We start from the raw sequence: 43046 nt of genomic DNA, 5'->3' as shown, positions 1-43046 counted from the left end.
GGAAAAAAACTCGCTCGCTGCGCTCCCTCAGACAGTTTTTCCGCCTTTTTCGCCCGCCGCCCCCTCCGCTCCGGCTGCGTCACAGGGGAGTGGACGGCAAAGGCAAGGCACCTGAAACCTGAAACCTGAAACCTGTGCCCTGTGACCTGGTCTTTGGAACCCGAACCATGAACCACCGACGCGATATACCCGAACTTCTTGCCCCGGCCGGCAGCCCGGAGGCTTTTTTTGCCGCCATGGAGGGGGGGGCTGATGCCGTCTACTGCGGCCTGCAGGATTTTTCCGCGCGGGCCAAGGCGCGCAATATCAGTCTTTCCGAACTGGAAAAAATGCTCGGTTATGCCCATCGGCTGGGGCGCCGGATCTATGTCACGGTCAATACCCTCATCAAGGAGGCTGAACTGCCCCGTCTGGCGGAAATCCTGGCCGACCTGGAGGCGCTGGCGGTCGACGGGGTGATTCTGCAGGATCTGGCGGTCTGGCGGCTGGCCCGGCGGCACTTTCCCGGGCTGAAGCTGCACGCCTCGACCCAGATGACCGTTCACAACGCCGCAGGCGTTCAAATGCTCGAGGAGATGGGGTTTTCCAGGGTGGTGCTCGCCCGGGAGCTGACTCTGGAAGAAATTGCCGCCATCCGTCAAAAGACCTCCCTGGATCTGGAGCATTTCATTCACGGCGCCCTCTGCTTCTCCTTTTCCGGGCAGTGCTATTTTTCCTCCTGGCTGGGTGGCAAGAGCGGCAATCGAGGCCGCTGCGCTCAGCCCTGCCGCCGAAGCTACCGCTCTTTCCGCAAGGACGGCTACTACTTTTCCCCTAACGATCTGTCGGCCATCGATCTGCTGCCGGAACTGGCCGAAGCCGGTATCGGCAGTTTCAAGATCGAGGGGCGCATGAAAAGCGCCGAATACGTGGTGAATGTGGTATCCGCCTACCGCAGGGCTCTGGATGCGGGGCCCGAGGAGAGGCGGGCTGTGGTCCGGGAGGCCAAGGAGCTGCTCAAGGAGTCCTTCGGCCGGCTGCCGACCAAAGGGTTTCTGGCCGGGCCAAACCCCACTGACATTGCCATCCCCTCGCTCAAGGGAGCGACCGGCCGCTTTCTTGGCGAGGTGCAGGCGGTTCAGGGCGGCCGCATCACCTTCAAGACCCGGGACCGTCTCCATGCCGGCGACCGGCTGCGGGTTCAGCCGAAAAGCGACCGGGCCGGCACCGCATTTACCGTGCGGGAACTGGAGCTGGGCGGCCGTACAGTGAAACTGGCCCAGGCCGGCTCTGTAGTAACGGTTCCCAGCCCCTTCAGGGGGGTCTTCCAGGTCGGCGACACGGTGTTCAAGGTTTCTTCCGAACACGCCTTTACGCTGAGCGAGGCGGCCTGTCGCCGCAAACTGGATCAGGCGGCCTCTTCGCCCTGGCCGGTCAGGCTGAAAATCGAACTGGCGGGGGAAACCCTGTCTTTAAGTGGAGAGAGCGGATCCTGCCGGCTGCAGCGCAGCTATGCCGTGCCGGCTCATCCCGCGTCCACCAGCCCGTTGACTCTCGAGACCCTGCGCGGCGTATTTGAAAAAACCGGCGACGAACCTTTCCGCCTGGATGAAATCCAGGCGAACTCCTTGCCGCCCGTGGTCATTCCCCCCAGCCGGCTGAAGGAGGTGAGGCGGGAATTCTACCGGGAACTGAGCAAGCTGGCGGCAGGCTATCGCCGGGAGAAGCGTCATCAACATGTGCGGCAGGCACTCGCCGATCTGCTGGCGGAAACCCCGCCCCGCCTGGTAGAGGGGCGCACTATTTCCTTGGTTGTGGGGCAGGTTCGGGACGCGCATATCCTCAACGATCCCCTTGTCGACCGTGTAGTGATTCCCCTGCTGCCCGGTCCGGCGCAGGGACATCGGCGGTCGGCTGATCGGGAGGAGCAAGTTGTCTGGGATTTGCCATTCATCCTGTTCGACCGGGACTGGCCGGCATATCGGGAGGCGGTGGAAAATCTGGTGGAAAAGGGATACACCGCCTTCCGCCTCAACAACCTCGGCCATTTCCGCCTTCTGCAGGGGTTGGCGGGATTGCGGCTGATCGCGGGTTATCGGCTGTTTTCCCTCAACAGTCAGGCGGTTTTGGCCTGGAAAGAGCTTGGTGCGGAGGAGACGGTTCTTTACATTGAGGACGATCGGGAGAACCTGCGCGCCCTGCTGTCGCGGAACAGGGGATGCAAGGCCTCCATCATCGTTTATGGAACCGTACCCCTTCTCACCTCCCGCATCCGCATTCGTGAGCTGCGACCGGGAAGCCGGATCGAGTCCGACCGGGGGGAAGGGTATCGGCTGGATCAGCGCAACGGGCTGAGCGTGCTGCAGCCGGAGACCGACTTTTCCCTTCTCGATCGGCTGAATGAACTTCAGTCCATGGGCTGCGGCAGTTTCTTCATCGAGCTGAGCCACATAGGCCCCTTTTCCCCTCAAGGTAAAAAAGTTATCGAGGCCTTGAAGAGAGGTCAGAATATTCCTGGCACCTCTCCCTTCAACTATGAGAGAGGGATGGAGTAGAGTCAGGTATCAGTTGACTTTACTCCTCACTCCTCACTCCTCACCCGATCCCCCGCGACTGCTTTCCCGGCATCCGGCAGGGTATCGAAGAGTCTGTCCGCCAGTTCCTGCACCGCCTGCTGATACAGAAAGAGCCGGGAGGCCACGGGCCATCCGCCTGCTCCGCCCGCCGTGGCATCAGCCCAATCCCGCCAGATTTCCCGAACAGGCTCCCTGGTGATCAGACGGGCTTCGGCGGCGATTTCCGCTGACGGGGGCGGATTGGTTTCCCCCAGGGTGGAGGGCAGGAACAGGAAGTCCACGTGGAGGGCCACCGCCGCATCGGCTTCGGTAGGAACATTGGCCACCAACTGTTCTGCTGACTGCTTATCGGTGTTCGGTCTGTTCCATTCATCCCCGACCACCACGACCTGGTAACCTTTTCTTTCCAACTCCCTGCGCAGAAAGATGCGCAGGTCCCTTTCGAGGTCGTAATCCGTCGGTGGTTGATAGCGGGGTGCATAGCTTACTTCCGTCAGCGCAATGGTGCGGATGCCCGAATCCCACGCTGCAATATCGAAAAAGATGGGTTCCGGGGGGGCGGCGCCGGTGCAGGCGGCCACCAGCAGCATTATGGCCGGGCCCAAAAGAAGTTTTTCAAGAGTTATCCGAATCGGCTTCATCTTTTCCCCTTTCCCGAGCCAAGTCCAATGGCCGTTATGGCCACGGGCGGTAGGACTATTCTAACATCTCTTCCCTTAACCAAAAAATTTCAATTCCCTTACAGGAACAAAACAGACGGACTGTTTACTCTCCCCGTCCAACAGAGGGAGAAATATGGCCAGATTTCGCACCAGACCCAACATCATTGAAGCATTCCGGGTTTCCCAAAGGACGGTAATCCACCCGGCAGATACCTTGTATCAGAATATTTTCGTGGTCTACCCCGGTGAATATCTTTGCACCGATACGAAAGGTTACAAGTTCCCCTGCCGGCCGGAAATTTTCGAAATGCTCTACGAGCCCGAGACCGAATGAGTCGTCTGACAAAGCCCTCAAGGAGGCTATCATGAACGAGATCTGTACGATTTGTGGCCGATACTTCTACAATCGCGACTATCCACCCCGGCTTTGCCCCATTTGTGAGGAAGAATCGATGAAGAGCGGCGACCTCTCCTTTCATCGCTCCAGACCAAAAAGGATGTTTCCGACTGCGGAAAAACGGCCTTGAAAGTCGCAGCAGCCTCGTGAAACGGGATTCCGGCGGGATCGGAATCCCGTTTCTTTTTCTGTTTACCGAATTAACGTTTCCTGCCGACCTCCATCCTCTGGTATGCTATGGACCTGTCGGACCCGGGCATCGCTTTATTCTTCCTATCAACAGACCTGGCAGGGAAATCGTCTCATGGAAAACGAGTTGCAGGAAACAATCTGTTATCTGTTGTCCTCCCAAAGGCTTGGCGTGCTGGCGACCAGTCAGGAGGGACAACCTTATACGTCCCTGGTGGGTTTCGCCTTCAGCGAGGATCTGAAACAGCTTTTTTTTGCAACGAAAAAGGGCAGTCGGAAATTCAACAACCTCCAGAACGATCCCCGGGTCAGCCTGCTCGTCGACAGCCGCAACAGTAATACCGATCTGGATCAGATTTTCGCCGTGTCCGCTTTCGGCAATGCCAGAGACGTCACCGGGCTCGAGCGGCAGAAACTGATAACTTCCTATCTTGATCGGCACCCCGGGCTTGGAGAGTTTGTAGAATCGTCCAACTGTGCCTTGGTTCGGATCAAGGTGCGGAGATACGCTCTGGTGCGCCAGCTGGTCGTGGTGGGGGAGCTTGGATTCGATGCCTAAATCAGGCCATCACACCTAATGTGTCATGGGTCGATGACCCCAACCAGGAGTTGCCATGCCCTGCCAGAGACGATCTTCCACCCTGGTCGGCGCTCAGGTCCGGTTTGAGTACCAGGGTCGTGAACTGACAGGAACGGTAGCCCGTCTCGAATCGGTGCACGCCCTGATCCTCGGCACCGACCGGCAAAGCTACCGAATACTGAAGGATTGCCTGCTGCCGCTGCATGCCCCTGCAGTGCCCGCCATTGGCGAAAAAGAGTCCTCCCCGCCGAAAAGCCTGCCGCGGCAGGTTCTCTCGCCCGGCAATCTCCATGTCGGGGAAAGGGTCCGGTTCTCCTGCCGGCGCCAGTTGCTTGAAGGATGCATCGTCCGCCTGAATGCCAAAAGGGCTCACGTTATCTGCGACAATGACGACGAGTACGCCGTTCCCTACGGCCTTTTGGCCTTGATAGAAGGCGAACTCACAGCATCCACCGTTCGCTCGCCGGAAGGCCTGCAGCGCGTTGGCCGCCTCGCCGAAAAATTGCTGGCCGAGCATGGTCTTGCCGCCTGGCGTTTCGATTTCGACCATGCCGTCCGGCGTGCAGGCAGCTGCCAGTATCGGCAAAAGCGGATAACCCTGTCTCTGCAGTTCGCCCGACAGGCATCGGATGAGGAAATTCTCGATACGCTGCTGCATGAAATCGCCCACGCCCTGGTCGGGCACCGACACAATCACGATGCCGTCTGGCAGGCCAAGGCCCTTGAGATAGGCGGTTCAGGCGAGCGCTGCCACGACCGGCGTTTCTGCCCGCCGCGTTACATTGTTCAGTGTCGCAACGGCTGCTGGACCCTCACGGCCGAGCGTCGCAGAAGGAATGTGGTTTGCCGCAAATGCCGGGGGGAAATCAACTACCAGACCTATACCGCCGAGCGCTGGCGGGAGTTGAAGGCTTCTTCGGGAGTCAAACAAGGCGCTTAAACTCTTTCGACCCTGAGATACGGCCGATGTCATCATTCCAATCCATTGAACCGGCTCGCTGCGCCGCAATGATTCAAAAGGCCAGGTCCGTGGTCGTTCTGACCGGGGCGGGGCTTTCGACTGCAGCCGGAATTCCTGACTTTCGCGGTCCGCAGGGACTTTATGTCACCCGTCTCTATGATCCTGAAAAGGTTTTCGAGATCGACTGGTTCCGGCAGGACCCCCGGTATTTCTACGAATTCTGCCGGGATTTTGTCGGCATGGTGAAAAATATCGAACCGACCTTCACCCACCGCTTTCTCGCAGACCTGGAGCAGAAAGGCCTGCTGGAGGCGGTGATCACCCAAAACATCGACATGCTGCACCAGCTGGCCGGCAGCCGGGCGGTGGTCGAACTGCACGGCTCGCCCCGGGCCGCCGACTGCACCTCCTGCAGCAAGCGCTTCGCCGATCTCACCTACGACTGGTGGGAAAAGGTCATGAGCAGCAGTCCCATGCCTCCGGTTCCCTTCTGCCCTTCCTGTCTTGGGGTGATCAAGCCGGAAATCGTGTTTTTCGGGGAAACCCTCGAATGGTTGGGTGAGGCTGAGCGTCTGGTCTATCATTGCGATCTTCTGCTCGTTCTCGGATCCTCCCTCCAGGTCGCCCCCGCCGCCTACCTTCCCCAGGGTACGCGCGCCACCACCATCATCGTCAACAAAGGCCCGGTCATGCTGCCCCCGGCGCCCCACCGCTATTTTGTGGACGGCGATCTGGATGATTATTTCCGGGAAGTGGCCGGGCATCTCCACGGGCAAAGGCACACGGACTGACAGGGAAAAACTTCTGTCCATGCAGGTCCGTGACAGTCCGTGTTCGTCCGTGTGCTGTCGACTTTCCTTTTCTTTTGACCTGAAACAGGAGTAATATGGTCACCTATAGAAAGGAGAACATCCATGGGACGATATACGGGACCGACCTGTCGATTGTGCCGAAGAGCCGGCCAGTGCCTCTATCTCAAGGGTGACAGGTCCCTTTCCGATAAATGCGGCATTCGCCGCCGGGATTATCCGCCAGGGCAGCACGGAGCGCGCCGGGGCAAGGTGTCCGAGTATGGCAAGCAGCTTCGGGAAAAGCAGCAGATGAGGCAAACCTACGGACTTCGGGAAAAGCAGTTTCGGAATCTCTTCCGCAAGGCCGAACGAATGAAGGGTGTGACCGGTGAAAATCTGCTGGTCTTGCTCGAGCGGCGCCTTGATAGTATCGTTTATCGACTTGGTTTTGCCACGACCCGCGCCGAAGCCCGCCAGCTGGTCAATCACGGTCATTTTCTGGTCAATGGCCGCAAGGAGTCGATCCCCTCCAGCCTGGTACGGCCCGGAGACGTCATCGAGCTCAGGGAGAGAAGCCGTAAGATTCCCAGAATCAACGAAAACCTGGAAGCCGCGCCGCGCCGCGGGCTGGCTTCCTGGGTGGAGCTCGATCGAACCAATTTCCGCGGCGAGGTCAAGGCTCTGCCGCAGCGGCAGGAAATGACCAGCCCCGCCTTTGAAGAACATCTGGTGGTGGAGCTGTATTCCAAGTGATCCCCGCTTCGGCAGCGAGTGCCAACCCGGCCTTCAACGGCTGAAGAAACAGCCCGAGAAGGCTCGGAGAGGGGAGGGTCCGATGCTGCGCTTCGGTTTATGCTGCATTTTCAATGAAGCTCCCATCCGCTTTCGCCGCACGACCGCTAAATCCCTTTTGAATCTGGAGCGCTCCAGTCAGCTTGCCAGATTAAACGAACTGTGTCTGCACAACGCAGGCTCCCTGCTGGCCGCCCTGGTCGAGACCCATCGTCTCGGCTTCGGCGCTTTTCGTATTCTTTCTCAACTTTTTCCGCTGTTCACTCATCCCCTGGTCGGTTACCGGCTCGAGGACCTGCCCGACGGAAAACAGATTACCGGTCTGCTCGTCAAAGCCGGCGAATTTGCCAGGAGCCGGAATCTGAGGCTCAGTTTTCACCCTGATCAGTTCGTTCTGCTTTCAGCTCCCAAACCGGAGGTGCTGCAGGCGTCCATCGCCGAACTCGAGTACCAGACCCGGGTCGCAGAACTGGTCGGTGCGGATGTCATCAACATTCACGGCGGGGGCGCCTATGGCGACAAGCGAGCTGCGCTGAGCAGAATCGTGAAGGTTTTCCCCCGACTGCCCCCGGCCCTGCAGCAGCGACTGACCCTGGAAAATGACGACCGCCTGTTTACCGTAAGCGATCTCCTGCCCATTTGCCGCGAACTGCGGGTGCCGCTTATTTTCGACGTCCATCACCACCGGTGCAACGGTGATGGTCTGAGCGTTGCCGAAGCCACCGAACGGACTGTCCAGACCTGGCACGGAACCGGGCGTGAGCCATATTTTCACCTTTCCTCACCCCGGCACGGCTGGGGTTCCTCCGATCCGCGGGTTCATGCCGATTACATCGATCCTGCCGATTTTCCGGAGCCCTGGCGATCGCTGACGGCCACTGTCGACATCGAAGCCAAGGCCAAGGAACTGGCAGTCAGCAGACTGTTGCAAGATCTGGATCTTACCACCTGGAACCGGTGAAGAGCGGGTCATATTTTCCATGCCGCCCCTTGATTCCGATTATCGAGGTGCTAGCATGTTTGAAGAGTTTAATTATGCCCCGTATCTGAAAACACCCGATTCGACAGGAGGTTCTTATGACCAACGGACAAGCATTGCCGCGAACCGATTCCATATCGAACGTTTCCTGGCGGGCCATTTTTGCCGGTACTTCCATAACCCTGGTGACCATGATGATGCTGGTTCTGCTGGGGATGGCGATCGGATTGTTTGCGGTGAATCCCGCTACCGAACAGAATCCTTTTGGCGGTCTCGGCATCGGTACGACCATCTGGTGGATCTTAAGCTGGATCATCTCCCTGTTTATCGGCGGGTGGGTGACCAGCCGGTTCGCCGGGATGCAGAGGAAATGGGATGGCGCCCTGCACGGTCTGGTCACATGGTCGCTTACCTTTATCATCAGCATGGTCTTTCTCGCCAACCTGTTGGGAGCCGTTGTCGGCGGAACCTTCAACCTGATGCAGAATACCCTGAGAATGGCCGGGCAGTTCATGTCGGCGGTGGCGCCGGGGATGGCGGAAATGATGACCGGACAGGACCCGATGCAGGCGATCATGCAGGAGGGTCAGCAGATCATGGAACAGATCAGGCAAAGAGGCGGCGAGGATGCGGTCGCCGAACTGACCAACACCATCCGCCAAGTTTTCCAGCAGCCTGAGATCACACCTCAGGATAAACAAAAAATCACCGGCATTTTGACGCAGTACACCGATATGAGCGAACAGGAAGCCGAGTCGACAGTCGATCGGTGGGTGAACACCTATCAGCAGGCGCGGCAGCAGGTGCAGCAGTTCGGCGAACAGGTGACCCAAAGGGCCGAGCAGATTACAGATGCCCTTGCGCAGGCTGCCATCTGGTCCTTCTTTGCTCTTCTGCTCGGTGCTATCGCCGCTGCAGCGGGGGGTATGGTCGGCAGAGTCAAAGGCGTGGTCACGGTTTAAGCTGCCGCATTGCGAGCCATCCCGAAACGGATGGCTCGAAGCCGCTGCAGAGAATCAGGCCGCCTTTTTACAAAAGGAAAAAGCTGCGGGTTGAATACTGTCGTCGAACATTATATCCAGTGGAACCATGAGGCCGGTTAAAGCCAGGGCCAGCTCGAAGATCTCACCGATATCGAAAAACAGTTTGTCCACGATGATATAAGCGGCGATATTGGCGCCCAAGAAAAGGACGGTAGGGTAGGAAGGAGCCGGCAGTGCTGCAAACAAACGGTTTCGTTGCAGCCAGCCGGCTTTTTTCAGCAGCGGAACGACCAGCCAGAGGATTCCGCAAAGGGCATAGAAAAGAGGATTCAGGAAATAGGTCAGGTTGTATTCTTTTTCCAGGTCAAATATTTTCGACAGGTTCAGATTGTGGATGTTGAATTCGTTCTGCTTATTAAAGGAAATAACAGTTTCAGTCGGTTGAAAATGGAAAATATGCTGTCCCCAGCTGACCTCTTCGCCAAATGCCAGAAAACAGAAACAGGTGAAAAACAGAAACCAGGTTGAAGTCATCGTCCATCTTCTTTGCCTGACGTTTCTGATCAGCAGGAAAAGGTAGGCCAGCGAGGCCGAAAGCCAAAAGAACGCTTCCAGTATTTCGATCAATCCCTCCCCATTGTAGTTTCTGTTAGCGAATTTCGCCGACCACTCCTCCAGAGGCGAATACAAAATACCGCTCAGGCTTGCCAGAAAAAACACAACCACAATTCCGGTTGCCACTCTCCACCTTTTGTATAAACCGATGTTGATTGTCACTAACCGGCAATTATGGATGAATTCCATTGATTGTCCTTTTTATTAACAATGGGTATTATCCGGTCCACTATAGGGACATCAAATTGTTCCCGGTTAGAATTCTAACAGTTTTCTAACAAAAAAACATCCGGGTCCGCTGGTTCATGGCGATAAGAGCCCTGCATGCTGTACCAGAAGAGGCTGATGTGGAAAACCGTCTTGACATCCGGCGGAGAGATCCTAATATTTCCGGAAACAGCAACCACATCCCAAAATTGAAACAGGGGGGCCACGTTTGCCATGGCATATAGCAATGAACCCAAAGAGTTGACCGAAGAGCAGCTGGACGAACTCCGGCAGTTGCTGCTGACCAAACGCCAGGAGGTGATCAAATCCATTGACCTCATGAGGGTCAGGGATTTCGAATCGAATCCGGACGACAACATGGAAGAGATCGATCAGGCTTCGACAAATCAGATGCAAACCGTACAGCTGCGTGTTCTCGAAAAGGAATACAAGCTTCTACGGGAGGTGAACCGGGCCCTGGAAAAATTCAATACGGGCGATTACGGCCTCTGCGAAGGCACGGAGGAGCCGATTGGATATCCCCGGCTCAAAGTTCGTCCCTGGGCTCGCTACAGCATCGATTACGCGGAAGAAAAAGAGCGCATGGACCGGCAGGCCTCCAGCAGGCTGCCGGGCAGATAGGCCGAAAAACCCAAACCGCCGGCGTTGCCGGTATAAAGGCCGATCATGGACAATGTTCTGGCCGCTCGTGCCCTGATGGGCATATCCCTCGGCTTTCATATCATCTATGCCACCATCGGCATCGGACTGCCGCTGATGTTGATGCTTGCCGAGGGGATCTCTCTAAAAACCGGCAACGAACTCTACCACGACATGGCCCGCCGGTGGATCCGCCCGGCGGGCCTGCTGTTCGCAATAGGTGCCGTGTCGGGTACGGTACTTTCCTTCGAACTCGGATTATTGTGGCCGCGGTTCATGGAGTTCAGCGGGCCGCTGATCGGCATGCCCTTCTGGATGGAAGGCTACGCCTTTTTCACCGAAGCCATTTTTCTCGCCCTCTACATCTACGGAGAAAGACGTCTCTCGCGACGGGCCCTCTTCTTGTGCACCATCCCCCTGGCTCTGTCGGCCGCCCTGTCCGCCGTTTTCGTCATCAGTGCAAACTCCTGGATGAATACGCCGGCCGGCTTCACACTGGACAGCGGCGCACTCACCGACATTTCGCCGTTGCGGGCGATGATGAATCCTGCTTTCGCCCATCAGGCGGTGCACGGCACTCTGGCAGCCTTCACCGCCACGGCCTTCGGCATGGCGGGAATCTATGCCTTTGCCTTGCTGCGGCGGCAGAACAGCCTCTATTTCAGGAAGGCGCTGCTGTTGGCCATGGCGGTGGGCAGCTTGACCCTGCCCTTCATGCTGTTCAGCGGCGATTGGTCGGCGTCTTTTCTGGCCCGCCACCAGCCCGCGAAGCTGGCGGCGGCCGAGTCTCACTTCGAAACAATGGCGGGAGCTCCCCTGATTCTCGGCGGCTGGCCGGATCCGGCAACGGGCGAGGTCCATTTCGCTCTTCGCGTACCGAAGATGTTGAGCCTGCTCGCTTTTAAGGACCCGGATGCCGTCGTTGTCGGACTGAACGATTTTCCCGCCGATGAGGTGCCTGACCCCCGTTGGGTGCATCCATTCTTTCAGCTCATGGTCGGTTCCTTTTTCATCATGGCTCTGGCTGCGGGATGGTTCTGGTGGCACGCCTGGCGCAGGCGGAATTTTGCCGCCAGTCGCCCCCTGCTCTGGCTGCTGGTCGCGGCCGCCCCTTTCGGCCTGATCGCCCTCGAATCCGGCTGGCTGGTCACCGAATTCGGCCGGCAACCCTGGATTATTCAAGGTGTCATGAAGGTTGCGGAGGGGGCCAATCCCAGCGGTGGGCTGGCCATCGTTTTGGCCGTTTTTCTGATCGTGTATATCCTGCTCACCGGCGGACTGGTCAAAATGCTGCTGAAGCGCGAACCTTCCACGGACGGTTCCCGGGAGGATGTTCATGGTGACTCTCTCTGACCTGGCTGCCGGAGCCCTGCTGCTCGGTCTGATCATGTACGCCGCCTTCGGGGGAGCGGATTTCGGCGGCGGGATCTGGACCGCCCTGGCCTCCGGGCCCCGGAAAAAGGAACAGCGTGAAAGCCTGTTTCAAGCCATCGGTCCTGTTTGGGAGACAAATCACGTCTGGCTGATCTACGTCGTCGTGGTGCTGTTCATGGTCTTCCCCCGGGCCTTTTCCACACTTTTTACCGCCCTGCTGGTCCCGCTGGTGATCGCGCTGGTGGGGATCAACTTTCGCGGTGCCGCCTTCGCCTTTCGCCATTTCGGGCGTGAAACCGGCCGGGGGGTGCCTTTCATTGCCCGCAGTTTCGAAGTGTCCAGCATGCTCACGCCCCTGGCCCTGGGCATGGCCGTAGCCGCTACGGCGGGGGGAGAATTGAGGCTGACGGCGCAAGGCGCGGCGACAGGCCCCTGGGACTGGATCACTCCGTTTACCATTGTTGGCGGACTGATCGGCCTGGCCATCTGTGCCTACCTCGCTCCCATCTACATGACGGTCAGGACTCAGGGAGACCTGAGGGAGGACTTCCGCCGTCGCGGCATGATTGCGGCTCTTGTGCTGGGGATGTTGACCACGCTGGAAATACCCGTCGCCTTTTTCGACGCCCCCGGGTTCGCTGCCCGTCTTTTGCTGCCCCGGACCCTGGTGTGCATTTCCCTGGCAGTCCTCTTTGGTGCCGCAACCGAGTTTCTGCTTTGGAGACGCAAGTTTTTCGCGGCACAGTTTGGAGCGGGGGCGACAGTGGCCTTCACCCTGCTCGGTTTCGGCGTCGCCCTCTACCCCGATCTTCTGCTTGGCCAGCTGACGATCTCCGAGGCGGCAGCTCCCCGCGAAACCCTGATCGCCTTTTTCACCGTGCTGCCTTTCGGCGTGATCATTCTCGCCCCTTCCCTGGCTTTTCTCTATTGGACCTTCCGCGGCTCCCCCGACCCGGAATCGCCTCCCGACGAATTCAGGGTGCGGCGATGAAACGCTGTAACCTCACTCGTTTAGACTAGATACGATTCTTTCGATTGTAATAATGATAATTGCTGCTACGCTTGATGAAGGTTCAAATGAAAAAGGAAGAAGTTGCGGGGTCTTTGTGAAAAGAGACTCCGCTGATCGCAAGCCGGTCGTTCGGAGGGGTGACCGCTGGGGGGAATTGAAGCTATGACAAAACCGGTTTTCGTGGAAATTTTCATTATCGGCAATGAAATTCTCAACGGTGAAATTCTGGATACCAATACGCAGTGGCTCTGCCACGAAATTCATCGGCTTGGCGGCCAGGTGGTGCGCAGCACGGTGTTGCGGGACGATCTTGGAACCATTGCCGGGGAATTGGGGGCGGCACTGGGCCGACGCCCGGAAGTCATCCTCACCTCGGGAGGGCTGGGCCCGACGGCCGACGATCTCACTCTTGCGGCTGTGGCGGAGGGGGTCGGATTTCCCCTTGAACTGCACGAACAGGCCCGGGAAATGATCCGCAAAAGCTACGATGACTTCCATGCCCGGGGCATTCTCGAATTCGGAGGGCTCAACCCGGCCCGGGAGAAGATGGCTTATCTTCCCAAAGGGGCGATCCCGCTGACCAATCCGGCCGGTACCGCTCCCGGAGTCCTGCTGCAAGCCGGCGAAACGACCATCATCAGTCTGCCCGGCGTACCCCCGGAACTGAAGGGAATCTTTACCACCTCCATGCAGCCTTTTCTGCAAAAGACCTTCCAGGGCGGTCTTTCAGCCCTGCATACATTGACCGTCTGCTGCAATGACGAATCGCTGCTCGAGCCGGTGCTCCGCCGGGTGGTTCCCGCCCACCCCGCCGTCTACATCAAATCCCTGGCAGGTGAACCGGGAGAGATGCCGGAGTTGGATATCCTGCTGGCCGCTACCGGAACCGATCAGGCTGCGGTACAAGCCCTGATCGAGGCGGCACTCAAGGATCTCCGGGAGGGGTTGGCAGGTCTGGGTTTTTCCCACCGGGACAAAGCAGCGGGTAATTTGAAATAATGCATGTTTTTGGAGGATGGTGCGCGTTTGCAGTGGTGCTGCAAATTCTGTTCTGTTGACTTTTTCCCTAAAGGGCCATAGACTCTGCCGGTTTCAAGCCCCCCCTTCTCGAAGGGAGGGGGTTTTCCATTGTTGCCGAAAAGACAGGATATGCCGGTGGGAATAGAAATTGACCAGGACAGGTGCAAGGGGTGCGCTCTCTGTACAACCGCCTGCCCCAGAAACTTGATCACCCTGAAGGAACAGGTGAGCGAGCAGGGATTTCCGGTTGCCAGATTTGATGACGTGGGGAATTGCGCAGGCTGCGCCCTGTGCGCCAGCATCTGCCCGGACATCGCCATCAAGGTTTTCAGCCGGACCTGGAACAGCTACTCCCTGCAGCGCTGCCGGGCCTTCTCTGTGGTGGAAAGAAGAGTAGCCGCAGCGAAATAACAGGCTAGACGAGGTTTTTTATCGATCCCCGCCCCACCCCGCTGCTGATGTCCGAAAGAATTTCCTCCATGTGCCCGACCGGCAGGGAAAAATGGCCTTCCTTCTTATAGAAACGGGACTGGCAGCCGGGAATGACATGGGCGAGATAGCGGCCCATCACGATCGGCACCGTCGCGTCCTGTTCCCCGTGCCATAAATGGACCGGGCAGTCGATCCGGTTCAAATCGAAATCCCACTCCTCCCCCAGCAGTTGAAGATCCCGTACCGGGCCTTGTCCTCCCTGGCGTAGAGCCTCCTTGATCGAATTCGTCAAAATAACCGAGACATCGGGATCGGCAAGCACCGGGCGGTCGGCCTCGGCAGGCTGCAGCAGCAGGGTGACGAGATCCGGCCATTGCCGCAGCAGCCGGCCGATCAATTCGCCATAGAGCAGGCGGGACAATCGGGGAAAATTGCGGGCCAGGTGGAAACTGAACCGGGCCGGCGGCTTCATCGATCTGCCGAGGTGGGGAACCGCCATCGGACCGAGAGCCCCGACCAGGCCTACAGCGCGCAGTCGACGGGACATGCTGCTGGCGCAGGCCAGGGCATAGGGCCCACCGCCTGAAACCCCAAGCAGGGAAAACCGCTCCAGGTACAGGCTGTCGGCCAGGTGCCCCACGTCTTCAGACCAGGCTGACAGGGTGCGGCCGGTTTGGAAATCGGAAAGCCCCATGCCGGGACGATCAGGGGAAATGATGCGGATACCCACCTTCCGGGCCGCACGATCGGCGATGCGGGCTTCCAGGCGGGAAGCGGGCAGCCCGTGCATGTAGATCACCGGCTGCCCGTCGAGAACTCCGAATTCGGCGTATCCGAGCCTGCGGCCGTCGGGCAGCCGCAGACGGCGGTCATTAGACGAATGCTTGACGATTGGCCCGTTACCCCTCACTCCTCACTCCCATTTCAATCCTGTCCGCCAGGGTTCCGACAGCCAGGGCAAAGGAGCTGGAGCGGTTCCAGCGCATCAGCACGCGAAAATTGTCGAAGACCAGAAAGGCCGGTCCTTCCGGGCCGTCGGGCAGCAGGAGTGAGGCCATCCGATCCGCGGGGCCGGCGGCTTCAGCGAGCCCCTGTTTCCGCCATTCCGCCAGAGGCTTGCGCACCTTCAGTCCGGCCAGGGCGGGATCGAACCTGGCGGGCAGCTGAATTTCCCTGCCCCATTCCTGATCCGGCCGCCAGCGCGCCTCCTTGAGAAAATTCGCCGCCGAGGCAAGGGCGTCCGCGGGATCGGTCCAGATATCACGGTGACCGTCGCCGTCGAAATCGACCGCATAGTGGAGGTAACTGGTGGGGATGAACTGGAACTGCCCGCTCGCCCCCGCCCACGAACCGCGCAGGTCGGCGCTTTTCATCCCCTCCCGGTCGAGGATTTCCAGGGCCGCCAGCAGCTCGCGGCGAAAAAATTCGCGGCGCTGGCCCTGCCATGCCTGGGTCGCCAGTGCCCCGACCAGGGGAAAGCGGGCCTTGCCCTTGCCGAAATCGCTTTCGATGGCCCACAAGGCTGCGAGGTAGGCCGGCTGCACTCCGTAGGTGTCGTGAACCCTTTCAAAAAGAGCCTCTTTTTCCCGTATCTGCAGAATGCCCTGGCGAATCCGGTTCTCCGAGACCATCCGTTCCAGATAGCGGCGGGCGGAAAAAACATCTTCGGCCTGTTTCCCTGCCGCTTTTACTGCCAGCGGGATAGGCTGCAGGCCGGTCAGGGCGTCCGCAAGGGTGGTTTCACTGATCCCCCGGCTCCTCGCCTCGATGGCCAGCTCCTCCACCCAGCGGTCGAAGTCGGCGCTGGCCGGGTTGGTGGTGCTGGCATCGGGCTGTTGCAATCGAACCGGATCGGGAGAGGCAACTTCCGGTTGCGGCACACAGCAGGCAATGGCGAGCGGAAGGGTGATCAGGGGGAAAAAACGACGAAAAAACAAATGCATATGAAAGACCTTTGTTGTTGAGAATGGAATTGAAAAAGATGGTAACCAGCCTCCTGGAGCTGTAATTATCCCCACCTCCGCCTATGAAGGTCAAGGAGGGGGTGTAAAAAATGAAGCGGAAAAGGCCCGGTCAAAAAATTGTCAGAAAGGCGATTCAAAAAATATTCTCCTAACATTTCTCTTCTATAAAAAGTTCCCGTGTCGTCCGGGAATCTTTTGAGGCAGCCGGCGACCGGAAATACGGCCTTTTCGGCCGCGAAAAGTATCGGACACCAGAGGCCGGGTTACCGGTTCGACCTTATCAGGTATCGAACAGCCCCAGCCGAGAGGGTTTATTGCACCCTATCGGCTGGGGTTTTGTTTTTTTGCCGCCCGGATAAATGACGCGAATTGACGGAGTGCCTATGAAGTTCTCTCTATTTACTTATTTGTTGTTGGGCGCAGCCATTTTGGTGTCATATCCGGCGGCTGCGCAGAATGAAATGCCTTTCCGGAGCGGTGACAGGGTGCGGATAAATTATGTCTGCCGCCTGAAAAATGGCGAACTGACCGCCTCCACCTACAGGGATGGAGCGATCAGCCCCGAGGAGAAGAGGTCCGCCATCTACCTGGCTCTGAAAAACGATGCTCCTCTTGAATGGATCGCAGGCCAGGAAAAGGTTTCCCAGAGCGGCTCGGCCCCCTTCGATTTTGCTGATGCCATCGCCGTTCAGCTTGGACAGGCCGTCGTTGGTCAGGTACCGGGGACTTTGAGCGGGATTGAAGTTGCCGCGGCCAAGGCCCCGGTCAGGCCCTCCGGGACCATAAGGCTGGCGAAGGTGCGGCGGCGCCCCCGAGGGCTGCATATGACCGTCGATGAATACAAAGGCCGGACCGGGAAAAATCCCGAAATTGGTCAGGAAATGACCTTCGATCCGGCCATCCCGGGAAAAGTGACTTCAGTCAGCGAAAGCGAAGTGGTGGTCGACTTTCACGCCCCCGTCGGCGAATTGATCGATACCCCCTTTGGCAGGGCCAGGGTCAGTGCCGATCAGAACTCCTATCTGCTGGAAATCCTAGTGGAAAAAGGAGATCTGGTGCGTTCGGGTCCTATGGTTGGCAAGGTTGCCGATGTGGACGATGCCTTTTTCACCGTTGATTATGGTCATCCTCTGGCCGGCCAGAATCTGGTTTGCGATGTTGAGGTTTCCAGGGGAGAGGAGAGTCAGATTCCATGATCGGTCTGGTGCGCATCTGCTTGAAAAGGTTATGTCTCAGCTGTTTATGCCTTTTGGGCCTGACTGGAGCCCTCTTTGCCGCTGGCTGCGCATCTCCGGTCATCGATACGGCGAAAAATGCATCCTCTGCCGAGGTTCCTTCCAGTCCGGTCGGCCCGGGAGATGTCGTGACCGTCGAGGTGACGGCGACCCTGGAGGACGGTCGGTTGCTCTACACTACCCGCGAGGGAGTGGCCCGCGATCCGGACAGGGCCAGAATGGACGGTTACCGTGATCCGGAAGCGTATCGGCCCGAGGAGGTTGTTGCCGGGAAGGCGGCTGTCGTGCCCGGACTGGCGAGCGCGGTGCTCGACATGGTTCCCGGCCAAAGCCGCACTGTGACCGTACCTTCTGAGGAGGCTTTCGGCCCTGCCGATCCCTCTCTGCGTCGTGAGCTGCCCTGCGAAAAGGTTTTTCCCGTCAGCCTGGTACTGCCCGCAGAAAGATATGTGCAATTGACCGGCGGCTTTCCTGAGGTCGGCAGGGAATTGCACCTTTCACCCTATATTCAGACCAGGGTCGCAAAAGTCGAGGAAAGTTCGGTTGTTCTCGAAATGCAGGCTGAAAACGGAAAAGAGATAGAGGAACCGTTCGGCACCGTGCAGATCCTTGTCGAGGATCAGAAGATCCTCACGCGGCTTACTCCCAAACTCGGAGCCGAATTCATGCTCGAGGACCGCAAGGGCAGAATCGTGGCAACCGATGGAGTCTCTTTCACGGTGGACGCCAACCCCCTGACGATCGGCAAGGCGCTCGTTCTCGACCTGGAGGTTCTGTCCCGGGTTCCTGCCGGTACCTACGACGAAAAGATCATCGTCTGGGGCGAGGAGTTCGACAGCGGCCTGAAACGGGCCCGGCAGGAAAACAAGCCGGCGGTCCTGGTTCTCTACGCCGACTGGTGTTCCTGGTGCAAGCGTCTGCTTGGCGAGAGCGTGGAGGATCCCCGGGTCAAAAGTCTTCAGGACCGGTTCGTCTGGCTGAAGATCAATTCGGACGTGGAAAAGCAGTTCAAGGAGAAGTTCGGGCAGGAAAACTACCCGATGGTCGTCTACCTGAATCCTGATGGGGAGGTTCTGCAGAAGGCGGAAGGGTTCAAGGACGGAAATATCCTGTATCGGGAACTGCGCGCACTGGCGGAAACTGAAATGCCGTGAATCGTAAGGCGTAACAGGTAATTGGTGAGAAAGGCTTGTAGCCATGAAGCCAAGGTTTTTGACCGAATTTTACCCCTTACGCCTTACGCATCACGAATTACGAATTTTATATGGAGGAAAAGCGTTGAGGACGCTGCGTTTGGCTGTAAGCATCTTGAGTCTCATCCTTGCGGCAGGGTTTCTGGCATCCACGGTCTGGGCTGAGGAACAATCTGCGGAGACCGACGCAGGGCCGACCTTCGAGATCCGCCAGTTCGTCGTCGAGGGCAACACCCTGTATCCCGGCGAACTGCTCGACGAACTGCTCATGGAATTTACCGGTCCTGAAAAAACCGCCGATGTCGTCGAGGACGCCCGGACCAAGCTGGAGAAGTTCTACCAGGAAAACGGCTTCCTGCGGGTGATGGTCAACATTCCGGAGCAGATGGTCGAGGGGGGCGAAATCCGTCTCAAGGTGATCGAATCACGCATCGGCCAGGTGCTGGTCAACGAAAACCGCTACTTCACCAAGGCCGGCATTATGGAGGAGCTGCCCGCGCTGCAGCCGGGAAAGATCATCTACATCCCCGATGTGGAAGAGCAGCTCAACGCCCTCAACGCCAACCCCGACCTGACCGTGCGGCTCAAGCTGGAGCCGGCCCGGGACATGGGGGTGGACGACGTGGTGCTGACCGTCGAGGACCGGATGCCTCTGCATGCAAGTGTCGAAATAAACAACCGCTCGACTCACGATACCAGCGAGCTGCGGCTCAATGGCTTGATCCGCTACGACAATCTCTGGCAGCGCAAGCATTCGGCCTCCTTCCAGTACCAGACAGCGCCCCTGGAGCCGAGTGAGGTGCAGGTCCTCGGCGGCTCCTACGTGCTGCCGACGCCCTGGCAGAAAAAGCATTACCTGGCCGGCTACGCCCTGTGGACCGACAGCGAGACCGCCTTCGGCGAGGGCTTCAACGTCATCGGCAAGGGTTTCATTCTCGGCGCCCGCTATCTGGTGCCCCTGGACCCTTACAAGAAGTATTACCACTCCATCAGCTTTGGCGTGGACTACAAGGATTTCGAGGAAACCCTCGGTTTTGTCGGCGAGGACGAGGAGGACACCGAAACCCCCATCTCCTACCTCCCCTTCTCCATTGGCTACAACGGCACCCTGCTCGGCAAGACGGGGAACACCCGCCTGCAGGCCGCCCTCAACTGGCATTTTCGCGGTCTGGTCGGCAGCGAGGAGGAGTTCTCCGGCAAGCGCTACCAGGCCCGGGGCGACTACTTCTACCTGAATGTCGGCCTGGAGCGGGAGCAGCAGCTGCCCTGGGACATGGACCTGGCCCTGGCGGTCAAGGGTCAGGTGGCCAGCGAACCGCTTGTGTCCAGCGAGCAGTTCTCCGCCGGCGGCATGGAAAGCGTTCGCGGCTACAAGGAGAGCGATTCCCTCGGGGACAACGGGGTCCGCGCCTCCATCGAATGGCTGCTGCCCGACGTCGGCAAACTGGCCGGCTGGGAGAACTGGATGGAACTGCGCCCCTATCTGTTCTACGACTATGCCCGTTTGTGGGTCAAGGATCCCCTGCCCGATCAGACGGACGAGTTCGAACTGCAGGGCACCGGACTGGGTCTGCGCGGCGAACTGTGGAAGATGTTCGATTACGAGCTCGACCTGGCCATGGCCCTCTCGGCCACCGCCCGCGCCGACAGCGGCGACATCCGGGGCCATTTCCGGCTGAAATATTACTTTTAGGTTGCTTGTTGCTGGTCCACGCTAAATAACAAATCTATTTTCTGGTCAGGTTTCAGTCATTGAACACCGATCACTGATCAATCATGACTGATCACTGATTTTCGATAGGGGGCGACAATGTTGCGAAAAATATGTGCTGCATGGCTGGTGTGGCTGTTGACCTTCGCACCCGTGGCGAGTTATGCCGGCCGGTATTCGGCTTTCAACAACGCCGCCGACCTGCCCAATGTGCCGGAAGGAACCCTGCCCACGGGGTTCAATGTGGCGGTTCCCTCAGGCGTGGACCCGGACACTGTGGCCGAAGCCAACTATTCAGGCGATACTCTGACCATCCACCAGAAAACCTCCAAAGTCATCATCGACTGGGAATCCTTCAACATCGGCAAGGGTGCCACCACCTATTTCGAGCAGCAGGGCAACAGCAGCTGGGCCGCCCTCAATCGCATCCACGACCAAAACCCCAGTCAGATCTACGGCACGCTCAAAGCAGACGGCCATATCTACCTGATCAACCAGAACGGCATCCTCTTCGGCGAAGGCTCCCAGGTCAACGTCGGCTCCCTGACCGCTTCCACCCTCAATATCAGCGATACCAACTTTATCAACAACAACCTGACCTTTCAGGCGGAAGACTACATGGGTCTTGCCGACTACGCGGCAACCGACTCCGGCTACGGCATCCGCAATCAGGGAACTATCACCGCCACAGAGGTTGGTGGACGGATTTTTCTGCTGGGCCAAAAGGTCGTCAACGAGGACACCATCAGTGCAACCGCGGGACAGATCGGATTGGCTGCAGGTACGAAGGTTTTGCTGGAGCAGGAGACTGAGTCTCAGACGCGCATCGAGCTGGGCTATAGGGTAAATGTGGTTCAGGAGAATGCCGGCGAGGTAGTTAATCAGTTAGGACGGGTTGTATTGAAAGAAACAAAAAGCGAAGGAAAAAATATATCCAATGAAAACTGGAATTATCTGGAAAATCTGAAAAGAGGAGAGGATGTTGACATCGTTTTTATAGATGCAGAAGGCAACGAGATAACAATCAATGAACAAAACTGGGAGAACGTACGTGAGCAGATAAACAACCAAGGATTAGTAGAAATAGTATATGAAGGAGGTGCTCTGGAGGCCAATCTTGGATTAATCGGAATGTACGGCAATGAAGTATACCAGAATTGGGACGCAATGGCCGCCACGTCGCCTGAAAAAGCCAGTCAGATAGAACTGATGGCCTCCAAACTGGTCAGTACAGGGGAAAATAGCCGTACCAGTACCCCGATTACCCCGTCCACTGAGACCTATGTAGTGGATAAAAATATTCAGGTTGATGCCAACATCAAGATTCACGGCATTTCCTATGACAGCGAAGACACGGTGGCGCGAGTGGAACATCGCGGCATCATCGACGCTCCTTCGGGCAATGTAACTATTGATGCAGGTGAGAGAGTCTATCTGGCTGAGGACAGCATCATCGACGTCAGCGGTCTTTGGGTCACCAAGGGCGCCGAATCCCTGGTGCTCGAAACAACCCTCAACAGCCTGGAACTGCGGGATTATTTTGCCCAGAAAGGCGGGATACTGCAGGGTCAGACCATTCGTTTCCTGGCTACCGAGGGTTCGGCCATCGGGGATGTCAGCGGCGTTCTGAACACCCAGGAGCAGACCGCAGCCGAGCTTGCCACCACCGGCGGTACCATAATCATCAATTCCGGTCTCAACCAGGAAGCCGGCAACACCGCTGATATTATCGTCCGCGATGGAGCGCTGTTGGATTTTTCCGGTGGCGGCATCGAATATGATTCCGGAACTGTCGAAGTTACCGGGCTCGTTTCCGGCAGTTCCTTACCCGACATTGCCAGTGCCTCTCAGTGGGGCAGGTACAGTGCGACAAAGAACGTCGAAAAATATATCCCCGACCATGTCGCCGGAGCCGATGCAGGCATTCTGAAACTCATCGCGCCCCGTATCGTCCTCGACGGGGTCCTCAAGGGTCAGGCCACAATAGGCGCCTATCAGATTTACGACAATAAAGAAGAGGCGAAGGGGCTTCTCAGCCTGTTACGGCCCAAGGGAGGTTTCCTGCAGCTTGGGGAATTGATTGGGGATAACAATAGTCCGGGCGATCGCGATGCAATCCTCGAATCAGTGCGGGTTGTCGATTCAACTACGTCTTTGAGTGATTTTTCGGAATCAGACGAACTCAATGAGAATCAGATCAATATCATTTCTGCACGGAAGATCGAAGAGGCCGGTTTGGGCAGCCTGACCGTATCAACCAATGGAGAATTCACCCTGGCTGAAAATGCAGAGATCGGGTTGCAGGCGGGGGGAAGTCTATCGGTTTATGCCCGGCGCATCATTCAGGAGGGCAGGGTGTATGTTCCGTCGGGAGACCTGGCCTACTCCCTCCTGGAAAACGTAACTTCAACCACTGAAGCTGACCCCCGCTATGGAGAATATGAAAGCCGTTTCTATCTCGGCGAAAAAGCGGTGATCGACGTGTCCGGGGAACGGAACGACAATCGCCTTGTAAGCGGCAGCGACAGCATCGTGCAGGGCATTCTCGATGGTGGAACGGTCACAATTTCAGATTTGGCTTCACCGGTCTGCGCTCTTGTGTTGGCCCAAGGAAGCCGCATTGACGTCAGCGGAGGCTACCAGTGGTCGGAGGACGGAGACATTGAGGGGGGCGATGCCGGCAGCCTGACCATCCAGGGCGACGCCCTGTTCCTGGACGGTGAGCTGACCGGTCTGGCCCTGATCGGACAGACAGGCAGCGAACTCAATCTTCATGCGTCGGATTTAACTGTTACCGCTGCTTTGGTGGGTGACAGCGGTATGACGGCGGACAGCGAGTTGCCTCCCGGGTATGAAGGACTGGTTCTGAGCACCACCCAATTGAGAGACAGCGGCTTCACACGTATCAATCTCAAAAGTGCTCGAGATTTGATTGTAAAAAGCGGTGTCCATCTTCAACCTTCGGTTGCCCGGCTTCAACCGGGAAGCGAATTCAACACAGAAACCAGTGCCGAACAATCCCGTTACGAAGCTCTGGGCATCTTCCCCAGCAGCACGGCTTGGCAGGTTCCCAATGCCGCCGATGGACAGCCGCTGCCTGGATACCTCGGTGCATCGACAATCACACTGGCCTCCGGTAAACCAATCGATGCCAAGCCGGACCCCTCTGTGCCAGAGGAAGAAACGAGGATCGCCCGAACCATAGTGGAAAGCGGTGCCACCCTGAGTGTCGGGCCGACCGGGCAGATCGGCATTTCCGGTCCAGGGGTGGAGATCAACGGTGTGCTGGAAGCCCTGGCTGGTGAGGTGAATGTGACGGCTTCGAGTACCTTCGCCACGCTGGGGTATGACCCCCTGATTCTCGGTGAAGAGGCCCGCATCCTGGCGGGCGGCTGGAATGAGCCCGGCACCGCACCTGCCTCAGGTCTGGTCCGGTCGCAGTCCCCCCATGACGGGGGCTCGGTGACTATAACCTCGAGCGATACCCTGCTGATTGCCGAAGGAGCGGTTGTTGATGTATCCGCCGCACCTGACACCCGTACCTGGATACGGGATAAATACCATCGACTGAACCAGGTGCCCATCGGCGGGGATCCGGGGGAGATTACCTTGTCCTTCGCAAATCTTGAACTGGGTGGTCAACTCCTCGCCAAAGCTTACAGGGCCAGTGGTCAGGGTGGTTCTCTGACCTTGATCAACACCGACTTGACCACGAACTGGTCTTTGGACAGCGAGGACTTTGATTATTGGCTTGCCGGCGGGTTCGATGCCCTCACTCTGCGCGGCTATAGCGGATTGTCGTTCAACGGTGAAATTAGCGCCCGATTAGACCGTTCCCTGGTTCTGGATACAACAAGGATTACGGCCGGGGAAGATGCGGACGTATGGCTGGAGTCTCCCTGGGTGCGTTTGATCAATTCGGTGGGGGTCTTTGAGGATGCCGATGCGGTGGCTATTGGCGAGGGACAACTGGTTCTAGCCGGTGAATGGATCGACCTGGTCGGGGACCTTCAGCTTTCAGGCTTCGATAATGTCTACCTGGGGGCCGACCGGGAATTGCGGGTAAGCGATTTCGATTACCAGCTTCGTCTTCGTGATGATTCAGATAGTTTGACCTGGTCCGGCAAGTTGGCCCACAGCGGCGACCTTATAATGACCGGGAGGATATTCCCCGAGGTGCCCGATGATCTGGCAGGCGAATTCGCGGCCTTTGCAGGATCAGGTTTAGCCGATCAGGATAGTTTTTCTTCAGCCCTTACCGCGGATTTCAAGTTCCAGATCGGCGGCAAAATCACGACCTTGCCTGGCTCTATCGACAGCACCAGAGCCCTGACATCCGCTGGCGGCAGCATTACGCTGGAGGCCGGGGGAGGTATTGAGCATCGGGGCACAATCGAAGCGCCCTACGGAACTGTAGCCTTAATCGCCACAGGCGAAGGTGACGATGAAAATTCCGGGCGGGTTTACCTGGCCCCAGGCAGTCTTTTGCGCACGACGGGGTCCGGGGCGACCGCCTACGGTACTCTCGCCGATGGAACCTGGTTCAATGACACAAAGGATACTTCGGCGAGCGAGCGCGATCATGAAGAGGTTACAGAGGCACTCGGCCATGGGGTGACCATTTCCGGGGAACAGGTGCTGATGGCTGAAGGGGCCCAGATCGACGTCTCGGGCGGTGGGGCGATTTTCGCCTACCAGTTTCAGCCCGGGGTCGACGGCAGCACCAATCCTTTGAGCGGAGCCCTGATCGTGGTGCCCGACCCTGATCAGCAATTGCCGGGCGAAGCGGTGTATCTGCAGGGGGTCGAGGGAGTTGCTGACGGAGTCTACTCGGTGGTTTCCGAGGATTATGCCCTGGTAGCCTCGGCCTACACCGAGATCCGGCAGGATTACACCCGGCAGTCGGGGCAAAAGGCCGAACTGGCAGCGGAAAGCGCGGCTCTGGCCGTGGAAAACGAGGCTTTGGCCGCTGGCGCCGAAGACGAAATCTCCGCAGCGCAGTATACGGCTCTGGCCGAGCAATACCGGCAGGAGGCGGCCGATTACGGCCGCCAGGCCGAGCAGTACGCCCTGATGGCCGAGCAATACGCCGAGCTGGCCGATGAGTATTCCCAGTTCGAAAATGCTTTGGTGCTTGCGGACCTGGGGACTATTTACCAGGCGGGGGGCGCTCAGTATACCGAGGAAGGCTACCGGATCGTTGCCGGTTACCAGACCTGGCAGGGGACAGACATAGATGCGGCAGCCCTCAAAAGCTATTCGGTACGCAAACTCAGGGACCTGCTGGCGGAAGGTGATTTTGAAGTGGCCGCCTTCGCCCAAGGGGATGCCGGCAGCATTTCCCTGCTGGGAGAGACCACTGTTGTTGACGGCACCCTCAACGCGTCGCCCCTCGAGGGACTGTATACCGGCGGCAGCATGACTCTCAGCGGCGCAGAGGTGGTGGTCACGGCTTCCAGCCAAGGAACCTCGGCTATCGCCTGGGATGAGTTCGGTTTTGCCGATGGCTTGTCCGCGGAACATCTGGACACACTGCTGATCGACGGTGGAGCCCTGTCCGGCTTTGCCGCCGTCGAGCTGGGTCAGGAGGACAAAACCACCAAAATCACCCTGGAGGAAGGCAGCGAATTGCAGGTTGCCGGGACCAGCCTTACCCTGACTTGCGGCAAAAATGGAGATCTGGCCGATGGCGAAAACGGCATCTATCTGATGAAGGACTCGACCATCGAGGCCGGAGAGGTCACCTTCAATGCTCCGGATGTCGAGGTAGTGTTGGGGGAAGGATCGAAGGTTCATGTGTCCGATGCCTTGAATTTGGCCACGAACGATCTCGAACTGCGGGGGGATGGCCTGGAGGGTCATTTCCAGATCGACAACAGCACCGTCAACCTGCTGGGCAAGCGGATCGTTTTCGTCGAGGGCGATGACACCGGTGGAGAGCAGGGTTTGGTCATTACCAGGGAATTCTGGTCCTTGTTCGAAAATATCGCCAATATCGGCCTGAAAAGCGAATCGGACATAGCATTCAACGGCAGCTTTAACCTGGAGGTGAACAACCAGCTTTACCTCGATGAGGCCCGACTGGTGGGTAATGGAGGCGATGTCCGTCTTGCCGCCCAAACCATTATCTTGGGCAACAGCGGGCAAAAATCGAACGAAGGCAGCGCCGAGGATATCGGCAATCTCACCCTGGTGGCCAACGTCGTGCAGATGGCGAACGGCGATGTCCGCACCGACGGATTCCGAACCATCAATATCGAGGCCGCCGAGAAGGTTTCGGTTACGGGACAGGGGTCCTTCACCCTGGATGGAGATTTGACTGTCAGCACGCCGCTGGTGAAGGTAACCGGAGAGCGCAACAGCCTGGATACCTATGAAGCAGCTGATTACCTCATCGACGGCGGAATCGGTACCGTCGCCATTCTCGGTGGTGATGACGGTATCCCGGAAGCCGGCAATGCCGGAGGACGCTTCGAAATCGCTGCAGGCACCATCCGGGTCGACAGCATCGTCGACAATACCGCGGGGACCACGACCCTGAACGGCTCGGACAGTGTGTCTGTTGAGGAAAACGGAAAGATTCTGAACCGAGGCAACGCCTATTTTTCCGGTGGACGTGTCCAGGTAATCGCCGAAGACGGTGAAATCGATCTGGCCGCAGGCTCCCTGATCGACGTCTCCGGTGGTGCGCAGGGGGATGCGGGGAGCATCAAACTGGTTGATGGCACAGGCGGGGTGAATCTGGCCGGCGAATTACGCGGCCGGCGCGGGTCGGAGAATGGCCATGGCGGCTCCTTCGATATGGACATTGCCGCTGTTGCCGATTTTTCCTCCCTCAATACGCAACTGCATGAAGGAGGTTTTGATGAACGCATCGCCGTGCGTGCGCGCAGCGGCGACCTGAACATCGCCGCGGCCGATATCGTGAGGGCGCAGGAGGTTTACCTGGCCGCTGACGCAGGTGGGGTGAGCCTGGCGGGAACACTTGATGCGTCCGGGGACTCCGGAGGAACGGTGGAGCTTCACTCCGGGCAGGATCTCACTCTTGCCTCAGGCAGCCTTATCGATGTTTCCGGTGACGCAGGCGAGGGCGGTTCGGTGGTTCTGAACAGCCGTGACGGGTGGGTCAACATGGCTTCTGGTGCGCTGATTGATGCTTCGGGCAGCGGTCAAGGCGGATCAATCCATTTCCGAGCTGCCCGAGAGGACGGCGTAGCCGGCAGCACCGGCATAAATCTGCAGGGCACGATCATCGGGGCCGATAAGGTCATTGCCGAAGGAGTGGAAACCTACTCGGTCGACGGTCCTTTGAATCAGATCATCTTCAATTCCTATCTGGCCGATGCCGAAGCCTGGATCGCCAATGCGGAAGATCTCTTCGATAACCTGGCTCTCGAATCGACCGACATCGAGGCACTGCAGTTGCGAGCCGGAATCGAGGCGACGTCCGACGGGAACCTGACGGTCGGTGCGTTGAATCTTTCGGATTCGAACGTACTCGGCAACCTGGTGGTTCGTGCTGCTGGCAACATGACAGTGACTGGCACTGTCAGGGATGGCAATGGAGTAATGACCACGAGCCCCGTACAGGATTCCTGGGGTATCAGTCTGGTGGCAGGCGCAGATCCGGCTGCCGCCGATTTTACCGCCACGGTTCGCGATACGGGGACCCTCACCATCGGCAACAATCTGCAGGTCTACAGCGAAAGCGGGCCGGTCACGCTGGCTGCCGGTGACAGCATTCATATCGGCACCGCCGCAGTCAATGGCGGCACCATGATCTCTTCGGCCATCCCCTTCAACATCGGTTCCTATTCTGGTGCCGTAGAGGTAAGGACCGAAGGTAACCTGACCATCAACGGCGGGGTCATCCAGACCGCCACCGGCGACATCGATCTGCGGATCGGCGGTAACCTGTCCCTCAATCAGAGCGGAAACACACTGGGAACCGTGCGCACCCTGGGAGAGGCGCAGGCGGGGGCAACTGATTACTGGGATTACGATCACGGTGGCGATGTTTTTGTCGATGTGGATGGTTCGATCATCGGGGGATACAACAGGAATGGTTGGGATAAGGTAACTTCAAAGCTGGTCATGATCAATGGCAGACGAGTGAGGAAATATTCCTGGCAACCCAGTTACGACGGGTCGAGTACCACTCAGGGACTGGCCACTCTGGGAGGTGGAAACCTGACGGTGCGGACAGGCGCCGACTTCACTACCCAGGCCGGTACGTTCGGCAGCGGCAACTTTACGCTGAGCGCCGGCGGCGACCTGTCGGGGAGGTTTCTCAACCGGCAGGGAACGGCCTCTATTGCCTCCCTGGGTAATATAGGTGCAACCGACGACCAGCAGTCCTTCGAAATACTCGATACTGTCCTGCAGGTCACCGCTCAGGGAGATCTGCACGCATCAGTGGTCGATCCTTTCATTGCTCATCCTGATCACGAGGGCATGACATCCTCCAGTACCACTTGGACCCTTGGTATGACCGAGGAGACCAGTATGTTCCTGCAAAGCATCGGTGGGGACGTTGTCCTGTATGGCGAACATCCTATTTATCCCTCCGACGACGCAAAGGATTGGTGGCGAAGCGTGCTGCCGGCAACCGTGGTGATCCAAGCGGGCCGCGACATCGTGTTGAAGCAGCTTTTCGGAATGCTCCCGTCCAGCGAGGGCAATCTGCAGTTGGTTGCCGGGCGAGACATTAGAGCCGAGTCTGTTGGGCAAACCATTTCTGGCATTATCATGAACGATGACGATCCCGCAGATGTTTACGCCACGGATGGGTCCATCGACAAAAGTCAGTTTTTCAGTGCCGAGGCGTCAAATCGCAACAGCGACCTGCACAAGGACGACGGCCAGGCCATCGAGATAACAGCCGGTCGCAACATCGAGAACATCGCCTTTCGGTTGCCCAAGATGGCACACATCACCGCCGGAGGAGATATTCGCTATCTTCGGTACGTAGGCCAAAACTTCAATGAGGATGATGTTTCTCTCATTTCCGCAAGCAACAGTATCGTGGTGGAGTCGGCACTGAAGAAAAATACGGCCACGGAATCCCTGTTCGGCATTGAACAGGGCGGCCCCGGTGCGCTGATTGTTCAGGCCGGGTACAGCCTTGATCTCGGAACCTCGCGAGGAATCGTTGCCAGCGGCAGTGCAAAAAACTCGGCTTTGGGGTCAGAGGGGGCCGACCTGCTGGTGCTGGTGGGTTACGATACGAAGGTTTCCACCACGGACGCAACAGAGAACTTTTCCCTGGAGGACGCTGCCGTGTTTTTCGCCGCACTCAAGGTTTACGGACAGGAATTGGTCGAGGCCCAGGCCGACGGCCGCACGGCTGATGCCAATGCCATCGTCGAAAAAGCACGCAGCGAGCTCATCGAAATGGTTTTTGGCCCGGCGCCGGGGATTACGGAACGCCAGGCTGGCAGAGGTTATCTCAAAATGGTGGAATCATTGATCAGCACCACTGCTGGAGCCTCCAACATCTACATCGCAGCTGCAGGGGATATCGACGTGGGCCGCAGCAGCATCAACGACAGCGGGACCAACAAGGGCACGGGTATTTTTACCACTGCGGGAGGCGATATTTCGATCTTGAATATCGGTGATCTGAACGTCTTTGAATCGAGAGTCATGACTTATGGCGGAAGCGATATTTTTGTCTGGGCCGACCAGGGGGACATTAATGCCGGCCGTGGTTCCCGCACTGCCATCAGCCAGACAGACAAAACTATATATGTGGATGAGTATGGCGAATATCGAGTTTCCTATTCTCCGCCTGCTGTTGGCAGCGGCATCCGCGCCCTGACCTACGATCCGGACGGTGTGGCTGGGATAAAGGAGAAGCCCGATCCTGGCGACATCATCCTCGTCGCTCCCGAGGGGATCATCGACGCCGGTGAGGCGGGCATCGCCGGCGGGCGCATTCTGCTGGCCGCCACCGAGGTGCGCAATGCTCAGAACATCAGCTTCTCCCTCGGTTCCGTCGGGGTTCCGACCTCTTCCGGCACCTCGGGACTTGGTGCCCTGGCCGGCGTTTCCAGTTTGACCGAAGTCAGCAGTCTGGTCGAACAGGCGGCCAGCTTCGGCCCGCGGGATGGTCTGACCCCCGCCAAGGTGGTGGACGACTTCCTCGGCAAGTGGCTGGATGTCGAGGTCACTGGGTTTGTGCTTTAAAAGCAGTGAGAAAATAACGACTAGCCACTATTTACTAGCTACTAGTTACCGAATTTAAAACGGAGGTTTCACTGTGTTTTTAAATGGTTTTAACAAAAAAATCGCGATCTGGATGCTGCTGGGGCTTGTGCTCGGGATGATGCCGGGGGCGGCATCGGCCTGGTGGGACAAGAACTGGCAGTTTCGGCAGAAAATCACCCTCGATGCCGGCGCCGCCGGTCTCGCCGAAAGCCAGACCGACATGCCGGTGCTGGTGCGGCTGCATTCGGGCAACTTCGATTTCAGCAGCGGCAAGGAGGACGGGACCGATCTGCGCTTCGTCGATGCGGATGACAAGACCCCGCTGAAATACCACGTCGAGCGGTTCAGTGTTGCTGAGGAGATGGCGCTGGTCTGGGTCAAGGTGCCCCGACTCACCGCAGGCTCGGTGCAAGAAACAATCTGGATGTACTGGGGCAACGCGCAGGCAGCCGATGCCCAGGACGCGGGCGGAACCTTCGACGCCGACCAGGCGCTGGTCTATCACTTTGACCAGGCGGAAGGAGCCCCCCGCGACGCCACCGCCTACGGCAATCACCCCGGAACCTTCAGCGGAGCGCTCGGGGTTCCAGGTTTGGCCGGCAACGGCCTCAGCCTTCGCCAGGACGGCGACCGGATTTCCATCCCGTCCTCACCTTCCCTCGATTTCAGCGCCGGCTTTACCTTTGCCGTCTGGATTCGGCCTGCGGATGCCCAGAACAATGCCGTACTGTTTCAGGGCGGCAATGAAGAGCGCAGTCTGCAGATTTCCGTCGACGGTCTGCGCCCCTATGTCCGCATGGCCGCCGGGGAGACCGTCGTCGCCCTGCAGATGGCAGGCGACCTGACCGCCGGGTCCTGGCAGCATCTGGCGGTGACAATCACCCCCGAGCGGGCGGTAACCCTCTATCTCGACGGCCGCGAGTCCGGAAGCGGTTCCATTCCCTTCGCCCTGTCCCGGTTCCCCGGCGATCTGGCGCTCGGCGGCGCCCCCGACGGCACCCGTTCCTTCCGGGGAGATCTGGACGACGTGATCCTGGGGCGGGCCGCCCGGTCGCCCGGGTGGTTCACCGCGCTCTATCAGAGCCAGGGGCCGACCAGCGCACTGCTCGGCTACGGCAGCATCGAAGCCGGTGAAGGCAGCGGCGTCTCCTCCCTGCTTATCGCCACCGTGGCCGACAACATCACCGCCGACGGCTGGATCATCATCGGCCTGCTCTTTCTGCTCGGTGCTCTGAGCGTCATGCTGCTGGTCAACAAGACCTACGCCTTCCGCCTGATGCAGCGGGAAAACGAGCAGTTCCTGAACGCCTTCAGCCATGCCCATGATCTCGACGCCCTTTACGGGAAGGAGGAGGAATACGGCAATTCCCCCCTGTTCACCATCTTCCGCAAGGGGGTGGAGGATCTGCGCCAGTGGGGTGAAAAGCATGCCCACCTGGAGAATCCGAAACTCTCGTCCAAGGCTTTCAACATCTTCCGCACCGTTCTCGAGAACGGCTACATGGAGCAGAACCGCCGCATCAACAACGGCCTGGTACTGCTGACCCTGGCCATCAGCGGCGGCCCTTTCCTCGGGTTGCTCGGCACCGTCTGGGGGGTCATGAACACCTTCGCCGCCCTGGCGTTGGCGGGGGAAGCCAGCATCATGGCCATCGCACCGGGGGTCGCCTCGGCCCTCGCAACCACCGTCGCCGGCCTGATCGTGGCCATCCCGGCCCTGTTCGGCTACAACTTCCTGGCCAGCAAGGTGAAGATCATCGCCGCCGACCTCGGCCTGTTCGTCGACCAGTTCGCCAACATGGTGGACCAGGAATTCGGGGACTGACATGAGACGCGATCTTTACGACCAGAAGGTGATGGACGATATCAACGTCACCCCTTTGCTCGACCTGGCCTGGACCCTGCTCGTGGTCTTCATTATCGCCGTGACCTCCGCCGTGCAGGGGATCAAGATCAACCTGCCCAAGGCGAGCAATGTGGTCAGCGAGGTCAAGCCGAGCACCAAGGCGATCACCGTGGCCGCCGACGGACAGATCTACCTGGACAGCTACCCGGTGACCATGGCCGAACTCGAAACCATGCTGCGGCAGTACAAGGCCGCCGACCCCAATCTGCCGGTGGTGGTCCGCGGCGACGAACAGGTGTTTTACAGCCAGATCATCGGCATACTCGATGTGCTGATGAAACTCGACATCACTCAGTTGGGTCTGGTGACGCAGAAGTTGGTTAAATAGGGGCGGTCCAAGGTCAAAAGGCGGTCCATGGTCCCGGGTCCAAGGTCCAGGCTTCAGGACTCAGTACTCAGGACTCAGGACTCAGGACTCGGGACTCGGGACTCGGGACTCGGGACTCGGGACCGTATTAAAGACTCGGGACTTGAAATACGGATTTTCATAATGGCAAAGAAAAACAAAGGCTTCCAGCCCATCTGGATCGCCTACATTGCGGTGGTGGTGCTTTTCCTGGCCCTCGGCATCTGGATGCTCAAGGCGTTGCTGTTTTCCGGCGAGATCAAGCCTAAGGGCCAGATGACCATGGTAACCCTGGTCAAGCCGCCTCCGCCCCCGCCTCCGCCCGAGGAGGAGCCGCCTCCTCCCGAGGTGGAAGAGGAGGAGATCATCGAGCCGGAACCGCAGGCGCAGGAGGATGTGGCCGAAAGTTCCGATGAGCCGCCGCCCGGCGAGAACCTCGGTGTCGATGCCGAGGGGAGCGCCGGGGGGGATGGTTTCGGGCTGGTCGGCAAGAAGGGCGGTCGGTCCCTCATCGGGGGCGACATCGGAGAGAGTTCGCTGCTGCGCAAGTACGCCTGGTACACCCGCATGCTTCAAGACCAGATCCGCCGGGAGATGCGCAGGGTTCTCGAACAATCCGGAGGCTGGCCCGAAGGGGACAACAAGGCCAAGGTCCGGATAGAGCTCGATGCCACCGGACGCATAATCGACTTCAAGCTGGTCGATTCCTCCGGCGACGACCGGATGGACCGGGCCCTGCTCGAGGTGCTGCCCGTCCTCCAGTTGCGGGAGCCCCCCCCGCCGGACATGCCGCTGGCGATGTATGTGAAAATTTCGGCGAGAGGATAGGAACGCGTGAGGAGTGAGGGGTGAGGAGTGAGGGGTTAAAACCTATTGTGCCTTACGCACAATGTATTACGGCTTCTAATTGTTGATTACTTTTTCAAATACCCAGGAGGAAAGTATGCTGCAGCCATTTGCGCTGTTTTTAAGCGGGCTTTTGATGATCGGATGTTTTCTGTTGGCACCCATGCATTCCTCTGCCGCGGTTTCCGGCGGTGGCGGCAATGTCGATCTGTCCGCCCTGATCGATCTGTTGCGGGAGAAGGGGGTGCTGAGCGCGGACGAGGCCGTAATGCTGCAGAAGCGGTCTGTGGTTGAGGTGCCTGCAGCCGAAATCCGGGAGGAAAGGGCTCCGGTGAGAGCGGTCGAAAGTGCGGACGGTTCAGTCCGGCTGACCTCCTCGCCCGCCCCTGCCACCCAGGCTGCACCCGCGCAGCCGGCCATCAAACTGCCCGATTGGCTGAATCGGATCAAGATCGGCGGCGACATCCGCCTGCGGTATCAGGGTGATTATTTTGATGAGGGGAATTTCGAATCTTTTCCGGATCCCAATGATCTTGACTCCATTATCAACACCACCGAGGATCGTCAGCGTTTCCGCTACCGTGCCCGCATCTCTCTGGCCGCGCAGGTCACCGACGAACTCAAGGCGGCCTTTCGCCTGGCGACCGGCAACGACGATGATCCAATCTCCACCAACGACACGCTTGGCGATACCTTCAACAAGGACAGCGTGCTTTTCGACCAAGCCTATCTGGAGTGGCGGCCGATCCCGCTGCTGTCCGTCACCGGCGGCCGTATCCCCAACCCCTGGTTCTCTACCGACCTAATCTGGGACAAGGACCTGAACTTCGAGGGACTGGCCCTTACCTACCGCCAGCAGTACCTCGACTGGCTTGGAGCCTTCGCCACGGTCGGTGCCTTCCCCATTCAGGAGATCGAGCGGTCTGAAAAGGATAAATGGCTCTATGGCGGGCAGGTCGGAATCAACGTTGGCCGCCATGACCTGGTCCGTTTCAACATGGCCGCCGCCTACTACCATTTCACCCACACCGAGGGGCGGCAGCAGACGGACCCCCTTGGAGGGGATACTTCTCTCGAGGAGGATGCCTCCCCCAGGTCCCTGCAACTTGACAATACCCCGATTCTGAACCTCGGCGGGGACAGCATCGTCGGCCTTGCCGCCGATTTCCATGAACTCGACATCCTCGCCACCCTCGACATCGCTTTATGGGATCCCATCCATCTGGTGTTTCTCGGCGAGTATGTCAAGAATATCGGCTATGACAAAGAGGAGGTGGATGAACGGAGCGGCTTCGAATTCTTCGAAGGCGACCAGGATATGGGCTATATGTTCGGTGCCGCCATCGGCCACGAAAAGGTCGACGATTTGGGACGCTGGAACGTTTACGGCTACTATCGATACATCGAGGCCGACGCAGTACTCAGTTCCTTCACCGATTCCGACTTCCACCTCGGCGGCACCAACTCCAAGGGCTGGGTGGCCGGCGCAGAATTCGGTCTGATGAAGAATACCTGGCTCAGCGCCAAGTGGCAGTCATCCGACGAGATCGAGCGGGAACAGCTCGGCGTCGACACCCTGCAGGTGGATCTGAATGCGAAGTTTTAAACATCGTAAAGCGTGATGCGTAAAGCGTAATTGGTTTTAATCTCTACCCCTTACGTTTTATGTCTTACGACTTACGGATTAAAGGAAATCGCCATGAAAATTCCCGGCCGGCAGAATGACAACGCACCATCACCGGAGGCGCCCGCAACGCCGAGCGTGAAGATCGCCCCACCTTCAGGACTGGAACCGCCCCGAGCGTCGGATCCGCAGGAGCAGGGCTCCGGGCAGTCCGCACGGCCCTGGATGTTCGCCCTGATCGGGGTACTGCTGTTTGCCATGGCTGGGGGGGGCTTCGGATTTTTTCAGCACAGCAGGACCCAGCGGGCCCATCTTCAACAGGTGGCCGAACTGAATGGCCAAATGGACCAGCTGCAGCGCCGCCACGCGGAAGAAAGGGTCCGGGCCGAACAGGCCCAGCGGCTGAGCGAAACCCTGAAAACCCAGCTGGACAAGCTCCAGGAGGAGTACGACGGGCTGGTGCAGAACAGCCAGACCTCGGTGGGAAAGGCCCAGCGGCAGATCCGGGAATTGCAGCAGGAGATCGCCCGGACGAACGAGAAGATGACGGCGGAGAAGGCCCGCAACGAACAGCTGAAGACTGAAAACGGCCAGCTGAAAACCGCCCTGAAACAGGCCAACGATAAGTCCGATAAGCTGGCGGCGACCGGGCAGCAGCTGGAGAAAAAGCTCCAGTACACTACCGGGCAGCGGGACCGCTGCACGGCCCACAACGCCGAATTGAGCGCGGCTGCCTCCGACCTGCTCGACGCCTACGAAAACAAGGGAGTGTTTTCCGCCCTGCTGGCCAAGGAACCGATCACCGGCCTGAAAAAGATTGAAGTCGAACACCTGGTTCAGAACTATCGGCAGAAAGTGATCAAGAATACGTTGCAGTGAAAGGCAGGGGCTGGTGGCTGGTAAATTCGAAGTCCGTAATTCGTAAAGCGTAATGCGTGATTGGTAAAAGGCTTTTACGCCTCACTCCTCACACCTAACGCATTTGTGGATTTAAATTTTAAAAGAGATAGATAATGCTATTTCGATATCCCCTTGTTTTCACCTTGCTTGGTTGCATCCTCCTTTTAAGTGTCTCCCCGCTTTTTGCCGGCGAACAGAATCCGGAGCGGGTCATTGCGCGGGTGAATGATGTCCCGATCACCGCCGGGGAGCTGGAATGGCAGTGGCGGCGTCAACTGCGCCAGGCGGCTCCCGGCGGATTGGTGACGGTTGCCCCGCCGGTCGGTCGCGAGGATCTTCTGGAAAGCCTGATCCGGCGGGAAATTCTCTATCAGGAAGCGGTGAACGCCGGCTGGAAGCCGAACGGACCCGCGGCCATGAAAAAGCTCGCCGCCCTGAAATCGCAATTCCGCAGCGAAGCGGCCTTTTCCCGTGAACTGCAGGAACTCGGCGTCAACGAAATGCAGCTGCTCAAAGAGCTGACAAGAAGTGAAATGATCCGCGATTTTCTCGATGTCAGGTTCATTCGCGCTCAGAAAGTCACCGAAGAGGAAGCCCAGGCCTGGTATCGGGAGCATGCCGGCAGTCTCGGCAGCCCTGACAAGGTTTGTGCGGCCCACATCCTGAAAGCGGTTGCCGACGAGGAGGGCCAGTCGGGACAGCAGCGCGTCCGCCGGGAGATCGGGGAACTTCGGAAGCGGTTCCTGGCCGGGGAGGATTTCGCCGAGCTGGCCCGAAAACACTCCGACTGCCCCAGCAGGGAGCAGGGCGGGGATCTCGGCTGCTTCACCTTCGTCGAAATGGTGCGCCCCTTTTCCGAGGTGGCCTTTGCCCTGGCGGCGGGTGAGATCAGCGAACCGGTTGTGACCGATGACGGCGTCCATCTCATCCTCGTCCGGGAACATCAGGTGGCCGAGCTTCCTGCTTTCGACAATCTCAGATCCAGGGCCCTGCAGGAAGTGCGGGCAGCCAAGGCCGGGCCACAGATCAAGGAATTCCTTGACTCCCGCCGAGCCGCCGCAAGGGTTGAAATAATTCCTTGAATCCCGTTTTAAAAGCTATCACCACAGAGCGCACAGAGCTCACAGAGAAAAGGGAAAAAACACTTTTGAGCGAACGCAGATAAAGGCGGATTTACACAGATATATCTAAAGCCGATGAAGATTTTATCCGCCTTTATCCGCATTTATCTGCGTTCAGAAAAAGGTTTAGGATGCCCCCCTTCCGATCTAACCGACCTCTAGCAGAAAACAAATAAATAACGAAAAAGTGCTAACTAGAGTGGCTCCCGAATCTGGCTATCGGCTACTGAGGTCTTGAATAACCCTTACCCCCCAGCCCCTAGCCCCTGCTTTCAGGAGATTACCCATGCATCGCATCGAAGTATTGCTGCCGTCGCTGGACACCAGGCGTCTGATCAGCCTGGCGTTGCTGGTGGTGGGTTTCGGAACGATCATCCTGTACCTGAACTGTTCCGATTCCTGTGCCGGGGTCAGCGGTACCCTGGCCGGGCTTGACCTGAACCTGATCGGCATCTTCTACCTGGGCGCCCTCACCTTCTGCATTCTCCGGGATTGGCATCTGCCGGCCTGGTGGATGCTGGCGAGCGGGGTCGGGGCGGAGGTTTTTCTGATCGGCTACCAGGTGCGCACCGGTGATTACTGCCCCTTCTGCCTGACGTTCGGCGGGGTTGTGATCGGCTTGTTTCTGGTCAATTTCCAGGCCAAACGTTTCCGGTCGCTGGCGGTGGCCGTGCCTCTCGGTTTTCTGTTCCTGCTGCTCTCCTTCGCCGCGGCCCCGGTGGTCAGCTATGGGGAGTCGCCCTCCGCGCTGCCCGTTTTCGGCACCGGCCCCACCGAGATCCGCCTCTACACCGATTACTTCTGCGGCCCCTGCGGAAGGCTAGAACCGGAGCTGGAAGAGGGTCTCGTCGCCCTGGTCGAAAGCGGCCGGGCAAAGGTCGTTTTCATCGATGTCCCCATGCACCGGCCGACGCCGCTCTATGCCACCTGCTTTCTCGCCATGCTGAAGCCCGGGGTCGGCATCCGCGAAGCGCTCCTCGACCGGAATCTGCTGTTTGCCGCAGCCAAAGAGGATCTGACGACCCCCGCCACCCTTCAGGCCTTTCTGAGGAAGATGGGCAGCGACGCGGTCTGCCCCGAGCAGCCCGCCGATTTCAGCTTCTACAACCAGCTTTTGACCGAGGACGGAATCCGCAGCACCCCCACCCTCGTGGTTTATCAGAAGGGCAGCAGCGAAACCCACAAGGGGTACGGCAATGTTCTGAAGGAGATCGAGCGGCTTTCGAAAGAGGCAGAGAAGAAAAGCCGTAATTCGTAATACGTAATGCGTAATAGGTGAAATCAAGCGCGCCCGAAGAGGAGCAATTGGAGCGATACCAATGGAACGCGGAATCATCGATTGTGAGACTCACCGCCGCAGGGACAATCCCGCCAAGCGGGAACACCTCAGGTGCCCCAAATGCCAGGCCAGGATCGGCATGTATGTCACCCGGGCAACCGTCTCGGAGGGAAAGATCAGAGGGGTAACCTGTGTCCTATGCGGCTACTGGCATCAGCACGAGATAGCCGGACCGCTTGCGAAGAAAGCCGTAAATCGTAAAGCGTAATGCGTAATGCGTGAAAGGCTAACAACAGATTGTTGATTTTACCCATTAAGTTTCACGCATCACGCCTTACGGGTTTTAAACAACGCCTCACGCCTTACGGCTTTATTACAACGGAGCACAGATGGGAATTCATCAACGCAAAGTTTCGGTGATCGGTCTCGGCTATGTCGGGTTGCCTGTAGCGGTGGCCTTCGGCAGGGTCGGCAGGACAATCGGGTTCGATATCGACAAGCAGCGGATCGCCGAACTCAAGGCCGGCCACGACCGCACCGGGGAGGCCACCTATCCGGAACTCGCCGAAACGGATGTGATCTACACCAGCGCCGTCGAGGAGCTGCATTGGGCCGATTTTCACATCGTCGCCGTGCCGACGCCGGTCGACGGGTCGAAGCGGCCTGATCTGTCCCTGCTGCTGGCCGCCTCCGAAACGGTGGGCCGGGCCCTGAAGAAGGGCGACATCGTGGTCTACGAATCGACGGTCTATCCCGGGGCCACCGAAGAGGAATGCGCCCCGGTCCTGGAGAGGATATCGGGACTGAAATGCGGGGAGGACTTCACCCTGGGCTACAGCCCGGAACGGATCAACCCGGGGGACCGGGAGCACAGCTTCGCCAAGATCCGCAAGGTCGTTTCCGGCCAGGATGCGGCGACCCTCGACATCGTCGCCCGGGTCTACGAATCGGTGGTGACCGCCGGTGTCTACCGGGCTTCTTCGATCAGGGTGGCTGAAGCGGCAAAGGTCATCGAAAACACCCAGCGGGATCTCAACATCGCACTGATGAACGAGCTGGCAGTCATCTTCGACCGCATGAACATCGACACCAACGAGGTGCTGGCCGCGGCATCCACCAAGTGGAACTTCCTCCCTTTCAAACCCGGCCTGGTCGGCGGCCACTGCATCGGCGTCGATCCCTACTACCTCACTCACAAGGCGGAAAGCCTCGGCTACAATCCGCAGGTCATCCTCGCCGGGCGGCGCATCAACGACGGCATGGGTCATTTCATTGCCCAGCGGACCATCAAGGAGATGATCCACGACGGTCACAACATCCTCGGATCGACCGTTACCGTGCTCGGCGTCACCTTCAAGGAGAACTGCCCGGACATCCGCAATTCGCGGGTCATCGACGTCATCCGCGAACTGCAGGACTACGGGGTCGGCGTGCAGGTCCACGATCCCCTGGCCGACCCGGCGGAAGTGGCCCATGAATACGGCTTCGACTTGGTCCCCTTTGAGGAACTCAAGCCCGCCTCGGCCGTCATCGTCGCCGTGGCCCACCAGCAGTACGTCCATCTGCCCCCCCAGACCTTCCGCGAGCTGTTGAACGGCTCGGTGTTCGTGGACGTCAAGGGCGCCTTCTGCCCCGACGCTATCCGGGAGCAGGGGATGCGGTTGTGGAGATTGTGATTTACTCCTCACCCCTCACTCCTCACGATTTTAAAAGGAGCAAACCATGTGCGGAATCGTCGGATATGTCGGAGGCAGGGAGGCGGCGCCGATCATTTTGGGCGGGCTTGAAAAGCTCGAGTACCGCGGCTACGACTCGGCCGGGATCTGCACCATCAACGGCCGCGGCGCCGAGATGCTGCGCAGCGAGGGGAAGCTGGCCAACCTGGCCCGGCTCCTGGAGGCGACGCCCCTTGGCGGCAGCCTGGGGATCGGCCACACCCGCTGGGCCACCCACGGCCGCCCCTGTGAAGAAAACGCCCATCCCCATCGCGGCGGCGGCGTGTTCGTGGTGCACAACGGCATCATCGAGAATCACCGCGAGCTCAAGGAAAACCTCGTCCGCCTGGGGCATGACTTCCGGAGCCAGACCGACACCGAAGTCATCAGCCATCTCATCAATCAGCATCTGAAGCTGGGGGAGAATTTCGAGACGGCGGTGCGTCACGCCCTGCGGGAGCTGAAAGGGGCCTACGCCCTGTGCATCGTCAACGAAGAAGACCCCGGCACGCTGATCGCCGCCCGCCAGGGTTCGCCGCTGGTGGTGGGGCTTGGCGAACGGGAGTTTTTCATCGCTTCCGACGCCCCGGCCATCCTGAACCATACCCGCGAGTTCGTCTATCTCGATGACGGCGAAGTTGCCGTGTTCCGCGACCGCGAAGTCATTTTCACCGATCTCGAAGGTCGCCTGCAGGCCAAGACGGCGAAACATGTCGACTGGTCGCCCCTGATGGCGGAAAAGGGCGGCTACCGTCATTTCATGCTCAAGGAAATCTATGAGCAGCCCCGGGCAGTGGCCGATACCCTCGCCGGGCGGCTGTGCGAAAAAACCGGCGGCGTCGCCCTTGACGACCTCGGTCTCTCCGCCGAGCAGCTGGCAAGCATCGAGAGGCTGGTGATCGTCGCCTGCGGCACCTCCTGGCACGCCGCTCTGGTCGGCAAGTTCCTCCTCGAGAAATATTGCCGGATCCCGGTGGAGGTCGACATCGCCTCCGAATTCCGCTACCGCAATCCGGTCATCGACGAGCGGACCCTGGTGCTGGCCATCTCCCAGTCCGGCGAAACCGCCGACACCCTCGCCGCTCTGCGCGAGGCCCGGGAAAAGGGAGCTCTCGCGGTCGCCATCTGCAATGTTGTCGATTCTTCCATCGTCCGCGCCTCCCAGGGGGTGATCTACACCCATGCCGGTCCCGAAATCGGCGTCGCCTCCACCAAGGCCTTCACCACCCAACTGGTGGCGCTGCAGCTGCTCACCCTGGCCATCGGCCGGGCGAAGGAGACCATCAGCTGCGAAAAGGGGCTCAGCCTGCAGGCCTCCCTGGTCAAACTGCCGCTGCTTCTCGAAGAGGTTCTGCAGATCGACGGCGAGATCGAGCGTATTGCCCACAAATACCACGGGGCCCGCGATTTTCTCTATCTGGGCCGCGGCACCACCTATCCCATCGCTCTCGAAGGGGCGCTCAAACTCAAAGAGATTTCCTACATCCACGCCGAAGGCTATCCGGCCGGCGAGATGAAGCACGGTCCCATCGCCCTGATCGACGAAAACCTGCCGGTGGTGGTGCTGGTTCCCCGCTCCCCTAACTACGAAAAGACCCTCGGCAATATCCAGGAAGTCGCCGCCCGCTCGGGCCGCATCATCGCCATCTGCAATCGGGGCGACGAGGGACTGCGCAATCTGGCGGAGGACGTGATCGAGATCCCGGAAGCGGAGCAGATCCTGCTGCCGGTACTGCTGACCATCCCCCTCCAGCTCCTCGCCTACCACGTGGCGGTCCTAAAAGGCACCGACGTCGACCAGCCGCGCAACCTGGCGAAGAGCGTGACGGTGGAGTAGCAAAGGCTGGCTGCTGGCGACAGGCTACTGGCTACAGGTAAAGAACAGAAGTCAAAGGTGGAATTGGACGCTGATCAAATCTGATGCTTCGCATTCGCGGATAAAGCAGGAAAGCGAGTAATGATCCGCTTTTCTTGCCATATCGGTGGTTCAACCCATTACGCTTCACGCATTACGCCTTGCGAGGTTTAACAAGCTTTTGATGGTTGAGGAAGTTACCCCTCACTCCTCACCCCTCACCCCTCACGGGTTTAGACATGCTTTTGAATCGATTTTTCAGCAGGGCAAAGAAGGTCGTCATTCTGGCCCTTATTCTGTTCCTGCTGATCGCCATACTGGGTGCTTACGCGGCGCCCCGCTTTTTGCGCTATGCCGACAAGCCGGTGCGTTCGGATGTCGTGACCCTGTTCGTCGGACCGGGGCTGGAAGATCGGCTGCTCGAAGCCCGGCAGCTGGTGCGGGACGGCTTTGCCGACGCACTGATCATCCCGGCCTACCAGGCGGTTTTCGAGAGGCTGCCGGACGGACGGATCGAGAGTGTCGGCAGCAGCTTCATCGATCAGTTCACTCCGACGGTGCGGCCGGCCCGGCAGAAGTTGCCGAGGTATTACGAAGCCACACATGTCGAGGCGTTTGAAGCGAAAAGGCTGATGGATCTCCACGGCTACCGCTCGGCCCTGTTCGTCAGTTCGCCCTACCACATGCGGCGGATTCGACTCATCAGCAAAGAGGTCTTCAACCCGGAAAGTTACGCCGTCCGATTTGTACCTTCCCGCGATGAGGCAATAACCCACGGCACAGTTCGCATGGAAATAGGCGAGTTGCGCTGGCTTGCTACGGAGTATGCGAAGATCGGGTGGTTGTTGGCGTATATGAGGTTTGAGTGAAGTCAGCAGGTTAATTTTTAGTGAAGTAGGGAAAAAAGTAAATGAGGTTTTTAGTTCAGCCAAA

General features: G+C 58.6%; 33 protein-coding genes (1 of these 33 only partly in view). 29 read left to right on the top strand and 4 right to left on the bottom strand.

Annotated features, from left to right (window positions below; translation table 11 throughout):
• The first annotated feature begins 167 nt into the window (after positions 1 to 167).
• Entirely contained in the window at positions 168 to 2534 is a 2367-nt protein-coding gene (locus tag R2940_18465; protein ID MEZ4601779.1) for a DUF3656 domain-containing protein, read from the top strand.
• 26 nt (positions 2535 to 2560) lie between these two features.
• Here the strand turns inward: R2940_18465 and R2940_18460 are convergent, their stop codons facing one another.
• Positions 2561 to 3196 carry a hypothetical protein gene (locus tag R2940_18460; GenBank protein MEZ4601778.1) on the bottom strand — a complete coding sequence of 212 codons (636 nt, stop codon included), beginning with the start codon at positions 3194 to 3196 and terminating at the stop codon, positions 2561 to 2563.
• Between the two features lie 154 nt (positions 3197 to 3350).
• On the opposite strand from R2940_18460, the gene R2940_18455 reads away from it, so the two are divergent.
• The 7 genes from R2940_18455 to R2940_18425 all read left to right on the top strand — a co-directional run bounded on the left by R2940_18455 (position 3351) and on the right by R2940_18425 (position 8868).
• Positions 3351 to 3551, top strand: coding sequence for a hypothetical protein (locus R2940_18455; GenBank protein ID MEZ4601777.1), 201 nt, complete (start codon positions 3351 to 3353; stop codon positions 3549 to 3551).
• Between the two features lie 367 nt (positions 3552 to 3918).
• Positions 3919 to 4362 carry a pyridoxamine 5'-phosphate oxidase family protein gene (locus R2940_18450; GenBank protein MEZ4601776.1) on the top strand — a complete coding sequence of 148 codons (444 nt, stop codon included), beginning with the start codon at positions 3919 to 3921 and terminating at the stop codon, positions 4360 to 4362.
• 55 nt (positions 4363 to 4417) lie between these two features.
• The gene (locus tag R2940_18445) at positions 4418 to 5323 is read left to right on the top strand and encodes a SprT-like domain-containing protein (GenBank protein ID MEZ4601775.1); all 906 of its coding nucleotides are present in this window, start codon (positions 4418 to 4420) and stop codon (positions 5321 to 5323) included.
• Between the two features lie 26 nt (positions 5324 to 5349).
• Positions 5350 to 6135 carry a Sir2 family NAD-dependent protein deacetylase gene (locus R2940_18440; protein ID MEZ4601774.1) on the top strand — a complete coding sequence of 262 codons (786 nt, stop codon included), beginning with the start codon at positions 5350 to 5352 and terminating at the stop codon, positions 6133 to 6135.
• 123 nt (positions 6136 to 6258) lie between these two features.
• A complete protein-coding gene (gene rpsD, locus R2940_18435) occupies positions 6259 to 6888 on the top strand; it encodes a 30S ribosomal protein S4 (GenBank protein ID MEZ4601773.1) in 630 nt (209 codons plus the stop codon).
• Positions 6889 to 6970: 82 nt separating this feature from the next.
• Positions 6971 to 7888: a UV DNA damage repair endonuclease UvsE gene (gene uvsE / locus R2940_18430; GenBank protein MEZ4601772.1), complete on the top strand. Its 918-nt coding sequence runs from the start codon at positions 6971 to 6973 to the stop codon at positions 7886 to 7888.
• A gap of 116 nt (positions 7889 to 8004) precedes the next feature.
• Positions 8005 to 8868 (top strand): hypothetical protein, encoded by an 864-nt coding sequence (locus tag R2940_18425; protein ID MEZ4601771.1) that lies wholly within the window; start codon positions 8005 to 8007, stop codon positions 8866 to 8868.
• Between the two features lie 54 nt (positions 8869 to 8922).
• On the opposite strand, the gene R2940_18420 is transcribed toward R2940_18425, so the two are convergent.
• Positions 8923 to 9423 carry a hypothetical protein gene (locus R2940_18420; protein ID MEZ4601770.1) on the bottom strand — a complete coding sequence of 167 codons (501 nt, stop codon included), beginning with the start codon at positions 9421 to 9423 and terminating at the stop codon, positions 8923 to 8925.
• Between the two features lie 522 nt (positions 9424 to 9945).
• On the opposite strand from R2940_18420, the gene R2940_18415 reads away from it, so the two are divergent.
• The 5 genes from R2940_18415 to R2940_18395 all read left to right on the top strand — a co-directional run bounded on the left by R2940_18415 (position 9946) and on the right by R2940_18395 (position 14188).
• Positions 9946 to 10353: a TraR/DksA C4-type zinc finger protein gene (locus R2940_18415; GenBank protein ID MEZ4601769.1), complete on the top strand. Its 408-nt coding sequence runs from the start codon at positions 9946 to 9948 to the stop codon at positions 10351 to 10353.
• Positions 10354 to 10398: 45 nt separating this feature from the next.
• Positions 10399 to 11724 carry a cytochrome ubiquinol oxidase subunit I gene (locus R2940_18410; protein MEZ4601768.1) on the top strand — a complete coding sequence of 442 codons (1326 nt, stop codon included), beginning with the start codon at positions 10399 to 10401 and terminating at the stop codon, positions 11722 to 11724.
• The gene (locus R2940_18405; protein MEZ4601767.1) at positions 11708 to 12736 is read left to right on the top strand and encodes a cytochrome d ubiquinol oxidase subunit II; all 1029 of its coding nucleotides are present in this window, start codon (positions 11708 to 11710) and stop codon (positions 12734 to 12736) included. Before R2940_18410 ends, R2940_18405 begins: the two co-directional genes overlap by 17 nt.
• 183 nt (positions 12737 to 12919) lie before the next feature.
• On the top strand, positions 12920 to 13756 hold the full coding sequence (locus tag R2940_18400) for a molybdopterin-binding protein (GenBank protein MEZ4601766.1): 837 nt from the start codon (positions 12920 to 12922) through the stop codon (positions 13754 to 13756).
• A 156-nt stretch (positions 13757 to 13912) separates the two neighbouring features.
• Positions 13913 to 14188, top strand: coding sequence for a ferredoxin family protein (locus R2940_18395; GenBank protein ID MEZ4601765.1), 276 nt, complete (start codon positions 13913 to 13915; stop codon positions 14186 to 14188).
• Between the two features lie 4 nt (positions 14189 to 14192).
• Here R2940_18395 and R2940_18390 read toward each other — a convergent pair whose 3' ends face one another.
• Together R2940_18390 and R2940_18385 are read right to left on the bottom strand one after the other, a co-directional pair.
• Positions 14193 to 15119, bottom strand: a complete 927-nt coding sequence (locus tag R2940_18390; GenBank protein MEZ4601764.1) for an alpha/beta hydrolase — start codon at positions 15117 to 15119, stop codon at positions 14193 to 14195.
• The gene (locus R2940_18385; GenBank protein ID MEZ4601763.1) at positions 15109 to 16152 is read right to left on the bottom strand and encodes a lytic murein transglycosylase; all 1044 of its coding nucleotides are present in this window, start codon (positions 16150 to 16152) and stop codon (positions 15109 to 15111) included. Before R2940_18385 ends, R2940_18390 begins: the two co-directional genes overlap by 11 nt.
• A 482-nt stretch (positions 16153 to 16634) precedes the next feature.
• On the opposite strand from R2940_18385, the gene R2940_18380 reads away from it, so the two are divergent.
• The 16 genes from R2940_18380 to R2940_18305 all read left to right on the top strand — a co-directional run.
• Positions 16635 to 17369 (top strand): hypothetical protein, encoded by a 735-nt coding sequence (locus tag R2940_18380; protein MEZ4601762.1) that lies wholly within the window; start codon positions 16635 to 16637, stop codon positions 17367 to 17369.
• Entirely contained in the window at positions 17366 to 18562 is a 1197-nt protein-coding gene (locus R2940_18375) for a thioredoxin family protein (protein MEZ4601761.1), read from the top strand. Before R2940_18380 ends, R2940_18375 begins: the two co-directional genes overlap by 4 nt.
• Positions 18563 to 18701: 139 nt before the next feature.
• Positions 18702 to 20294 carry a ShlB/FhaC/HecB family hemolysin secretion/activation protein gene (locus R2940_18370; GenBank protein MEZ4601760.1) on the top strand — a complete coding sequence of 531 codons (1593 nt, stop codon included), beginning with the start codon at positions 18702 to 18704 and terminating at the stop codon, positions 20292 to 20294.
• A gap of 117 nt (positions 20295 to 20411) precedes the next feature.
• Positions 20412 to 30500, top strand: a complete 10089-nt coding sequence (locus R2940_18365; protein MEZ4601759.1) for a filamentous hemagglutinin family protein — start codon at positions 20412 to 20414, stop codon at positions 30498 to 30500.
• Between the two features lie 73 nt (positions 30501 to 30573).
• Positions 30574 to 32346 carry a DUF2341 domain-containing protein gene (locus tag R2940_18360; protein MEZ4601758.1) on the top strand — a complete coding sequence of 591 codons (1773 nt, stop codon included), beginning with the start codon at positions 30574 to 30576 and terminating at the stop codon, positions 32344 to 32346.
• A gap of 1 nt (position 32347) precedes the next feature.
• Complete coding sequence (locus tag R2940_18355) at positions 32348 to 32755, top strand: biopolymer transporter ExbD (GenBank protein ID MEZ4601757.1); 408 nt, start codon at positions 32348 to 32350, stop codon at positions 32753 to 32755.
• Between the two features lie 162 nt (positions 32756 to 32917).
• Positions 32918 to 33601: an energy transducer TonB gene (locus R2940_18350; protein MEZ4601756.1), complete on the top strand. Its 684-nt coding sequence runs from the start codon at positions 32918 to 32920 to the stop codon at positions 33599 to 33601.
• A 115-nt stretch (positions 33602 to 33716) separates the two neighbouring features.
• Entirely contained in the window at positions 33717 to 35225 is a 1509-nt protein-coding gene (locus R2940_18345) for a putative porin (GenBank protein ID MEZ4601755.1), read from the top strand.
• Positions 35226 to 35318: 93 nt separating this feature from the next.
• Positions 35319 to 36122: a hypothetical protein gene (locus R2940_18340; GenBank protein MEZ4601754.1), complete on the top strand. Its 804-nt coding sequence runs from the start codon at positions 35319 to 35321 to the stop codon at positions 36120 to 36122.
• A 134-nt stretch (positions 36123 to 36256) separates the two neighbouring features.
• Positions 36257 to 37225 carry a peptidylprolyl isomerase gene (locus R2940_18335; GenBank protein ID MEZ4601753.1) on the top strand — a complete coding sequence of 323 codons (969 nt, stop codon included), beginning with the start codon at positions 36257 to 36259 and terminating at the stop codon, positions 37223 to 37225.
• Positions 37226 to 37550: 325 nt separating this feature from the next.
• Positions 37551 to 38522, top strand: a complete 972-nt coding sequence (locus tag R2940_18330; GenBank protein MEZ4601752.1) for a thioredoxin domain-containing protein — start codon at positions 37551 to 37553, stop codon at positions 38520 to 38522.
• Positions 38523 to 38583: 61 nt separating this feature from the next.
• Positions 38584 to 38811 (top strand): hypothetical protein, encoded by a 228-nt coding sequence (locus R2940_18325; protein ID MEZ4601751.1) that lies wholly within the window; start codon positions 38584 to 38586, stop codon positions 38809 to 38811.
• A gap of 121 nt (positions 38812 to 38932) precedes the next feature.
• Positions 38933 to 40219, top strand: a complete 1287-nt coding sequence (locus tag R2940_18320; protein MEZ4601750.1) for a nucleotide sugar dehydrogenase — start codon at positions 38933 to 38935, stop codon at positions 40217 to 40219.
• A 46-nt stretch (positions 40220 to 40265) separates the two neighbouring features.
• Positions 40266 to 42095, top strand: a complete 1830-nt coding sequence (gene glmS, locus R2940_18315) for a glutamine--fructose-6-phosphate transaminase (isomerizing) (GenBank protein MEZ4601749.1) — start codon at positions 40266 to 40268, stop codon at positions 42093 to 42095.
• Between the two features lie 257 nt (positions 42096 to 42352).
• Entirely contained in the window at positions 42353 to 42982 is a 630-nt protein-coding gene (locus tag R2940_18310) for a hypothetical protein (GenBank protein ID MEZ4601748.1), read from the top strand.
• A 41-nt stretch (positions 42983 to 43023) separates the two neighbouring features.
• Positions 43024 to 43046, top strand: partial view of a family 10 glycosylhydrolase gene (locus R2940_18305; protein ID MEZ4601747.1) — the start only. The gene runs 1855 nt beyond the window's last position; the window shows 23 of its 1878 coding nt (coding positions 1-23); the start codon lies at positions 43024 to 43026; its stop codon lies off the right edge, out of view.

It is taken from the genome of Syntrophotaleaceae bacterium (assembly GCA_041390365.1).
Classification (GTDB): Bacteria; Desulfobacterota; Desulfuromonadia; order Desulfuromonadales; family Syntrophotaleaceae; genus JAWKQB01.
The sequence above is the reverse complement of the archived record's forward strand: the minus strand, read 5'-3'. Positions and strand labels throughout refer to the sequence as shown.

Coding starts and splice junctions, on each gene's coding strand:
- R2940_18345 (MEZ4601755.1), top strand. CDS start 33,717: ATGCTGCAGCCATTTGCGCTGTTTTTAAGCGGGCTTTTGATGATCGGA.
- R2940_18420 (MEZ4601770.1), bottom strand. CDS start 9,423: ATGACTTCAACCTGGTTTCTGTTTTTCACCTGTTTCTGTTTTCTGGCA.
- R2940_18450 (MEZ4601776.1), top strand. CDS start 3,919: ATGGAAAACGAGTTGCAGGAAACAATCTGTTATCTGTTGTCCTCCCAA.
- R2940_18415 (MEZ4601769.1), top strand. CDS start 9,946: ATGGCATATAGCAATGAACCCAAAGAGTTGACCGAAGAGCAGCTGGAC.
- R2940_18425 (MEZ4601771.1), top strand. CDS start 8,005: ATGACCAACGGACAAGCATTGCCGCGAACCGATTCCATATCGAACGTT.
- R2940_18325 (MEZ4601751.1), top strand. CDS start 38,584: ATGGAACGCGGAATCATCGATTGTGAGACTCACCGCCGCAGGGACAAT.
- R2940_18375 (MEZ4601761.1), top strand. CDS start 17,366: ATGATCGGTCTGGTGCGCATCTGCTTGAAAAGGTTATGTCTCAGCTGT.
- R2940_18380 (MEZ4601762.1), top strand. CDS start 16,635: ATGCCTTTCCGGAGCGGTGACAGGGTGCGGATAAATTATGTCTGCCGC.
- rpsD (MEZ4601773.1), top strand. CDS start 6,259: ATGGGACGATATACGGGACCGACCTGTCGATTGTGCCGAAGAGCCGGC.
- uvsE (MEZ4601772.1), top strand. CDS start 6,971: ATGCTGCGCTTCGGTTTATGCTGCATTTTCAATGAAGCTCCCATCCGC.
- R2940_18460 (MEZ4601778.1), bottom strand. CDS start 3,196: ATGAAGCCGATTCGGATAACTCTTGAAAAACTTCTTTTGGGCCCGGCC.
- R2940_18335 (MEZ4601753.1), top strand. CDS start 36,257: ATGCTATTTCGATATCCCCTTGTTTTCACCTTGCTTGGTTGCATCCTC.
- R2940_18445 (MEZ4601775.1), top strand. CDS start 4,418: ATGCCCTGCCAGAGACGATCTTCCACCCTGGTCGGCGCTCAGGTCCGG.
- R2940_18330 (MEZ4601752.1), top strand. CDS start 37,551: ATGCATCGCATCGAAGTATTGCTGCCGTCGCTGGACACCAGGCGTCTG.
- R2940_18365 (MEZ4601759.1), top strand. CDS start 20,412: ATGTTGCGAAAAATATGTGCTGCATGGCTGGTGTGGCTGTTGACCTTC.
- R2940_18410 (MEZ4601768.1), top strand. CDS start 10,399: ATGGACAATGTTCTGGCCGCTCGTGCCCTGATGGGCATATCCCTCGGC.
- R2940_18440 (MEZ4601774.1), top strand. CDS start 5,350: ATGTCATCATTCCAATCCATTGAACCGGCTCGCTGCGCCGCAATGATT.
- R2940_18405 (MEZ4601767.1), top strand. CDS start 11,708: ATGGTGACTCTCTCTGACCTGGCTGCCGGAGCCCTGCTGCTCGGTCTG.
- R2940_18320 (MEZ4601750.1), top strand. CDS start 38,933: ATGGGAATTCATCAACGCAAAGTTTCGGTGATCGGTCTCGGCTATGTC.
- R2940_18400 (MEZ4601766.1), top strand. CDS start 12,920: ATGACAAAACCGGTTTTCGTGGAAATTTTCATTATCGGCAATGAAATT.
- R2940_18465 (MEZ4601779.1), top strand. CDS start 168: ATGAACCACCGACGCGATATACCCGAACTTCTTGCCCCGGCCGGCAGC.
- R2940_18385 (MEZ4601763.1), bottom strand. CDS start 16,152: ATGCATTTGTTTTTTCGTCGTTTTTTCCCCCTGATCACCCTTCCGCTC.
- R2940_18355 (MEZ4601757.1), top strand. CDS start 32,348: ATGAGACGCGATCTTTACGACCAGAAGGTGATGGACGATATCAACGTC.
- R2940_18340 (MEZ4601754.1), top strand. CDS start 35,319: ATGAAAATTCCCGGCCGGCAGAATGACAACGCACCATCACCGGAGGCG.
- R2940_18350 (MEZ4601756.1), top strand. CDS start 32,918: ATGGCAAAGAAAAACAAAGGCTTCCAGCCCATCTGGATCGCCTACATT.
- R2940_18310 (MEZ4601748.1), top strand. CDS start 42,353: ATGCTTTTGAATCGATTTTTCAGCAGGGCAAAGAAGGTCGTCATTCTG.
- glmS (MEZ4601749.1), top strand. CDS start 40,266: ATGTGCGGAATCGTCGGATATGTCGGAGGCAGGGAGGCGGCGCCGATC.
- R2940_18455 (MEZ4601777.1), top strand. CDS start 3,351: ATGGCCAGATTTCGCACCAGACCCAACATCATTGAAGCATTCCGGGTT.